We start from the raw sequence: 57,494 nt of genomic DNA, 5'->3' as shown, positions 1-57,494 counted from the left end.
TGCAGGCCGGAACGGCAACGCTCCAGCCGCCCCTCCAGCTCCGCGGCCCAGTCGAAGCGCGAGCCGACGAGCGCGAAGCGGCGCTTCCCGGGGAGGTAGGCGATGTCGCCGACGCGCACCAGCGCGTCCTGCACATGGGCCGAGAGCAGCGAGAGATCCTCGCTGTCGAGCGCGTGCAGTCGCAGCGAGGGAGCGTCCTTTTGCGGGGTTGCGAGCATGCTGATTCCTCCTGCGACCGATATGGCGACAGGCGCGGATGGACGCAAGCCCGTGTAACCTCTGATTGACATGGGGTTGGCGGGAGCTGTGGGGTTGAAGGGATGGATGCGTTGTGTCGGAGGGGCGAAGCAGGGGCGCGAGTGAAATAAGGAATATTTTCATATCGAAAATATCCAGCAAAAGCCTCGTAATTTTCAGCGCCCTCGATTTCGTGCCGAGGCTTCGAAGTTTCACACGTCGAGCAACGAGGCCTGCAAGCGTGCACGACTCGCACATACACTCATTTCTCCGAGGCGAGATTTTCCTCGTAGGCTTTGGACGCTACACGAGCGATCCCAACCATATCGCAGGCTTCGTTACGAGGCGCGACGGCGTATTTTCGGAATGAAATAGAAGCCGGCTGCGATCGTTGCGCCGCGTCTTGCGGGGCCGGAACTGCTGCCCGCTCGGCCCGCTTCATACTCTCGGGAACCGGAAAGACACGACCTTCGAATACAGTGCCCCACACCGGCACGTCCTTGAGATCAATGGCGCGGACTTCATAGGGGTCCTTCTCCAGGATTGTGAAATTGGCAATTTTGCCGGGCGCAATGCTGCCGATCTGATGTTCCTTTCGCCAGGAATAGGCGGCCTCGATTGTGATCGCCCGAAGCGCCGCTTCGACCGAGATACGTTGGCTGGGGCCAGCCACGCGACCCGATGGCGTGAGGCGGTTGACCCCCGCCCAAGCCAGATAAAGTGGATCACTCGGCCCCATCGGCAGGTCGGAATGATAGGAGAGCGGCATCCGGTTCTTCAGCACCGAGGCTGCCCGCACCATCAAGTTGGCGCGCTTGGGTCCCAGCCCCACCTGTCCATATTTGTTTGCGAAGCCGGTCGTGTAATAGGGATTGGCGGAGACAATCGCGCCCAGACGAGCGGCCCGCTTGACCTGATCCTCCGTCGAATTGGCGAAATGCACGATCACCGTGCGATGGTCGGCACGCGGTTTTTCCCGCATGCGCCGCTCCAGAACGTCGAGCACCGTGTCAAGGCCGAGATCGCCGTTGACGTGAATATGCAATTGATATCCTGCGTCCCAATAGAGTTTGGCGCGCTCTTCGAGCTGCGCGGGCGGCATGATCCATTCGCCGTGATGGCCGTCGATATAGCCATCCCTCATCTGCATCAGTTGCGAGATTATAGCTCCATCGGCAAACAGCTTGACCTGCTTGGGGAAGAACATGAGCTTCTTGCCAGCCCCCTCCGGCGCGACGGCGATCTGCGCCTCCGTCGCATCGAGCGCCTTGTCGAGGCCGACACGATCAGGAATGCTGCGACCGTCGGCAATGAAGGTCGAGTACATTGGCGTATCCGGCGCACCGAGAACCTGCTCGTAGAGCTTCCACATATCCGGCGCGTAAAGCGCTCCGGGCTCGTTATAGGCGGTGACGCCATTTGCATGCTCGTAGGCGACCATCTGCTTCAGACCGCGCGATAGACGCTCTGGTGAGGCGAGCACATTCATCATCGGCTTGATCATCAGGTTGAGGCCCGTCTCCCAGAAATGCCCGTCCTCCCAGTTGGATTGTTCGCTCGCGGTTCCCTTGCCTTTCGTCATTTCCTCGGTGAGACCTAGCGCCTTGAGCGCGGGCGTGTTGAGGATGAATTCGTGGCATGAGCGCTGCCAGATGGCGACGGGACGCGTGCTGCTGATCGCATCAAGCGCTTTACGGTCGAGCGTACCGTGCCAGAGCGAATGATAGCCCCACGAAAGAAGCCAGTCGTCGGGATTTTTCAATTTGGCTTCGGCGGCTTTCAGCCGCGCGCGATACTCTGCCTCACTGGCCGCGGCCCTGAAGGTCTTGCCGGGCAGCACCCAATCCTCCGGTGCAATGACCTCGATGGCGAGCGTCAGCGCGCCGAGGACAGGATGCAGATGCTGGTCAATGAAACCGGGCATGACGATCTTTGATTTGAACGTCTCATCCACCCTGTAATTCCTGTCGCGTAGTTCTTTCTTCACCTCATCCAACGTTCCGACCGCGACGATACGCTTCCCCGAAACCGCAACCGCCTCTCCTGACGGGCGGTTCGGCTCCATCGTGATAATCTTCCGGGCGACGAATATCGTTGCGGGAGTGGGCTGCGGCGCTGTCTCGGGATCGTGCAGCGCTTTCGCTACGGGCTCATTGAATGTCCCTTCGGCCGGAGCGAGGCGCGGCGGGAAAAACGTCGAAGCCACGAGCAAAATCATGCCGGCGAACAGGGAAGTTTGGGATTTGTGAAGCTGCCGCAACGCTAGCCCTCCGAGTTGCGAGCGCAGCATGGCAAGCTATGCTCAGAAAGTCGACTCAACGGCCAACTAGTGCTCGAAATCTAACGCTTGGTTCCCGGGGCAGACAGCGGTTGGCGGTGGACCGCTTTTGACCCAAAGCGGACCATCGACGGGTGCCTTTCATCCATGCTGAAAAGCCATGCTCTAGGCGCTGCCGCTCGGCGCGTGAGCGCGAGAGCAAGTCACATAAGAAAGCTGCGCATGCGCAGCTTCTTCTGTGGTTAAATTGGCAATACCACGGAGGCGCGGGCGCACCGCGTCATGAAGCGGCGCGAGAGGACGAGCAAGCTCATGAATTTCGGAAAAGCTGTCTATTCATTCGCGGGGATATTTTCCTTTTCGATCCTCTCGGTAATGCCACTTCACGCGGCCCACAAAGACGCCAGGAGGATCGTCAAGTCAGATCGGATCGAGATCGAGGTTTTTGAGTTCGGCAAAGGCCGCGAGACGCTTATCATGGCGGCAGGAAACGGCCGGCCCGCGGCGCAGCTTAGCGAACTCGCCAAAGGTATCGCCGCAAACGGCATACGCGTAATCACGTATAATTATCGCTCGTTGGGCGCCAGCACCGGACCGATCGACGGACTTACGCTCCACGACTACGCCAATGATTTGTGGCGGGTCGCCGATGCGCTGGGGCTAAAGAAAGTCCACCTGGCGGGGAAAACCTACGGAAATCGCGTTGTTCGCGCCGCCTCGCAAGACAAGCCAGATCGCGTTCTCAGTGTAATTCTGATCGGCGCAGGCGGGGAACAGTTGCCGTCTCCGGAAACGCTCGCCCTCTACAAGCGTTATATCGACCCCCACACCCCAAAGGACGAGTGGCTGAAGCTTCAGGGCCAACTCATGTATGCGCCGGGCAATGAGCACCTGGCCGCCCTGGATGCTGCGCAGGGAGAATATCCTGTCCTCGCCGCGGCTCAGGTCAAAGCAAGCGACGCCACCCCGAAAGCAGAATGGGCCAGTGGCGGCACGGCCCCCATGCTGGTCATGACCTGCCTTCTCGATGTTGTCGCCGTGCCGGAAAGCGCCCTCAGCGTAGCAAAATCGAGACCCAACGCCTGGCTCGTGGGCTTGCCGGGCTGCGGTCACAACATGCTTAATGAACGCGGCGAAGATCTGGTGCGGCTGATGTCGGAATTTATTGTGCGAACGTCCAAGCGCCACTAGCACGCTGTTGAAAAACCCCTCGCGCTGACGAGGCACCCCGAGGTTCATCGTAAGGAATATCCAAAATGCATTGAACTGCGAAATTCCTTGCTACTGCGCGGAAGGTCTGCAATTGGCGCATTGCTGACTCCGACGCTGTCTCCGCTCAGATACTGGAACTGGGTTCCAAGCGTTAGATTTTGACCACTAGCTGTTCCGATGGACCGGCCCTGCTGTCTTTCGTCTTGCGTCGGCCGCCGCTCGCGGGGTTGGCATGGGAGGGGCGCTAGCATATGGGGCTAAAATTGATCCTCGACCCAAAATGGCGCAGCTTTCGCGAAATTATCAGGCCTTGCCAAACCCGACCCTTGACAGCTCCGGAATAAATTCCTATATCCCGCCCACCCCAGCCAACCGCAAGGGGCGTCGCCATGGGTCTGGCGGCGCTGGCGGGGGCGGATCCGGCGGGACGTCGACCCACGTTCCCGATCCGGCGGCGCGTCGCCGGCCCGAGGCTCTCCTTCGCGCGGAGAATAAAAGCCCTGGCCGCAATATCCGAGGTTGGCGCGGGGACTGATTACCCTAAACGGGGAAAAGACCCTGAACCCGGAGGCGACGAGACGACGCGATCCGCATTCGGGACGCTGCGGCCCCGATTCTCTCTCGCGCCAAGGTTCCACGGAGCCGCGGCGTCCCGGATTCCCTGCCCCGCGCCGAAAGGCGGCGGGCATATCGGCGCGCGCCCACCCTCCCCGCGAGGAGGAGGGCGAGAGGTCCTCAATCCTGAAAGGGATTGTGCACGAGGATCGTGTCGTCGCGCTCGGGGCTCGTGGAGAGCAGCGCCACGGGGGCCTCGATCAGCTCCTCGATGCGGCGCACATATTTCACCGCCTGCGCCGGCAGGGCGCCCCAGCTGCGCGCGCCGCTGGTCGATTCCTTCCAGCCGGGGAAGCTTTCATAGACCGGCGTCACGCGCGCCTGCGCCGCCTGCGAGGCCGGCAGGCGGTCGATGCGGGCGCCGTCCAGCATGTAATGCGTGCAGATCCTGATCTCGTCGAAGCCATCGAGAATGTCGAGCTTGGTCAGCGCGACGCCGTTGATTCCCGAGGTTTTCACGGCCTGCCGCGTCAGCACGGCGTCGAACCAGCCGCAACGGCGGCGCCGGCCCGTGTTGGTGCCGAACTCATGGCCGCGGTCGCCGATCAGCGTGCCGATCTCGTCGTGCAGCTCCGTCGGGAAAGGACCGCCACCCACGCGCGTCGTATAGGCCTTGGCGATGCCGAGCACATAGCCGATCGCCCCCGGCCCCAGCCCCGAGCCGCTGGCGGCCGACGCCGCGACCGTGTTGGAGGACGTCACATAGGGGTAAGTGCCGTGATCGACGTCGAGCAGCACGCCCTGCGCGCCCTCGAAGAGGATGCGCTTGCCGGCGCGGCGCTCGGCGTCGAGCAGATCCCACACCGCGTCCATGAAGGGCAGGATGCGCGGCGCGACGCCGAGCAGCTCCTCGCGCAGCGTCGCGGGCGCGACTTCCGGCAGGCCGAGGCCGCGGCGCAGCGGGTTGTGATGCGCGAGAACGCGGGCGATCTTGTCGTCGAGCGTGTCGGGCTCGGCAAGGTCCATCAGGCGGATGGAGCGGCGGCCGACCTTGTCCTCATAGGCCGGGCCGATGCCGCGCTTCGTGGTCCCGATCTTGGAGCCGCCGCCGGCCTCCTCACGATGCGCGTCGAGCTCCCGGTGAAGCGAGAGAATGAGCGGCGCGTTCTCCGCGACCTTGAAATTCACGGGCGAGATGGCGACGCCCTGCTCCCGCAATCGGTCGATCTCACCCACGAGAAAGTGCGGATCGACGACGACGCCATTGCCGATGACCGAAAGCTTGCCCGGCCGCACGATGCCCGAGGGCAGCAGCGCGAGCTTGTAGGTCACGCCGTCGATGACCAGCGTATGGCCGGCGTTGTGCCCGCCCTGAAAGCGAACCACGACATCCGCCTCGAGCGACAACCAGTCGACGATCTTGCCCTTGCCCTCGTCGCCCCACTGGGCGCCGACCACCGCCACATTCGCCATGGCATTCTGTCTCTGTCAGAAAACGAAAAAAGCCCCGCGCAGTAACGCGAAGGGCCGTTACGGGCGGGGTTTAGCGCAGGACGGGCGGGCGGTAAAGCCTGTGCGCGAAAGCGCGGCCCGGATGTCGTCGGCCGCGTGAGGTCGTCTCGGGCCTTTTGCGGGGCGCAAGCAGGACGGCGAGCCGCACGCATGTTGTATACTATTGAAATTAAGCTACTTCTCCTTAGCGAATCCATGGCCAAGCTTCGCCGGAAAACATGTAACGCGTCACGCCGCCCGGAGAGCGAAGCCATGAATCCGAAGCCGCGCACCCCTCATCCGCTGGAGATAGCGAACGGGCTGCTTCGCTATTTGCGCCAGACCTCCGGCCAGGCCGCCATGATCTTCGGCCTCGCAGCCGGCGCCGTTGCCTCCTGAGCGCTTCCCCGGCGTGAAAACAAAGCCGCCTGCAGAGCGCCTCTCCCTGCGATTTGAAACCGAGCAACACAACATGGTGTTTGCAGTTCCATTACGTGTGGCTTAGGCTTTCACATCGTTCCTCGCGGGCCTTCATCATCCCGCGCCGGGCGACTTGCGAATGGAAATGCCCGGCGGACCTCCGCAAACGTCGACCCCTTGCCGCCCCGCAGGGCAGGCGAAAAATCTCGTTTCGGTTAAGGGCTTTCGATCAGCAGCGCAGGACTCGCTCATGCGCCACAAACTGTTTTGAGACACATGATTCAGAACCAGGGAGCAGGCATGTTCGACCTTACCCGCAGCTTCATCCTCGCGCTCGCTTTCGCCCTGCTTCCGACGTTGGCCGCCGCGCGGGACGAGCAGCGCGTCGAACGCGTCTCGTTCAAAGACGGGCGGGCGACGATAAGGGGAAGGATAAAGGGTTACGCCCATGTCGATTACGTTTTCCCGGCCGGCGCCGGCGAGTCGATCCAGATCAATCTCAGGACCAACAAGTTGAGCAACTACTTCAATCTCATGGCTCCGGGGTCGGACGTGGCCATGCCCAACGCCATGTCCGTCATCGAATATAGCGGCGCTGCGCCGACGAGCGGCGACTACCGCGCGAGGGTCTATCTTTACCGCAATGACGCGCGGCGCGGCGTGACCGCCAATTACACGCTGACGATCGCTCTTGGCGAACAGAGCAGGACAAATGAAAAGGGGCCGGACTACGCAGACGGGCTGACGGGAGGACCAGACTACTGGGAGGTCACGGGCGTCGGCCACGGCGATGAGTTGAGCATGCGCAAGGCGCCCTCCCCGAAGGGCGCGCTCGTTATGCGGTTTGCCAATGGCGTGGTTCTGAAGAACCTAGGCTGCAAGAATACCGGCGGCCAGCGATGGTGCCGCGTCGAGAGGCCGGACGACCCGTCGATGCGCGGGTGGGTGAACGGACGCTATTTGCGCGAGTCCGCAGGGCCACGATAGACGCGCGCGTCACGCACGGTGATAAGGGTGCCCCGATAAGATCGTCATGGCGCGATAAATCTGTTCAGCCGCAAGAATGCGCACGAGCTGATGCGGCAGCGTCATCGCTCCGAAGGAAAAGACCGCCTGCGCCCGTGCGCGCACGCTAGCGTCGAGCCCCTCCGAGCCGCCAATTGCGAACCACATCGCCTTGCGCCCCGCGTCGCGCTCTCGGCCGATGAAGGCGGCGAAGGCGGCGCTGTCGGCTGATTTGCCACGTTCATCGAAAACGGCCAGCGCGGCGTCGGCGGGCAAATGGCCAAGCATCTCCTCGCCCTCGCGCGCCATGCGCTCGCCCGGACTTTTCGCCTTGCTCTCGTCGATTTCCCTGAGGTCCAGCCCTTCAAGCCCAATTCGTCGAAGAGCCGTGATGCGCTCCGCGTAGCGCGCGAAAATTTCTCGTTCGGGACCGGCCTTCAGCCGGCCCACGCAAATCAGTCCCAGGCGCATCGGCTGGTCTCAGGCCAGCCGCATCTCCACCGGACGGTCGCCGCCCCACATCTTCTCGAGGTTATAGAACTGACGAACCTCGGGACGGAAGATGTGGATGATGACGTCGCCGGCGTCGATCAGCACCCAATCGCATTGCGGCAAGCCCTCGACGCGCGGCGACACGACGCCCGCGGCCTTGCAGGCCTTGATCGCCTTGTCGGCGATCGCGCCGACATGCACAGTCGAACGCCCGGTCGCGATGATCATTTCATCGGCGAGGGCGGTCTTGCCGCGCAGATCGATGGAGATGATGTCCTCGGCCTTGGAGTCATCGAGGCTTTTGAGGACATTTTGCACGATCAGGCCGGATAACGGCGCATTGGCGCCGGGAGCCGGATGGGACATTGCCCCTGTCCCCGGATGAACACTTGTCGACAGCGTTGCGACCCTCATGCTTCGCGGCCCCGCGCCCCTCGAGGCATGGCCGCGACATAAGGATGGGACGCTTTGTCGCCGAATGCAATAGGAACGAGGGTTCGTCGCCCCCGCGACGAAAAAAACCCGGCTTCAGCGCCGGGTCTTGAAGGCGGTTCGGGCTAATCGAGAGGCGGGAGGAACCTCAAAGCCGGAACATCTCCCTTATAGCCCAATTCGAATCAAAACGCCCGAAGATATTTTCCGTCTACGTTTGCGACCCGAGCGAAAATGGTGATTTGTCCAGGATCAAATGTCGATTCAATCGTTCCGCCGCGGCGGTTTCCGAAAGTCGAAGGCGCGCCGCCTCAACAAGTTAGGTGACGGGAGGAATCGCCGGTGCGCGTTTCGTTGCCAAAAAGCAACATTTTCTCGGATTTTGACGCCGCGCCCCCGCAACTCATGCGCGAATCGCCCAATCAGGGGATCAAAACCATCGAACCCGCTGTCGCACGTGATTCGAGGGCGACGTGTACTTGCGCCGCCTCCGCCAGCGGGAAGGTCTCCGGCGCCTCGATAATCAAATGGCCTTTCTTGACCGCGTGCATCAGATCCTCGGCCATCTCCTCATAATCGGCGCGCCTCGCGATATGGGTGAAGAGCGATGGCCGCGTCGCGAAGAGAGACCCCTTCTGCGCCAGCAAGCCGATGTCGAAGGCCTCAATCGGCCCCGACGCCGAGCCGAAGCTCACGAAGAGGCCGAAGGGCTTCAGGCAGTCGAGGGAAGCGGGGAACGTCGCCCGCCCGATCCCGTCATACACCACGTCGCACAGGCGTCCCTTGGTGATCTCGCGCACGCGCTCAGGAAAATTCTCACTGCGATAGAGGATCGTGTGTTCGGCCCCTGCCGCCTCTGCGATCTTCGCCTTGTCCTCCGAGCCGACCGTGGCGATGACCTTTGCGCCGAGCGCGCTCGCCCACCGGCAAAGCAATTGACCGACGCCGCCCGCGCCGGCGTGGACCAGCACGCGATGCCCTTTTTTGACCCGAAAGGTGCGCCGCAGCAGATATTGCGCGGTGAGCCCCTTGAGCATCATGACGGCGCCCTGCTCGTAGGAAAAGGATTTCGGCAGGTGAATGACGGAATCCGCGGCGATGTTGCGCGCCTCCGCATAGCCTCCGAGCGCGCCGACATAGGCGACGCGGTCGCCTTCCTCGAAATCCTTGACGCCATCGCCCACGGCGACGACCTGCCCCGCTCCTTCATGACCCGGCGTGAAGGGATAGTCCGCCGGATAAGCCCCCGTTCGGCGATAGATGTCGATGAAATTGACGCCGATCGCGCGATGGCGGATCTGCACCTCGCCCGCCGCCGGGGGCGCCAGCTCGACCTCCTCCAGCTGCAGGGCCTCGGGGCCGCCCGGCCTATGCACGCGAATCGCCTTGACCATCACGTTCTCCCTTCGTCTCCGCCCCTCGAAACAGCGGCAGGATCATTAAATATCAGGCCGCCCCGACCAGCGCCGCCTTCACGGCGAACGACGCCGCCGCAAGCTCCTGATCCCCGGCCTCGACGATTACGATGGCGAGTGAAACCGTCGGCTCGGCGCGCAACTCGAACAGATATTAAGACGAGCACATTCCAGATTGCGGGAAAGCCACGAAACCACAAGTCTTCCGTCTTCATTCGCCTGTCGGAGAAATAGAGCGCCGAAGCTGCGCAGACGATACAGGCGACCACCGCGGGGTCGAGAAGCTTCGAGCGCCACAGCGCCACGCGCGGCGCGACGACACGGCCCTCCACGGCGCAGAGCAACGCCGCAAGGCCAAGCGCCGCACCGCTCGCGGTGAAAAGGTGAATGAGAAGACCGTTGAGCCGGGATGACATGGCGGGCGCCTGAAAAAGGCGGCCACCCTACACCCGCTCCCGGCCGGGACCAAAGGGCGGCGCCGTAAAAGTCGCCGGCGCCCTCGCTTAGCCGCGCGTCCGACGCTATAACATGTGACAGACGGGAGACATGAAATGACCGAGGTTTCCGCGCAGGATCAAGGCGCGACGACTAAGACCGACATTCTCGTGGCCGGCGCGGGCTCGACCGGCCTCGCGGCGGCGCTTGCCTTTGCGCGCGCCGGATTGAAGACGACGCTCGTCGGCCGCATTCCGCCGCCCCTGCCCGGCCGCACCGTCGCATTGTTCGAGGCTTCGGTGCGCTTTCTCGATGCGCTGGGCGCGCTGGAGCGCGTGAAGGATCTCGGCTGCCCGGTGGAAGCGATCCGCATGATCGACGACACCGATCAGCTCTTCCCGGTTCCGGAGCTCACCCTGCGGGCGAGCGAAGTCGGGTTGCCGGCTTTGGGCGTCAATATTTCCAACGACGAACTCGTCGGCGTACTGTTGGACCTCGTGCGTGCGCGCCCCGAGATCGAAATGGTCGACGCGGACATCGTCGATTACGAGCTCAACAGCGTGAGCGCGACCGCCATACTCAAGGACGGGCGGCGGATCGAGGCGGATTTCATCGTCGCCGCCGACGGACGCAGCAGCCGCGCGCGCGCCGTCGCGGGCATTGACGTGAAGGAATGGACCTATCCGCAGGTCGCCCTCACCATGATGCTGCGGCATGAATTCCCGCACGACAATATTTCCACCGAATATCACACGCGCTCCGGCCCCTTCACGCTGGTGCCATTGCCTGCGCGCGAGGATTCGCCGCATCGTTCGAGCCTTGTCTGGCTGATGAGCGTCGACGACGCGCGACGCCGCCTCGCCAAGCCGCGCGAGGAACTTGAATATGAGATCGAGGACTATGCGAAGTCCGAATTCGGCGCGATGAGGATTGAGAGCGAAATCGGCCAGTTCCGCATGGGCGGCATGCAGGTCTCCAGACATGCGGCCGGTCGACTCGCGCTTGTCGGCGAAACATGCCACGTCTTCCCGCCGATCGGCGCGCAAGGCCTCAACCTGAGCCTGCGCGACGTCGCCGATCTCGAAGACTGTCTCGCGAGCGTGGATCTCAAGAACGAGCAGGAATTGTCGCGCGCCCTCTCGCGCTACGATCGCCACCGCCGGGCGGACATCGGTTTCCGCACGCATGGCGTCGATGTGCTGAACCGCTCGCTGATCGTGCCCTATCTGCCGGTCGACCTGTTCCGCGGCGCGAGCTTCATTGCGATCGCCGCGCTGGGGCCGCTGCGGCGAGCGGTGATCCGCGAGGGCATCCTGCCGCATCTCGTCTTGCCTCGCCTCATGCGTCAACCCGTGGCCGAGGAAACGCGCAAAAGCGCGTGAGCCAGAAAAAGAAATGGCGCGCGAACGTATCGCGCGCCATTTTTTGCTGCCGAATCTTGTGATTATTTCGACGCGATCTCGATTTTCTTCTCTTGCTGTTTCATTTCGGCGGACTTCGGCAACGTGACCTTCAACACGCCCTTTTCGAAAGTCGCCTTGATCCTGTCCGCATCGACGCCATCCGGCAGACGGAAGCTTCGTTTGAACGAGCCGTAACGGCGCTCCGAGAAGAAATAGCCCTCGTTCTTTTCCTCGCGTTCGACTTTCTTCTCGCCGTGAATGACCAACGCGCCATTGACGACCTTCGCCTCGACATCCTTCTGGTCCATGCCGGGGAGTTCGGCGGTCAGCTCATATTCATTGTCGCGTTCGACGAAATCGACCGGCGGCGTCGCGGGCCAGCCGACAAAGCGCTCGAAGGGCTCATAGTCACCCGACCGCTTTTGCAGCGGCGCTTCGTCGAAGAACCGATCGAGCTGGCGACGCAGCGCCTCGAACGGCCGCCAATCCCACAGATCGGGGGAAATCATCGAACTTTCTTTTTTCGTCACGGGGGTCGATTCTTTTTCGGCCATATCTCCCTCCAAAATTCAGCGTTGAGCCGCGCCAGTGTGCGCAACTCCGGCGCAACGCCGTGCAACACGAAAAGTGGTCAAGGCTTTATGACAATCAAGCTGAGCCTTTCATGCCCAAACGCCACACCTACTCTTCGAGAGATAAAAGCCCTGCGTCACCGCCCGAGGATGCTGTATTGATCGTTAAAGTCGTCTCGCGCAGGAAACGGCGCAGATAGTCCGGGCCGCCCGCCTTCGGCCCCGTGCCGCTCAGGCCGAAGCCGCCGAAAGGCTGGCTGCCGACAACGGCCCCGATCATGTTGCGATTGACGTAAATATTGCCTGCAGGGGCGCGGCGCGCGAGTTCGTGCATGCGTTCTTCTATGCGCGTATGCAGACCCATGGTGAGGCCAAAGCCGCTCGACTCGATTTCATCGACAAGCGCCGCAAAGCCCCCGGCGCGCCATGTCGCGACATGCAGCACCGGACCGAAAACCTCCTCGCGCAACTCCGAGATATTATCGAGCAGAACAATGTGCGGCGCGACATAGGCGCCCGACGCCGGCGCGACGCCGGCGTAAATGACGCGCCCCGCCGCCGCCTGCCGCGCGATATAGCGGTCGAGTTTCTCCTTCGCCTGCGAATCGATGACGGGACCGATATGAACGCCGACTTCGCGCGGATCGCCGATCCGTAGTTCCGCCACAGCGCCGATGAGAACCTCGAGGCAGGCCGAGGCGATCTCCTCCTGAACGCAAAGCACGCGCAAGGCCGAGCAACGCTGGCCGGCTGACCGGAAGGCCGATGTGAGAACGTCATCGACCACCTGCTCGATCAGCGCAGTTGAGTCGACAACCATGGCGTTGATCCCGCCGGTCTCCGCGATGAGCGGCGCAATGGCGCCGTCGCGCGCCGCGAGCGCACGATTGATATGCTGCGCAACCTCCACAGAGCCGGTGAAGACAACGCCTGCGGCGCGCGGGTCAGCCACAAGCGCGGCGCCGACGTCACCGGCTCCGGGCGAAAATTGCAGCGCGTCGCGCGGGACGCCCGCCTCATGCAACAATTCGATCGCCCTCGCAGCAATCAGCGGCGTCTGCTCCGCAGGCTTCGCTACGACGGCGTTGCCGGTCACGAGCGCCGCGGCGACCTGTCCAATGAAGATCGCCAGCGGAAAATTCCAGGGCGAGATGCAAATAAAGACGCCGCGTCCGAGGCGACGCATCCGGTTCTCTTCGCCGGTCGGCCCCGGCAAGGCAGTCTCGCTGCAAATCATGCGAGCCTGGCCCGCGTAATAGCGGCACATGTCGGCCGCTTCGCGCACTTCGGCCAGCGCGTCGTCGAGCGTCTTGCCCGCTTCGCTTTGCAGCAGCGCGATGAAAGCGGCGCGCCGCGCCTCGATCATATCTGCGGCGCGCTCCAGCATCTGCGCGCGAGCATCGGGCGAAGTCGCGGCCCATTTTGGAAAGGCTTGCGCTGCGGACGCCAGGATTGCCCGCACCGCGTCGATGTCCGCTTCGACGACTTTACCAATAGCGGCCCCATCGATCGGCGAAACGACATCGCGCGGCGCGGTTGTCGCCGGGGCGCTCGGTCGCGCGACGAGGTCCTGCGCCCGCGCGTCAGCGATCAGAGCGGCGAGAGCGCGCCTGTCGCCGAATTCCACACCTTTCGAATTTGCCCGCAGAGGTCGGTAGATTTCCGACGGCAGCGGTAAACGCGGATGGCGCGCGCATTGTGGCGAGGCGATCATTTCCCGGGGATCCGCGACAAGCGCGTTGTCGGGCGTATCCGGATCGGCGGCGCGCGCGACGAAGGAGGAGTTCGCGCCGTTCTCGATCAGCCGACGAACGAGGTAGGCGAGAAGATCGCGGTGCGGGCCGACCGGCGCATAGACGCGCACCGGCGCGTCGCTCTGTTCGCCCACCGCCGCGTAAAGCGCTTCGCCCATGCCGTGCAGCCGCTGGAATTCATAATCCTTGCGCAGGCCGGCGCGCGCCAATATTTCCGCGACCGTTCGCGCGTTATGCGTGGCGAATTGCGGATAGACGCGCGGCTCCTGCAGCAATTGCACGGCGCAGGCGACGTAACTCAAATCCGTCATCGCCTTTCGGGTGAAGACCGGATAATCATCGAGCCCGCGCTCCTGCGCGCGCTTGATCTCGCTGTCCCAATAGGCGCCCTTGACCAGCCGCAGCATGAAGCGGCGATCATGCGCCTTCGCAAGCGCCGCGACATAGTCGATGACCGCAAGAGCGCGCTTCTGATAGGCTTGAACGGCGAGGCCGAAACCATCCCAGCCCGAAAGCGAAGCATCGGAAACGACGCGCGCAATCACATCGAGCGAGAGTTCGAGCCTGTCCGCCTCTTCCGCGTCGATGGTGAAGGCGAGATCGCGATCCTTCGCCAGACGCGCGAGCTCCAGCGCGCGCGGCGGCAATTCGCGCATCACACGCTCGCGCGAGATCGCTTCATAGCGCGGATGCAGCGCAGAGAGTTTTACGGAAATTCCCGGCCGCGCCGGCAGGCTTTCGTTTCCCGCGCGCGCGCCTATGGCGCGGATGGCGTCGGCATAGGCGTTGAAATATCGCTCCGCGTCGCGCCCGTTGCGCGCCGCCTCGCCGAGCATGTCGTATGAGAATCGCTCGCGCCGCCCCTGTGCGCGATCGAGCGCCGCCTCGATCGACTCGCCGAAGACGAAATGAGCGCCCATGAGCTTCATCGCCTGCCGCGCGGCGCCGCGCAGCGCCGGCAACCCCAGCCGGCGCGCCAGATCGGCGACGAGGCCGCGCGGCTCCCCATGGCCGACGATGCGCGCGGAAAATCCCAGCGCGAAGGCGCAGGCTTGCACCAGCAACGCGTCGGATGACGCTTCGTGATGCGAGAAATCTCCGGCGGCCAGCTTGTCGGCGATCAACTGGTCGGCGGTGGCGTCGTCCGGCACGCGCAGAAGCGACTCGGCGAGCGCCATCACGGCAAGACCCTCTCGCGAGGAGAGCGAAAATTCGTGCAGGAAATCCTCGACTCCGCCCAGCGCGTCACGATGCTCGCGCATGCCTTGGACGAGCGCACGCGCTTTTCGCGCCACCGCTTCGCTCAAAGCCGCGTCGGGACGCATCTGGATGAAAGCGGCCGCGAAGCTTTGGTCAGGCGGCGCGTATGGCGCTGCGAAGGGCGGCGGGGCGGAGGAAAGTTTCGTGGTCATGGCGGCGGCGCGCCTTAATCGAAGCTATAACACTTCGAATATGGGGACGACGCTGCACTAACACAAATCATATTTGACGAACGGCGGCAAAAGCTGGCGTGACAATGACAGAAAATGTGCGGTGCGCTGCGGCGGGACAAAAGCGCCGAAGCGCGCTGCGCAGGCCCCCCGCCGATTTTTAGAAGCGCCGTTCGCTGGAACGACGCTTGCGCGCCGCGCGCCTCCGCCAATCAGATCTTGTCGCCCTCCGCGCCCGGCTGCACGCAGCGCCAGCGCGTAACCGTGACGTTCGGGTGTTCGCCCGACCATTGGGCGATGTAGGGCATCGCCTGCATCATGCAGTTGCGGGTCGAGCCCGTGGCGGATTCGAGCATGAGCTTGCGCTCGTCGCACGCGGCTGGCTGGGCCAAGGTGCAGACGGTGAGAATGAGTTCGACGAAATTCATCGCGCCCCCCTTGCTTCAACGCCGCCGCCCGGACGGCGTTTGACTTTATGCAAGGGTAATGCCGCACTCAGACCGGGGTCAATATCTCACCCTTGCCATAAACCGCCGTATCGCCGCCAAATCGTTGCAGCTTCCCGGAAAGCAAGGTCGCGGCGGCGGCGCTGTCTTCCTTCAGGCTGCGGGCGAAGAGACGGGCGAAGGTCAGTTCATGTGCGCCGCAATCCACATAGGTAGGACCGAGGTCCGGGCGCCGGCCGAGAACGAGCGAGCCGCGCTTGTTGAGATAGCCGACGCGGCCAGATGTCTTGCCGAGCGCGACAATCGTTCCGGCGATGATGCGGGAGCCGAGGTCATCGCCGGCGTCGCCTTCAATGATGATGATGCCGCGGCGCAGACGGTCGCCCGCCCGCGCGCCGGCGTTACGGCGTACGACGACGCGGCCGCCGGACATGCCGGCGAGTTCGCCGGCAAGCGGTCCGGCGAGCATCTCGCCGACACTGCCCTTGATCTCGATGTGCGCGCCTTCGTTGCCGGAGGCGGCATAGGCTCCAGCATCGCCGCTGACGGTAATCTTGCCGCCCTTTGCGAGGCGGCCGATCTGCCCGCCCACATCGCCTTCGACATGAATCGAGAAGCCGGGCAGCAGTTTCGCGCCGACAAGGTCCAGACGCGACGAGCCGCCCTCATAGCGGATGTTGTGGAGGTCGCCTTCCGTGACCTTGAACAGATCGCCGACCCTGGTCGAGACGCGCGTCGTGCCGATTTCGATTTTCTCGATGTCGGCCACCGAGCGGCCCGCGAGGCGGTCAGGCGTCAACGCCGAGAGATCGACGCGCTGCGGCGGCTCCTGACGGAGTGTGAAGGTGAAGGGCGTCACGGCACCAGATCCTTCAGATGATAGTGGAACGGGCCGAGCTTGCCGCCGTAATTGCCGGCGCCGACGCGCTTCGCGCCCTTTTCCGGACCCATGTCGATGATGGCTTTCAGGCCCGCGCGCATCGCGGCGGAGACAGCGGCGTCGGTGAGGCCGTCGATGACGATCTCGAGCACGCAGCCGATGTCGGGATCGAGCGCGCTCCCGGTCACGCCGCGTAGCGTCGGGCAATAAGCGTCGTTCGTTGAGGCGCCCATCCCCTTGTATTGCGAGCCGACCTTGGAGCCCGAGCGCACGATGCCGCCGGGGAAAGGCTGGATGGCGTCGGGCACGGCGTCGATCGCCGCCACAGCGGCCTCGGTAGCGCGCATGGTCGCCTCCCAGTCGGAGCCCATGACGAGCAGATTGCCGCCGCCGACCGATTTCTTGGTCAGGCCCACCTTGGCCTCACAGAAGAACTCGCCGTCCATCACCGGCACCCGCCAGAAACGGCGGCCGTCGACGACCTTGGACATTTGCCATTTGTCGCCGAACTGGCGGACGGCGTCGCCGACCTTGATCTCGAATTCGCCCTTCACGGTCGAATAGACCGCGGAGCCCGGACAGGTCAGGACGCATTGGCCGAGACGATTGACGAGCTGCTTTTCCGCGTCCTTGGAGGACATGGCGAAGAGCAGCGCGCGCACGCCGGGGCGTCCGTCCGGCGTCTCCTCCGGCGGGACCTCGCAGTCGATCCCGGCCTCGCAGCCGCAGCCGATAACGGAGGTCGCGAAGCCCGTCATGGTCTTCGCCGCCGTCATCGCCCATTTGGCGTTGGGTCCGGTGATGAGAATGCCCGTCCCGCTCATCGGGAAGGCTTCGGCGAAACTATCGTCGATGCGAACGCCGTTGCGAACTATTCCTTGCATGCAACCTCCGCAAAGGCGTCCTTGTTCGGCAGAGCGGCGTCCGGCATGTCGAAAATGGTGCGCGGCAGGCCGTAAAGGTCGTCGTAATAGGAATCGAGACGCTTGACGATGTTCTGGTCGAAGCGCGGGCTGATGTGCAACGTCTTGCCGCGCGTGTAGCGCGTGACATTGCCGTCGCGCACGACGAGTTCGCCGTCCTTGAAGACATAGGCTGCGCGCCGGAACATGCCGGCGACGTCACGGGACGGCTTGTAGACCGCAATATCCGCGATCGCGCCGACGCCGAGCTGGCCGCGATCCTTGAAGCCGAAGAGCTTCGCGGCGCCCGAGCGGCTCATCTGCGCGATTTCGTAATAAGTGTATTCGCGCGTGAGCGACGGCAGGGTCGTATGCTCCAGCACTTCCGTCGGGAGGCGCGACATGACCTGCGCGCGCAGATCGGCGCTCATCAGAAGCGCGAAGAGCTCCGGATAGGTCGTGAACGGACCGCCGTTGGGATGATCGGTCGTGAAATAGACCTGCTCGGGATCCTTGATGAGCAGGAACAGCTCCAGACCCGCAGCCCATTGAATGGCGTTGTAGTAGTTCGAGATCTTGTACTGGTATGGAACGATGCCCCCGCCGTTGGCGTCGCCATCGAAGATCGCGCCCTTCTTCGGAATCGCGCCCGGCATGCTGTTGAACTGCTTCAGCACGTCGGAGGAGATCGTTACCGTCTGCGAGAACATCACCTGGCCGACGTCGACGCTGACGTTCTTGTTGGCGTTGATTTTCTCGGCGAAAGCGGCCGCGGCGGAGGAAAAGCCGTTCTTGCCTTCCTTGCCGTAAGCATAAAACTGCACATGGGCGAGATGCAGCGGCAGGCCTTGCGCCGCGTCGATCGTGTCGAGCGCGGTGTCGATATTGCCGGCGATGCCGAGGTTGTTCATATGCAGATGCAGCGGGTGATGGATGCCTACCGCCTGCGTCGCCTTCTGCAGCGCCTGGAAAATCTGCCGCGAGGTGAGACCGTAGAAAGGCACCACATCGTCGAGCCCGAAGGCGCGCATATTCTCCTTGAATGCCTCGACGCCGCCGGGATTGATGCACTTCAGGCCGAGGGAGCGCGTATTGCCGACGGTCTGCGCGACATAGTCGTTGATGGCGCCGTCGGACTCTCCGCTGCGCATCATGCGCAACAGGAAATCGTCATTGCCGAGAACCGTCAGCGCGCCCTTGTCGATGATCGGCACGTCGTTGAGTTCGAGATGCGTCTGCAGCGAGTGATGCGGCGCCATCGCCGGCTCGACGACGGTCGTAAAGCCCATCTGCGCATAAAGGCGTCCCGTCTCGTAGCTCGACCATTTGGCCGTCGAGAGCGGCGTCTCCGCCAGGCGCGCGCGAATTGCGCGATGGAGCTCGGGCAGAAGCAGGCGCGCCGTATTCACGTTGCCGCCCGCGATGTGGGAATGGATGTCGATCGCCCCCGCCATGACGACATGGCCGGAGACATCGATCTCCTCATCCGCCTTGCCGCCTTCCGGCGGCGCAACGATGCGCCCGTCCTTGAACCAGACGTCTCCGATCGCGTCCTGCCCGGTGGCCGGGTCGACGATATGGCCGCCACGCAAAACTGTCAGCACGGCGCGTCCTCCGAAACATTTGCCATAATGGCGTCTATGACTTGAGCGACGGTCGGCGCGTCCGAGGGCGCCGTCGCCGCGCGCAGCGTCATGCCGCCGGTCTCCTGGGCCATCAGCACGCCGTCGTGAGTCACGCCGGGCTTGCCCACCTCGATGTAAAGGCCACGCGACGGCTCGGCGCCAGCCGGCGCCAGCGTGACCAGCGGAATGTCTCCGCGCGACCACGGCGGCCGTTCGCCGTCGAAGGCGGAAATCCAAAGGGCCGCGTCAGCCTCCCCGCTGTCGACGAGACGCGCGGCCTCGAACCGCCAGGGGTCGTGCTCGGGATAGCCGCGGCCGAAACCCGTGCGCGGCGGAAATCCCGTCATCCAGCCCGCGACCTGCGTGACGCCGGATGCGCCCGCGCGGCCGCCGATGTGAATGCCGGTGAAGCGCGTCGTAACATTGAGGTCGGTGACCAGCGCCTGCAGCATTTCGACGGTCAGCGCATCGAGCCCCGACGCGGCGGCCCAGACGAAGCAGCCGAAATGAGCGCCTTTCAGCGTTTCGGCGACGCCGTCGATCAATTCGACCTTCGCGTTTTCGAGCGCCACGGGGCGGCCGCCGACGCGGGCGCGCCACGCCGCAAGCACACCCGGAATTTCGTGGAGCGCCGCAGGAATGACCTTTGCGGCGACATTGGCGGCTTCGCCCGGTTCGGGACCGATCCAGATGACCTTGCGCGGATGACCCGCCTGCGAGCCGTGGCGCGGCGGCTGACCGAGCGCGAGACGCTCCAGCATCCCCGGCCAGATGCGCGTGAGGCCGGGGCCGACCAGAACAACGACGTCAGAGCGCACCCGAGCCTCGTTCGGGGTCGTCGTGAACATGCCGAAGGAGCGCTTCACGTCGAGATCGACCAGCGAATCGCTCGAGGCCATGTGATCGAAAGCGCCGCGCAGACGCTCGGCGAGAAGAATCGCCGCACGCGCGCCCGGAACGTCAGCTCCGAGGCCGGCGACGAGCGGAAAATTCGCTCCGCCGAGAATGCGGGCGGCCTGACGATAGGCGTCTTCAAGCGCAATAGCTTTGCCGTCGAGCGTCGCCTTGCTCATTCGCTTCCTGCCCCATGCCGCGTTCGAGAGCGGCCGTTATCCTTGAGCCCGCGCGCGCCGATGCGCTTCGCCGGAGCCGACCCTGCATAGCAGAAAGCCGAAGGAAAACTCTATGTTTTTGTTTTAACGCGCTTCCCGCCGGGTTGGCGCGCAACACGGCGGGGCGCTCTTATGCCTAGCAGCCGTTACGTCCCGTGTCGAGACGCCAGCGCGTCGCATTTCACAAGCGAAGTTCATCGAGGAAGGAAGACGAAGCCCTGCTTCTCGAAGGCCGCTTTACCCGCCGCGCTCTTCAGAAAAGCGACGAAGCGGCGCGCGGGCTCCCCCGCCTTCGTCGTCGCGGCGAGCGGATAGACGATCCTTGGGTGAGAGTCGGATGGGAAGGAAGCGACAACCTTCACCTTCGGCTCCGCGCGCGCGTCGGTTGCATAGACGACGCCCAGCGGCGCCTCGCCGCGTGCGACGAAGAGCAAGGCGTTGCGCACATTGTCGGCGAAGGCGGCGCGCGACTCCATCGCGCTCCAGAGGCCAAGTTTTTCAAACGCCGCGCGTCCATATTTGCCGGCGGGAACGGAAAGGGGGTCGCCCATGGCGATGCGCCCGCCGTCGAGCGCGCCGAGAATCGCTTCCTGCTTAAGCGCGAGCCTGTCGAAAGCGGCCGTCTTCGGCGCAACCAGCACAAGACTGTTGCCGAGAAGATCGACGCGGGTTGCCGGGTCGATCAGCTTACGCTCGGCGAGATAGTCCATTGACGCTGCGTCGGCGGAGACGAAGACGTCGGCCGGCGCGCCCGCCTCGATCTGCTTGGCGAGGGTGAGTGACGCGGCGTAGCTGATTCTCGCGTCCACGCCCGTTTTTGACTTGAATGCGGCGGCCGCCTCGTCGAGCGCATTCTTGACGCTCGCCGCGGCGAAGACCGTTATGGCCTCGGGGGTTTCGCTCGAAGCGGTACCTGCCGAGAGAAAAAGCGCGGCCCCCGCCGCGGCGATTGTCCAGCGTCGCGTCGGATGGCGCATGACACACCTGCTTGTTTGGAATTTCAGTCCACAGCGACCATGACGTCCGACGACTTGATGATCGCCTTCACCTTGACGCCCGCCTTCAGGCCCAAGTCCTCAACCGACTCATTGGTGATGGAGGCGGTGACCGTCAGGCCGTTCACATCGATCGTGACATGAGCGGTGGTCGATCCCTTGACCACCGCCTTGACGACGCCGTCGAATGCGTTGCGGGCGGATATTTTCATCTGTGCTGGCTCCCTGCATGGAATCGCGTGGTTGGGCCATCGCTATATAAGCTTACTTCCGAACGGTTCTTGAGCAAGCACAAAGATGCGGCGCCGCGCTCGCCGACGCGTTGAAATTCATTGCATCCCGAGCGGCGCAGTAACGAACCGCGCCTCGCGTTCGGCCTGCTTCAGCCGCACGGCCTCCACGACGGCGCGCGCGATGCGTTGGCCGCGCTCGTCGATTCCCTTCCAGGCCGCGGCGCGGCCGCGCGGGTCGATCTCCAGAAGCTTTGCGCCGGCAAAAGCGCTCAGGCCGTCGCGCACCACGCCGCGCAGGACGCCGTCGCGTGGCGCAGTCACCGGCGTTCCGCCAAGCCGGCCGATCACCATTCCCCGGAAGACTCGCGCGCCGATGTCGAGCGCCGTATGCCAGGGGGCGTCGAAATCGGCATAGACAAATCGCTCTGCGCCCACCCCGCCGAGTTCGCGCGGGGAGTGGTCGCCCGGCTCCGTCTCGCCGCGCTGCAGGATTCGTCCGACATGATCCGGTCGGGTCTCGATCGCGATGTCGCAATTGATTCCCACAGCGAAATTGGGGCCGAGGCCCACCGTCACGCGGGCGATGTGCCGCCAGTCCGGCGTCACGGAATATTTTTGCATGCGGGCGTCGATCAGCGCGTCGGGCAAGCGAAGCGCAATCAGATCGCTGACGGTCAGCGGCGTAACGGCGACGGCCTCAGGATCATCCAGCGCGGCAAATATTTCGGCCGAGCTTTCCGCTCGTCGTCCCTCGACGCCGGCGAGCGCGATTCGCTCGCCGAACAATGTGTCGTGATACGCCATGCCCCTGCGGATGACCGGGGGAAACCGGTCGTGCGAGAGGACGCAGGCGTATCCCGCCCTGCGCATGCTTACGGCGACGGCCGAGGCGATTTCGTTCGTACCGAGAATGAGCGCCGTGGGACGCGCGATGCGCCTCGAATGATTCATTTGCCCTGCTCCCCCTCCTCGGCGATCGAGGCCAGGCCAGCAAGTTTTGCGCCGCATCATCTATTTTCATAAAATTTTTGAAAATCAGTTACTTGCAAAAAGACGCCCCAGCGCCTCCGTAGCCGATTGTCAGGAAGCCGACACGCCGCCCGTTTGCCGAAACTTCCCGCTTTCGACGTTCAAAAAAGCTGAATTGCACGGGGCCGGTGATCATGGTAACAATCCGCCGAGCTAAACCCTGCCCTGTCGAAAGACCCAACGAGCAGGAAGCGGCTGCAGAGAGCTTTAAACGGAGGAAATGCAATGGCCTGGACCACCCCTGTGATCGTTGAAGTCTGCGTCGGCATGGAAGTCACCAGCTACTCGTCCGCCGAAATCTAAATCTTCGGCGCGGATCGCCGCCTCGGGCGGGGTGACCGCAGTTTCAAAATCGAGCCGGCAGGAATGCGCCGCGATTGCGGTCTTTCCTTACCGGCTCGATTTTTTTTGCCTTGGCGCCGGCGGCGTTTCAGGCTGTGAGATTTTCTTCGGAGGCCGATATGCGCAAATCACTCGCCATTGCTTCTCTTTGCCTTGCTTTCGCCGCGTCGCCGGCGAACGCCGCGCCGCCCGACGCGAAGAAGCTTCTCGCAGACGCCAAGGAACGGTTCGAGGCGCTGCCTGCAATCCCTGCGGCGAAGGACCCGGCCAGCGCCGCCCGGGTCGAGCTCGGCCGTCGCCTCTTTTTCGAGAATCGCGTGTCGATGGACGGCAATGTGAGTTGCTCGCACTGCCACCTCCCCGATAAGCAGGGGAGCGACGGCCTGCCCAAAGCAATCGGCGTTTTCGGCAAGGAAAATCCGCGCAACGCGCCATCGATTTTCAACGCGGCGCTGAACTTCCGGCAGCATTGGCGCGGCGACCGCGAATCGCTTGAAGATCAGGCTGAAAAATCGCTTCTCGGCCCGGCGAGCTTCGGCAATCCGGATCAGGCGACGGCAATGGGCAAACTGAAAGCCATTCCCGAATATGCGGGCGCGTTCGCCAAGGCCTTCCCCGACGACAAGGACCCGATCAATTCAAAAAATTGGGGCCTCGCCGTCGCCGCCTTCGAACGCACGCTGCTGACGCCTTCAAAGTTCGACGCCTTTCTTGCCGGCGACGTCACGGCCCTGTCGGCGCAGGAACAGACGGGTCTGCGCAAATACATCGATCTCGGCTGCGCCTCCTGTCACGGCGGCGCGGGGATCGGCGGCGACACGTTCCACAAGTTCGGCGCCTATGTCGATTACTGGCGGGAGACCGGCGTCTCCAACCCGGACAAGGGCCGCTTCGACGTCACCAAGGACGAAACGGATCTTTACGTCTTCAAGGTTCCGAGCCTGCGCAATGTCGCAAAGACCGGGCCGTATTTCCACGACGGCTCCGTCGCCGATCTGGCGAAAGCCGTGAAAGTCATGGGCAAGACGCAGCTCAATGTGACGCTGTCCGACAAGGACGCCGCCGATATTGTCGCCTTTCTCGGCGCGCTGACGGGTCCGGTTCCCGCGAATTATTCGGCGCCGGAGCCCTATCCCGACGCGCCGGGCAAGTAAGGTCGCTCGCAAGCGCATTGCGCCCCCCTGTCCCGCTCACGGAACCGGGGAGCGCCGCGCGTCACGCCAGCTTCTGCGCCAGGGCGATTCGCATCAGCTCCATCGGCGTGCGGGCGCCAAGCTTGCGCTTCATGATCGAGCAGCTGTTGGCGATGGTCTTGTAGGAAACCTGCGTCGCTTCCGCGATTTCCGCCATGCCGAGGCCCGATCCCAGCATGCGCAGGATTTCCAGCTCGCGCGCGGTGAGCGCGGCGAGGGGATTGGCCGCGCCGCCGCGTTTCTCGAAAGCAAGCTGGTTCGCGATTTTTGGCATGAGAAACACGCCGCCCGACGCAACTTCGCGCACGGCTTCGAGCAGCAGAAAGGGATCGTCGTTCTTCGTCACATAGCCCTTGGCGCCGGCTTCGATCGCGCGGGCGGCGAAGATCGGGTCATCGTTCATGCTGAAGACGACGATCAACGCCTGCGGTTTCTGGTCGAGAATGCGGCGCGTCAGCTCGAAACCAGAAACGCCCGGCAGGCCGATGTCGACCACGGTGACGTCGGGCTTGTGCTCCACGAATGCGGCAAGTCCGGTTTCGGCGTCGCGGGCGTCGACGACGTCGATGTCGCCTTCGGCGGCGAGCATGGCGGCGCAGCCCGAAACGATGATCGGATGATCGTCGACGATGAGAACGCGCATCTTTCCTCCGGTGAAGATCGCGCGCAGATTGACCGCTGCGCGCCCATTCGTAAAGTCGCCTCTTTCTTGGAAAGAGGCCGATGCTTCAACCCCTGTCGCTGCGTGCGCGTCTGTCGCTGCTGCTCGGCGCCGTGCTGACGGCCGGCCTTGCGCTCGGCTTCGGTCTCCTGATTTTGCACGCCGGCGCGCGCGTGCGCACGGAGGCTGAGGCCGCGACGCGCCTTGCCCGGGAACTCGTCGAAGCGACGCTGCCGCGTCTCGAGACGGCTCAGGATCCGCGGGCGGAGCTGACGAAAATTCTCGTGGACGCAAGGCGCCTGCGCCATGTGCGGGTTGCGCTTCAGGGGGCAGAGGCGCCCGAGCCGCAGGATCGGCGGGCGCCCGAGTGGTTCCGCGCCTTCGCCCTGCCCACCCCCATTATCGCCCGCATTGAAACGCCCCTGAAGGAAACGATCGTCATCGAAACCAACCCTGCGGACGAGATCGCGGAAATCTGGCAGGAGATCGTCTGGCTCGCGATTGGCGGCGCGGGTGTCGCCGCGGCCGCTTTCGGCCTCGTGTCATACGCTGTTTCTCGCACGTTGCGCCCGGTGGCCGCGCTTTCCGACGGGCTGCAACGACTGGAGCGCGGCGACCACTCCGTGCGCGTCCCGGCCGATGGGCCGCCGGAATTCGTCGCCATCGCCGAGCGCATCAATACGCTGGCCGCCACGCTGCAACGGCTCGACGACGAGAACCGCCGCCTCGTGCGGCGCATGATCCATGTGCAGGACGAAGAACGACGCGACATTGCACGCGATCTGCATGACGAAATCGGTCCTTTTCTCTTCACCGTGCGCGCGGGCGTTGGAGCGCTCGCGCGCAAGGCGGCGTCGCCCGACGCTGAGCCTGCGCGCCTCGCGGAAGGCTGCGCCCGGATCGACTCTCAGATCGCCGCGCTGCAACAGGTGAATCGCCGCATTCTCGGCCGCCTGCGCCCGGCTGCGCTCGAGGAAATGGGACTCGCAGACGCTTTGCAGGCGCTGGCGCAGGGATGGCGGGAAACGCGGCCGGAGGTTTCGATCGAACTTTCGCTCGACGGCGCGCGGGGCAAGATCGACGAGACGATCGCGCTCACCGCCTATCGTTTCGTACAGGAAGGTTTGACCAACGCCTATCGCCACTCGGGCGCGACGCGAGTCAGCGTGCGCGCGACGCGCGAAGGGGACAGTCTGCGGCTCGAGGTCAGCGACAATGGCTCGGGATTGCCGGCGGTCCGCGTCGGCAACGGGCTCGGCCTGCGCGGGATGAGCGAGCGCGTCGGCGCTCTCGGGGGCGAACTCGCGATAACGAACGATACGCAAGGCGGCGCACGACTTTGCGCAACTCTGCCGCTCGTTTTCGGTCACGAATAGACCGCGCCGAGGGTCGGGAAATTTTCCCGACTACGTCGGGAGAGCGGCCCTAGAAAACCGTTATTTTTCAGAAGTATGGCGCTTGTACAACAGCTCGGGAATATTGCGCCGCTCCCGCCCTTCGACGGCTTCCGGCGCGCCTTTGTCGGGATATAACGACTGACGACGAAGACACTGGAATCAGACCGACGACATGCCGTTCAACACTCGTATCTCACTTCTCGCCTTGAGCGCCGCGCTGGCCTCCACTTCCGCTCTTGCGCAGCAATCCTTGCCGACGATCGAGGTTGGCGGCGCGCCGCTGCGCTCGACTTCCCATCCGCCCGTCCGCGCGGGGGTCAGAGCGCCCGGCCCCCGCGTCGCTCAGGCCCCGACGCAACAGGCGCCCGCCGCTCCTTCCGCCGAGCCCTCCGAACCGGTCTCGCCAATCGTGCGCTATGCGGTGCCCACCGCGACCTACACGGTCTCCGGCAAGGACTTCCAGAATACGCGGCAGTTCGAAATGTCCTCCGGCATGCAGCAGCAGATGCCGGGCGTCATCATCAATGACGTCGGCGGCAACCCGTTCCAGCCGGAAATCGACTATCGCGGCTTCAACGCCTCCCCGATCGCGGGCACGCCGCAGGGCCTCGCCGTCTATCAGAACGGCATTCGAATCAACGAGGCCTGGGGCGACAACGTCAATTGGGATCTGATCCCCAACGTCGCCATCGACCGCCTTTCGATCGTCACCGGCAACCCGCTGTTCGGCCTCAACGCCATCGGCGGCGCGGTCACCGTCGACATGAAAAACGGCTTCACCTGGCAGGGATTCGAACTCGACGGTCGTTTCGGCAGCCGCAGCCGCCGCCAGGGCACGATGCAATACGGCGTCCGTTCCGGCGACTTCGCGAGCTACATGGCGATGGAGGCCATGGGCGACAAAGGCTATCGCCAGTTCTCGGGCTCCAATGTGAAGCGCTTTTACGGCGACGTCGGCTATCGCGGCGAAAGCGGCGAAATCCATGCGAACATCACGCTTGGGCACAACAAGTTCGGCGCCTCGGGCCCTGCTCCGGTGGAGCTCACCTATATCGACGAAAGCGCCGCTTTCACCACGCCGCAGACTTACAAGAACACGCTGGCGATGTATGATCTCAACGGCACGTTCCAGCCGAGCGAGACGTGGAAGTTGTTCGGCGACGTGCATTACCGCGCGTTCGACCAGGCGCGCGTCGACGGCAACACGACCGAATTCGAATGCGAGCCGGGTGAGGAAGTCTGCGAAAACGAAAACGGCGGCGAGACGGGCATCCCCAATTACTTCAACGGTCAGCTGCCGATCGGCGCCATCGACCGCACATGGACGCGCTCGCGCACGATCGGCGGCACGGTGCAGGCGACCAATGAGGATCACTACTTCGGTTTCCACAACAAATTCACCGTCGGCGTCAGCTACGATCACGGCTGGACGTCCTTCAGCGCCAATGAAGAGCTGGGCATCATCATGCCCAATCTCGTGGTTGGCGGCTTTGGACATATCGTCGAGGAGCCCAACAGCGCCATCTCCAGCGTCGCGGTAAAGGCGTCGAACGATTATCTCGGCGTCTACGCGCTCGATGCGCTCGACATCACCGACAGGCTGACGGCCACCGTCGGCGCGCGCTTCAATCGGGCGGGGATTGCCCTCTACGACATGCGCGGCACGGCTCTGAACGGCAATGGCGTCTTCACCCGCATCAATCCGATGGCGGGCCTGACCTACAAGATTCTCGAAAACGTCACCGCATACGCCAGCTATTCGGAAGCCAACCGCGCGCCGACGCCGCTGGAGCTGGGTTGCGCCGATCCCAACAGGCCCTGTCTGATCGACAATTTCCTCGTCGCGGACCCGCCGCTCAATCAGGTCGTGGCGCATACGATCGAAACCGGCCTGCGCGGCAATCTCGACGTGCCGACGTTCGTTCCCGCCGTCGCCGCTTATCTCCCCGGACGGCTCGACTGGAGCGCAGGCCTGTTCCGCACCAACAACTTCAACGACATTCTGGCTGTGCCCAGCACGATCAACGGCCGCGGCTATTTCACCAATGCGGGCAACACGCTGCGTCAGGGCGTCGAAGTGTCCCTACGCTACACCGACGAGCAACTCAGCGCCTACGCCAACTATACGCTGACCGACGCGACCTTCCGCTCGGCAATCGTTCTCGGCGCGCCGGACAATCCGCTGGCGCAGCTCTGGGGCAACGGCTCCATCATGGTGACGCCCGGCGCCAATCTCACCTCCGTGGCGCGTCATCGCTTCAAGGCCGGCGCCGATTACGCAGTCACGCCGAAGTGGTCGGTCGGCGCCAATGTGGTCTATTCGTCCGGGCCATGGATTCGCGGCGACGAGATCAACATCGCCGGCACGCTTTCTCCCTCCACGATCGTCAACCTGCGCACGTCCTACCAGCTCGGCCCGAACATCCAGGTCTATGGCCTTCTGGAGAATGTCGCCAATTCGCGCACGCGCAGCTTCGGCACCTTCTTCGACACCGGGGATATATCCTTCCTCACTTTCAATAACCCCCGCATGGTCTCGCTGGGGCCGCCCCTGGGAATTTATGGCGGCGTGAAGATTACCTACTGACCTCGACAAACTGGCGGCCCCTCGGGGCCGCCCTTTTTGTCGCGGCGAAGCGTTCTGGAAATTCAGGAAATTACCCTCTATAATTTCGGGAGTATTTCCCGATAGTTCAGGAGGCTGATATGAATAAGTTGCTTCTCGTTGGCGCGATGTCGCTTGCCGTATCGATCGGCGCGCCCGTCGCGCCCGCCTTGGCCAAGAAAGCGCCTCCCGTCGCGGCGCTCGACACCGACAATGATGGCACCGTCGATCTGAACGAGCTCAACAAATCCGCCGAGGAACTGTTCGGCAAGCTTGAGACCGACAATGACGGGACGATCGACCGCAAGGAAATGCAGGGCCGAGTCACGCGCAAGGAATTCACCGCCGCCGACCCGGACAACGACGGCACGCTGACCAAAGACGAGTTCCTCGCCATGGTCGCGGCGATGTTCAAGGAAGCGGACCCGGACAATGACGGCACGCTCGACGAGCAGGAGTTCAAATCCGCGAAGGGCAAGGCTCTGCTGCGCGTGACGCGCTGACAATAGCACGGCGCGCGGGCTCTCCGACTTGATCCCGCGCGCCAAAGCGGCCATTTAGGGCGTCATGAAACGTCTTGCCGCCGCCCTCTGCCTCGCGCTCGCCGCCTCCCCCGTCGCGGCCGAGACGCTAAATGTGAAAGTCGGCGTGCTGCGCGAACAGCATTCGCGCGAAACTCTCTCCATCCTCGACATTCCGGCCGCCGACGACACGCTCGCCGGCGCGCTGATGGGCGCGGCCGACAACAACACCACGGGCAAATTCACCAACCAGTCCTTCGAGGCGATCGACGAAAGGCTCGACGACGACGCCGACGTCGCCTCCGCCGTGGACACGCTCGCAGACAAGGGCGCGCTTTTCATCATCGCCGATCTCGCGCCCGACCGCCTTCTCGCGGCGAGCGAGCGCGCGAAGGCGAAAGGCGCCCTGCTCTTCAACGTCTCCGCCTCCGATGACCGGTTGCGCGAGGAAGACTGCCGCGCCAATGTCATCCATGTGGCGCCCACGCGCTCCATGCTGGCGGATGGTCTTGCGCAATATCTCGTCTGGAAGCAATGGCGGCGCTGGCTGCTGATCAAGGGCTCGCATCCGCAGGACGAATTGCTCGCGCAGGCGTATCGCCGCGCGGCCAAAAAATTCGGCGCCAAGATCGTCGAGGAACGCGTCTATGAAGACACCGGCGGCGGGCGTCGCAGCGACTCCGGCTCCGTGCAGACCCAGCGCCAGATGCCCGTGCTGACGCAGAACGCTCCCGCCTATGACGCGCTGCTCGCCGTCGATGAGAGCGAGGTTTTTGCAGGCTATCTCCCCTATCGCACATGGGACGCCCGCCCGGTCGCGGGCTCGGCCGGACTTTATCCGACCAATTGGGACGCGGCTCACGAGCAATGGGGCGCGCAACAATTGCAGAACCGTTTCATGGCGACCTTCCGCCGCCTGATGAACGCGCGCGACAATGGCGCATGGCTCGCCATGCGCATGATCGGCGAAGCGGCCACGCGCGTGAACGCCGCCACGCCCGACAAGTTGCGTGATTTCATGACGAGCGGCGACTTCTCGATTGCGGCGTTCAAGGGCGTGCGCCTCACGCTGCGTCCCTGGAACCAGCAATTGCGCCAACCGATCCTTCTCTCGGACGGGCGCATGACCGTCTCCGTCTCGCCGCAGGAGGGTTTCCTGCACCAAACGACCGAACTCGACACGCTCGGCCTCGACCAGCCCGAAACCAAATGCAGGTTGAAATGAAGAAGACCATTTGCGCGCTGCTTCTGTCGACGGCCCTCGGCGCCACGCCCGCTCGAGCGTACAAAGCCTATGTGAGCAACGAAAAGGGCAACTCCATCACGGTCATCGACACCGACAAGCTGGAGGCGATCGACACGATCAAGGTCGGTCGCCGCCCCCGTGGCGTCGAGCTGAACAAGGAAGGCACGGAGCTCTATATCTGCGCCGGCGACGACGACGCGATTCAGGTGCTCGACACGAAGACGCTGAAACTCACCGGCAAGCTGCCATCGGGCCCCGATCCCGAACTGCTGGCGCTGAGCCCCGGCGGCGACATCATCTATGTGTCGAACGAGAACGACAATCTCGTCACGCTCATCGACGTCAAACGCAAGGAGCAAATCGGCGACATTCCGGTCGGCGTCGAACCCGAGGGCATGGCGGTAAGCCCAGACGGCAAGCTGCTTGTCAACACGTCCGAAACGACGAATATGGCGCATATCATCGACACGCAGACAAAAGAGATCGTCGCCAATATTCTAGTCGACGGTCGCCCGCGCTTCGCGGAGTTCAAGAAGGACGGCTCGGAACTGTGGGTGTCGTCGGAAGTCGGCGGCACGATTTCGATCATCGATCCACAAAAGCGCGCGCTGAAGCAGAAGATCAGCTTCGAAATTCCGGGCATGTCGAAAGAGGCGATCCAGCCGATCGGCATTTCGATTACGCGGGACGGAAAACGCGCCTTCGTCGCGCTCGGCCCCGCCAATCGAGTCGCGGTGATCGACGCCGAGACCAAGAAGATCGAAAAGTATCTTCTGGTCGGCCAGCGCGTCTGGCATCTCGCCTTCACGCCGGACGAAAAATATCTGCTAACCGCCAATGGCGTTTCCAACGACATTTCGGTGATCGACGTGGCTAGCCTGAAGGTGGTGAAGTCCATCCCGGTCGGCGCCTTCCCCTGGGGCGTCGTGGTGGCGCCGCAATGAGCGAAACGCCGGCGCTCTCTATTTCGGGTCTCAGCCACTCTTACGGTGCGCGTAAGGCGCTGGACGAAGTGAGCTTCTCCGTCGCGCCGGGCAGCTTCACGGTGCTGCTGGGGCTGAACGGCGCCGGCAAGAGCACGCTGTTCTCGCTGGTCACGCGCCTTTACGCGGCGCGTAAGGGCGAGATCGACATTTTCGGCGCCAATGTGATGCGCCAGCCCGCCGCGGCGCTACGCCGCCTTGGCGTCGTCTTTCAGGCGCGCACGCTCGATCTCGAATTGAGCCTGATGCAAAACCTCATTTATCACGCGGCGCTGCATGGCATCGGCCCCCTTGAAGCGCGGCGTCTCGGCGTCGAGGCGCTGGCGCGCGCCGGCCTCGCGGAGCGCGCCAATGACAAGGCGCGCGCGCTCTCGGGCGGCCAGATGCGCCGCGTGGAGATCGCCCGCGCGCTCCTGCACGGCCCGCGCCTGCTGTTGCTGGATGAACCTACCGTCGGACTCGACATCAAGGCGCGCGCCGATCTCCTCTCCCATGTGCGCAGCCTCGTGCGCGAGCAGGGTCTCGGCGTGTTGTGGACGACCCATCTCATCGACGAGATCGACGAGAACGATCAGGTTGTAATTCTGCATCACGGCAAGGTGCTGGCGACAGGGCGCGCCGGCGACATCGTCGCGCAAAGCGGCGCCGCCGACATTGGCTCGGCCTTCGCAAGGATTACGGGCGCGGACGCAGAGAAGCTTTCGGCATGAGCGCAGGAAACGACATTTCGCAGCGTGGCTTCACGCTGCGCCAATACCTCATCTGCCTGACGGGCGTCGTATGGCGTGAGGGTCTTCGCTTTCTGCATCAGCGCGAGCGATTCATTTCCGCTCTGGTGCGTCCGCTGGTGTGGCTCTTCATTTTCGCCGCGGGATTTCGGCAGGTGTTGGGTATTTCCATCATCCCGCCCTACGAGACTTACGTACTTTACGAAGTTTATATCGCGCCCGGACTCATGGCGATGATCCAGCTTTTCAATGGCATGCAATCATCGCTGTCGATGGTCTACGATCGCGAGATGGGCAATATGCGTACGCTGCTCGTCTCGCCCTTTCCGCGCTGGTTCCTGCTCGGGGCCAAGCTTTTCGCCGGTGTCGCCGTCTCGATTCTTCAGGTGTATGCGTTTCTTCTCATCGCCTATTTCTGGGAGATCGAACCGCCCACGAAATGGGGCTATCTTACCGTGCTGCCCGCGCTTGCGCTCGGCGGGCTGATGCTTGGCGCGCTCGGCATGCTGCTGTCGTCGCTCATCAAGCAGCTCGAGAATTTCGCGGGCGTGATGAACTTCGTCATCTTCCCGATGTTCTTTGCATCATCCGCGCTCTACCCTCTGTGGCGCGTGAAGGAGTCGAGTCCGTGGCTCTATTATGTTTGCGCGGTCAACCCTTTCACTCATGCAGTGGAGTTGATCCGCTTCGCATTTTACCAGAAGATCGAATGGACATCCCTCGCGGCGGTCGTCGCTTATACCAGCGCGTTCCTGATCGCTGCGATCATCGCCTATGACCCGGCGCGCGGCATGTTGATGCGCAAAGGCGGCTGATGCGGCCTGACCACGGGGACGGGCGACACGGAGTCGCATAGTGAGCGCGACAGCCGCCTTGACTCAGCGGAGATGCGTCACGACCGTTGAAACGACCGGCGCGCCGGCGGCAAGCGCGAGCAGGACGATCGACCATTTTCGGCCGCTCGCGACGTTGGCGCCGAGTGAAGCAATCTCGCGGCTGCGACGAACAAAATATTTCACGCGGTTTCGCGTGGCGGTCGCTATTCGCAGACGACGCGCAAGCGCCTCCGTACGGTAGGCTTGCGGCGACAGCGCGAGGACGCTGCGCAGGATCGGCTCCTCCTGCCGCCACACGGCCGCCTGTGCGATTTCAGTCTGCGCGAAGGAATCGAGGCGCTTTATTTCATCGTTCTCGCCGATATGTGCGGCGGTATGCGCATCGAGCATGAGGCCCGGTGAGAAATGCGCATAGGTCTGGTCATAGGCGGCCTTGAACGCATAGACGACGCCCTGCGACTCGAGGTCGAGCGCCATCGCGATTGGCCGGCCATCCAGCGTTAGGGAGCGAATTCGCGCGCTCGGCGCGTGATCTGCGCCGCTGAAGGCCTCCTGCGCGAAATCCCGGGTCGCCTGCCGACACAGAAGCGCCGTTCCCGCCTTCCCCTTCCAGCTGTCGCGCTCCATTTGCAAGAAAGCCTGAAACGCCTCGCGCCCGCCGGGCTCATCGACGAAAAGACTGGGGAATTCTACGGCTCCAATTTCCTGCAGACGACGCAAACGCCGCTCGCCGCTCGAGCGCCGGCTCTTGCTCACATAGTTGCGCGCATAAAAATCGCCGCCTTTCCCCACTTCTGGCTCCACCGCAGGACGGCTCCAGCGCTCGACGCGCGACAGCGCCAACCCCTCACGCCGCGCCGCCTCGTCCAGCGCGGCGTAGAATCCGCGCTTTTCCGTCAGGAAGGGAAAGAGCAGCGAACCGTGCCCCGCGCGCGCGAGATAACGCACCGCCTCGCCCAGCACCACAAGGGCGTCGTCCCGCCGTATGAGCGGATGGGTAAGCGACGTGAATGGATTGACGAAAAGGCTAAGTGCGCGGCCGGGAAAGCCGTTGCGCCAGCCGCGCTCCTCCAGGGGAAACACGCCGGCAAGCGCTCCGCCACGCGCACAGTCACGCACAATGAGAAGTGGAATCGGACGCCCCGCACGCAAATGCCTTTCAGCCGCGACGAGCACATTTGAACAATAGACAGGATTGGGTTCGATCGCCTCGTCGGCGAGCTTTCGCCACGCCGCTTTTTCGCGCGCGAGCTCTCCGGCCGTCGTCCAGCCGCATTCATAGCGCGCTGGGGCGAAGGCGCCCTCTGGACTCTGAACGGAGTGAAGATAAGTCATGGCGGCGGCGGCGGTTTATTGCCAAGCTTATGAAAAATGTCTGAAGACAAACTTAAGGTTGCAGCTACACCATCGTCCGCTCCCGCGCGAGCGAGGCGCGGCGACGGCTATCAATAGAGAGCGGGAGGGACGAGAGGCTTCGGCCTCTCTTCCCCCTGCTGCTTTGGGCCAACAAGACGACTGCGAAATCGCCGCCCGGTCGTTGAGCAATTCACTTCCGGGCTTATGCGGTCGCCGCGTCGAATTCATTGAACGCGCCGCAGCGGGCCCGATAGGTCCGGGAAGTTCGAGCTGTTCAACACCTGAACGCCCGCGTTATGCGTCCCGTTGAACGGCGTCACAGTCGTCGGACAGCCCGCCCTCGCCGCATCTGTGGGGCTGTTGAACCAGATCCCGACATGGAAAGTATGCAGCGGAGCCATGACCGGATTTGTCGCGGCGTCTCCCGCGTGAACGACCGGCGCCGGCGCGGCCCCCGGCGCCACAATGAAGGTCTCGATATTGAAGCGACCCTCGAAATCACCGACCGCGCGGCCGTTGGCGTCGGTTTGCAAATCGCCCTGATACCAGGACATCCCGAAGGGGGCCTTGGGAACCTGAGTGATGAACAAATCCAGTGCGGTGTTCGCCGGAAGGCCCCAAACCTCGACATGCATGGTCTCTTTCGGCGGCGTCGGCGCAATGGTGACGCGCGCGGCCGCGTTTGGCGCGCAGGTCGCCTGCGTGCTCGAGCGAACGAGGTTGAAACTGAAATTGTTGGCGGCGAGGCTTGGCGTCGCAATCATCGCCGCCAGCGTGGCGGCGAGTGTTGCCGCAAGAATTTGTTTCATGATTACCCCCTCCAATTGAAATCGCGGCGTTTCGCCGCGGCGTCTACAATAGGATATTTTCCGAAATTGCCCAGCTTTGGATCCTGTAACGGCCCTTGTTGCGGCGTCCACGAGCGTTGGGGGCGCACTTTCCATGAAGCGCGCTTTATCAAGCCGCCTCCGCGGCGCCAGAAGTTGCAGCCAGCCAGAATTTTTGAGCCGAACACGCGCGCGCGAGGGCGCAATGCGCCCCAACGCCGTAAATGAGGCTTCGCTACGCATGAACGCCGCGCTCATGTCGCAAATCGGCGACGGCGCATCACGTTCCAAAGGACACTGTTATGGAGCCAATTTTCCCGGTCTTACGCAACGCCGCCGGGCGCGCGTTACTTCTTGTCGCTCTTGCCCTTCGCGTCGCCGTCGTCCGTCGCTGCGGCCTCCAGCGCCGCCGGGAGCTTTATGCCCGTCGCGAGCTGGGCGCCGAGCGCAATGGCGCGCGCCTCGGTGAGGCGCAGCGCGCAATAGCCGAATTCCGACTCTTTCGCATAGGAGCGGCAGACCTCTTCGCGCCAGGAAGAAAAACCCGCCTGCTCGCGCACGACGAAGTTCCGGATCTCTTTCTCTTTCTTGTTGCGGTCGTAAAGCGCGCGGAAATTGCCGCGGACAGTCTTTTCGACACGGGCCCGGGCCCCGAGCATCTCGGGCGCCTTCTTGGGATCGAATTCCGTTTCCGCCATACCCCACAGGCCGCTGGGGTCGGCGCGACAGTCGGCGTCTTTGATCTCGCAGGCCTTGCCCTCATTGGTGACGAGAATGGCGCCGTCGAGCACGTCGAAGGTAAAAGGACAGGCGGGGAATTCGATCTGATAGCGGCGCAACCCCGAACCGCTGTTGCGCTGGGTGAGCTTAAGCGGCATGCCGGCGACGTCGACGCGACACTCTTCGCCCGAGCGAGACAGCCGGTCGCCAGCGAGGGCGAGTTTCGTCACCTGCAGGTCCGCCCCGGCGCGCGCGAGTTCGATGGTGCTGCCTGCCCCGTCGAGCTTCAGGCTTTTGCCGACGATCGTGTCCTCGGAGGGCGCTTTCGGCATGATGGCGGGGCCGCGCGCCTCGCCCATCTCACCGCTGCTGACCCGCTTTTTCTTCGGCTTCGCCGCGGGCGAGGTCACCGTGCCTTCCGGCGTCGGCGCGACGGCCCCGGGCAAAGCAAGTTGCGCGCCGGCGGGCGAAGCAACGCCCACGATCGCAATGGCCATGGCTCCGCAGCCCGCCCGACGCGCGACAACATTCCAGGAAGCCCACAGCGACATCGGCAAGGCCCAGCCCTTTCCACACCATGACCTCCCCGGCGCGCCGGCGGAGGCGGCGAAACGCTTTCAGCGCGGCGCCAGCACCATCACCATCTGCCGGCCTTCCATGGACGGCTCGAGCTCGACCTTCGCCAGATTCGCTGTCTCGGCTTTCACGCGCGTGAGAAGACGATAGCCGATGTCTTGATGCGCGATCTCGCGGCCGCGGAAGCGCAGCGTCACCTTGACCTTGTCGCCCTCCTCGAAGAAGCGGCGGACGGCCTTCATCTTCACATCGTAATCATGCTCGTCGATGCCGGGGCGCAGCTTGATTTCCTTTACCTCGACCACCTTCTGCTTCTTGCGCGCCTCGGCCGCCTTCTTTTGCTCGGCAAAGCGGAATCGGCCGTAGTCGAGAATCTTGCAGACGGGAGGCGTGGAATTCGGCGCAATCTCCACCAGATCGAGCCCGGCCGAATCGGCCATGGCCAGCGCATCGGGCAATTGAACGACGCCGTGATTTTTACCTTCGGAATCGATCAGCTGCACTTCTCGTGCACGAATTTCCCGGTTGATGCGCGGTCCCTCCTTCTGCGGAGCCGCGGTGCTCTTCATTGGACGGCGAATGGAACATCTCCTTCATGGGGCCGAAAAGGACGGCCGCTATGCCTAATATCACGCGGGAGCATAAACTTCCCGCCCCGGACGGATTCCGGATCAAAGAACAGATTCCCACGCTCTCGCGTCAAGTCAACTGCTTCATATGTGAATATACGCATTATTCACGCCAAACCATGAAACAAAGATAACGCATCCAGGCAAAGGCGGGAATGACCGCCCCTCTTTCGTCGCCGGAAAAGGGCCGCGATCAATCACAATCCGCCGGCGAGCGCCGGGCAACTCGGACAGGGCGCGCCGCCCGCCATGGCGGCGCAGGCGTCGCCGGCGTCCCCGCCAGCGGCGGGCTTGGCGATCAGGGAGAGCTGGCGCTCGACCCGCGCGCCGCCGCAGGAGGGGCAAGCGGGCGGCGCCTCGTCGATTCGGCTCAACGTCTCGAATTCGTGGCGGCAATCTTCGCAGCGATAGGCGTAAAGCGGCATGGCTCCTCGCAGGGAAACAGTAATTTTCATTCTCGTGCCTTCGAGGCCCGGACGCAAGCCGCATCGCTCCCAACAAGCGGCGCGCCGACGACGCCGGCCTGAAAAATCTTTGCGTCGGGGGAGCGGACGGCTTCGGCTGCGCTAATTTCTGCTCACGATTCGCACCCTGGGGAGACAGAATGACCTATCGCGCGCCGCTCGACGACATCCTCTTCGCGCTCCGAATCGCCGCCGGAGACGGCGCATTGGAGGCGGACGGCCTATACGCCGACCTTGCCGACGGCGTCGCCGAACAGACGCTCTCCGAGGCGGCGAAATTCGCGGAAGGGTCGCTCCATCCGCTCGACAGGATCGGCGACAAAGTCGGCGCGCGCTTCGCTGACGGCGTCGTGACCACTGCTCCCGGCTGGCGCGAGGCCTATGCGCTGTGGCGGGAAGGCGGCTGGAACGCGATCGCCGCCGATCCGGACCATGGCGGGCTCGGCCTCCCCGCCCTGCTCAACGCGTGCTGCACGGAAATCTGGAACGGGGCCAACATGGCCTTCGCGCTCTGTCCCCTGCTCGGCCATGGAGCAATCGACGCCATGGAGGCGCACGCCAGCGAGGCGCTGAGGGAAACCTATCTCGCCAGGATTGTCAGCGGCGAATGGACTGCGACAATGAACCTGACCGAACCCCAGGCGGGCTCCGACCTCGCGCTTTTGCGCACACGCGCCGAACGCGCTGGCGACGGGACCTACCGCCTCTTCGGACAAAAGATTTTCATCACCTACGGCGAGCACGATCTCGCGGACAACATCGTGCATCTGGTGCTCGCGCGCCTTCCCGACGCGCCGCCCGGCACCAAAGGCATATCGCTTTTCCTCGCGCCGAAATTCCTGCCCGACGAAAATGGCGCCTTCACGCGGCGCAACGATCTTCGCTGCGGCGGCGTCGAGCACAAGCTCGGAATCCATGGCTCGCCGACCTGCACGATGATCTATGGCGATAACGGCGGCGCCGGCGCCTATCTCGTCGGCGAGGAGAACAAGGGCCTCGCCTGCATGTTCACCATGATGAACAACGCCCGGCTCGCCGTGGGCCTGCAGGGCGTCGCCCTTGCCGAGCGCTCGACGCAGCACGCGCTCGCCTGGGCGCGCGAACGCAAGCAGGGTCGCGCGCCCGGCGCCGTTCAGACGAGCGCGATCGTCGAACATCCGGACGTCGCTCGCATGCTGATGACGATGGCGGGCATGACCGCCGCCTCGCGCGCCATTTGCTACGAGACCGCCGCCGCCATCGACCGCGCGCGGCGTGAAAAGAATCCCGTGCGCGCCGCAGAGGCCGAGGAGCGCGCCAGCCTGCTGACGCCCGTCGCCAAGGCCTTCTCCACCGACATCGCCAATGAGGCGACCTCGCTTGGCGTGCAGGTCTTCGGCGGCATGGGCTATGTCGAGGAAACGGGCGCCGCGCAACTCATGCGCGACGCGCGCATCTGCGGCATTTACGAGGGGACGAACGGCATTCAGGCGATCGACCTCGTGACGCGCAAACTGCCGCTCTCGAAGGGCGCGGCGCTGGCGCGCGAAATCGGTGACATGCGCGCGATCGCCAGCGGCGGCGAATATGCGGCGGTTGGGGAAGCGGTCGAGGCGCTGGCGCAGGCGAGCGACTTCATCACGCGGGCCGACCCCGTCGCCGCTCTCGCGGGAGCGACGCCTTACCTGCGCCTTTTCGCGCTCGCGCGCGGCGCGACTCTGCTCGTGAAAGGCGCGAATGTCGCGCGCAAGGAGGGCGAGGCTTCGGCCGAACGCCGAATGGCGCTGGCGCGGTTTTTTGCGGAGAACATCGCCGTCGCGGCGCCGGGGCTGGCGAGGAGCGTCATCAATGGGGCCGGGTCTGTGAACGACGCGATTGGAATGCTGAAATAGAGGAGCGCGTGCGTGCCTTCAGGCTCGCATGAATTTCCGAAGCGACTCTTGTTGCGCGGCGTTCATGTGCAAGCCCAATTTCGAGCGGCGCCACAAGACGTCGTCTGCCGTGCGCGCCCATTCGTTTTCGACGAGATAGCGAATTTCCGCCTCCGTCAGCCCGCCGCCGAAATCGCGTCCGAGATCGGCCATCGACGCCGCATCCTTCAGGAGGCGATAAACTCGCGTCCCGTAGGCGCGCGCGAGACGCAGCGCGACATCGTTCTCGAGAAACGGCTTCTCCCGCTTCAATCCCGCGAGGAAGGCGTCGAACTCCATGTCGCCGCCGGGAAAGACGGCGCCGGCCGTCCAGGGCTCGCCATGCGCGGGGAGGTAGGCGCGCAAATCATCCAGCGCATGTTCGGCGAGCCGGCGCGCGGTGGTGATCTTTCCGCCGAAGATCGACAACGCCGGCGCGGCGTCGTCCGGCGCGTCGAGATCGAAGGCGTAATCGCGCGTCACAACTGACGCCTTCAGCGAGCCATCGTCGTATAGCGGCCGCAGGCCCGCGTAGCTCCAGACGATGTCGCCGCGCGAGACCGCCGCGCGCAGGAAATGATTGACGGAGTCGAGCAGGTAATCCGTTTCGGCGTCGCTGATTGCGACCTCGCCGGGCGCGGCGTCATGAACGACATCCGTCGTGCCGATCAGCGTGAACGCGCGCTCGTAGGGAATGGCGAAGACGATGCGCCCGTCGGGATTTTGCAGGATATAGGCGTGCTCGCCGTCATAAAGCTGGCGTGTGACGAGATGCGAGCCCTTCACCAGCCGCACATGCTTGCGCGAACGAACGTGCAGCGCCTCCTCGATCACCTGGCTGACCCATGGCCCCGCGGCGTTCACCAGCGCACGCGCTGAGATCTCCTCGCCGTCAGCGAGCGTCGCAATCCAGAGGTTGTCACGGCGCACGGCCTGCGTCAGTCGCGCGCCCACCGTGATCGTCGCGCCACGCTCCTTCGCGTCGAGCGCATTGAGCACGACGAGACGAGAGTCCTCCACCCAGCAATCGGCGTAAGTGAAACCGACATTATAGGTCTCGCGCAAGGGCGCGCCGAGCGCATTGCCCTTCAGCGACACCATATGCGAACCCTCGAGGCGCTTGCGCCGCGCGAGATGGTCGTAAAGGAAGAGGCCGAGCCGCAACATCCAGACGGGGCGCAGGCCCTTCTCGTGCGGCAGGACGAATTTCAGCGGCCAGATGATGTGCGGCGCGGCGGCGAGCAGTAATTCGCGCTCGGCCAGCGCCTCATGCACGAGGCGAAACTCATAGAGCTCCAGATAGCGCAGCCCGCCATGGATGAGTTTCGTGGAGGCGGACGACGTGCCGCTCGAGAGATCGTTCTGCTCGACGAGCCGCACGGAAAGGCCGCGCCCCGCCGCATCACGCGCGATGGCGCAGCCGTTGATTCCGCCGCCGACAATGAGAAGATCATAAATCATGGCCGCCCCCGACGAATCGACGCGGCCATGAATATAGCGTCATCCTTGCGGACGGCCGCCCTGCGGGCGATTGCCGCCGCCATGTGCGCGGCGCTTCTGGCCGCTGGCCGGACCCGCCGGGCGTTGCCCCGAAGGACGCTGCCCGTCGCGCGGCTGGCCCTCGCGGCGCGGATGCTTCTGCCCGTTCCGCCCGCCGCCATTGCCCTTGGGCGCGCCGCCTCTCGGCCCGCGGCGCACGGGTGTGGAGTCGTCATTGCGCGCATGGGCGCTGCGGCGATCGGTGAAGGCGAGCGTCTGGCGCGTCAGCTTCTCGATCTGGCGGAGCAACTGGCGTTCGCCATTGTCACATAGCGAAATGGCGCGGCCCGAAGCCCCGGCGCGGGCCGTTCGGCCGATACGGTGCACATAGGCCTCCGGCGTCTCCGGCAGTTCGTAGTTTACGACATGCGTCACGCCGTCGACGTCGATGCCGCGCGCGGCGATGTCGGTGGCGACCAGCACGCGCGTGCGGCCCTTGCGGAACGCGTCGAGCGCGCGGATGCGCTGGCTCTGGCTCTTGTTGCCGTGGATCGCCTCGGCTCCGACGCCCGCCGCATCGAGATGCTCCGCCACGCGGTCGGCGCCACGCTTCGTGCGGGTGAAGACGATGGCGCGGGAGACATCGGCGTCGTTCATCAATTCAATCAGCATGTCGCGCTTGGCGCCGCCGTCGACGAGGAACACATGCTGGGCCACGCGCTCGGCCGTCGTCGCCACCGGCGTCACGGACACCTGCGCCGGGTTCTGAAGCATGTCCTCCGCGAGCCCCGCGATCTCCTTCGGCATGGTCGCGGAAAAGAGCAGCGTCTGGCGCTTCTTGGGGAGCTTGGCGACAATCTGGCGGATCGGCACGATGAAGCCGAGGTCCAGCATGTGGTCGGCTTCGTCGAGGACGAGAACCTCGGTCGCCGCGAGCTTCAGCTTGCCGCTGGCGATATGATCGAGCAGACGGCCGGGCGTCGCGACCAGAACGTCGAGGCCGCGCGCCAGCATGTCGATCTGCGGACGGTGCGACACGCCGCCGACGATGACGCCGACGCTCGGGCGCATGAATTGGCCATAGGCCCGGAAGCTGTCGGCGATCTGCGCCGCAAGTTCGCGGGTCGGCGCCAGCACCAGCGTGCGCGCCGTGAAGGGCGCGGGCCGGCGGCGGTCGGCGGCGAGCCGGTTGAGGATCGGGAGAGCGAAGGCCGCCGTCTTGCCGGTGCCGGTCTGCGCAATGCCGAGAAGGTCGCGGCCTTCCATCAGATACGGAATGGCCTGAGCCTGAATGGAGGTGGGCGTTTCATAGCCTTCGCGATCGAGGGCGCGAAGAAGAATCTCGGCGAGACCGAGATCGGAAAATTTTGTCACTTAGCGTCTTTCATGTGTGACCGCGCGCCGTCGCCAGGAAGTGGCGCGGACGGACCGGTTACGGAGAAATGGGAGACTTGCCCCGCGTATCGGGCCGTCGATTGTGCGATAAGGGAGGCTCGACAGCTGGTCGGATCACCCGTGGCGGGCAATGTCCGATCTACGCGGCTGGAGCGCCTCATGCTGCGGCGCAGCAGGGAGTTGCATACAGGAAGCGTTCCCAAAGGTCAATTTAATTGACACGCGTCCCGGGCCGACGGCGCGCGAAGACCGCCAGCCCTTTCGGACCGGCGGCCTTCATTCGTTGGCGCGGCGCGCTTACCAGTAAACCTGAGCCCGCGCCTCGAACAGGTTGGGATGCGCGCCGTTGATGAAGCCGCCTTGCGAGGCGTTTCCGTTCAGCGGAGCGGCGACGTTCAGCACATGAGTCCAGTTGGCCTGGAAGTGGAATCCATTGTCTGGATACCAGTTCAGACCGACCGTGACATTTTCCTGACGGCCGCCGTTGATGCCGGACGTGGCGACCAGCGCCGTAGCGGCGGGATTGGGCGCGACGAAAGTCGTCAGGGCGAGGGCGTTGTAGAGGCTCGATCCCTGCAGACCGCCGCTGTTCAGATTGACCTCGCTATATCGCGCGGCGAGGCCCCAGGCGCCCCACCCGCCGGCGCTGAGCGGATTCTTGATCTTGATCTGCTCGAACGTCGCGCCGTTTCTGTCCTTCACGCTATAGGCGGAGACGCGCTCTTCGCCCGTCAGCCAATACTGGCCCTGGACATACCAGCCGCTGAAATATTCGCTCGACCCGCCCGGGGCGAAGACATTCGCCATGCGCGCCAGCATGACGTTGGTCATGTTGCGGTTGACCTGAGCGCCATTGTATTCGGCCTGGATCGAGAACGGCCCATACGAACCCGCAAGTTCGACGCCGAAGGTGAAGATGTCGCGCACGCAATGGCCTGCGACGCCCGTCCTGATAAAGGGCGCGCCAACGCCATAGGGCACGGAGACGGAACCGCACGAGAGATCGGGCGTGCCGAGAAGCGACTGATTCAGGATATTCGCCTCGGACCGAACGCGGTTGCCCAGTCGCAATTCGCGGTCGTCGCTCGCGCCCGTCGCGTCGTTGGGGCGATGGTAACGGCCCGCGATGCCGAGGTGGAGCAGGTTGTGCTCGTCCTTGATCGGCGCGTAGGTCAAACGGCCGGTGAAGTCATAATACTGGGCGCCGCCGGTCGGAACCCAGCCCGCGCCGCTGAGCACGCCCCATGCGGCGGGGACGTTTGGCGTCGGGTTGAGGGCCGCGTCCTCGAAGCTCGTTGAATAGACGCCGCCCTTCGCGGTCCAGTTGTCGCCATGCGCGCCGATCGACGCGCCGACATGTCGGTAAGGGCCGAAAGTGTCGGCCATCATCGCGCGCTCGATGAAGTCCGTATACTTGGACGAGTTGATCGCCTCGAGATTGAACGGCTCATACTGGCTTCCGATCATGATGAAGATCGGATCCTTGACGCCGGGAAGCGTCAGCGCCGGATGCTCGAAGCCGAGATAGGCGTCGCGCCAGACGCCAAGCGTCAGCCCGTTCGGCGCGCCGTTGAAATCCGCCTGCGCCTTGTAGAACCAGTATTTTGCCGCGCGGCCCTCGACTTCGATTCGGGAACGACGGAAGCCCGTCTGACCCGCCCAGCCATTTAGCGGTTCGGTGTTTCCGCCGCCGTCGATCTGAAGACGGCCGCCAACCTTGAAGCTGTACGCCTTGTCTTCCGTCTCGACAAACAGGCCGTTCTTGAAGCTGACGAATACAGGCGGCGGAGCGTGGACATCGCCGGCCTTGACGTGCGCGGCGTTGGAGACATTCGATTTCTGGGCCGCAGCGGCGGCGCTTTGAGCCTGCGCCTTGGCGTCGCGAGCTTCCTTGCGCAGCTTGGCGATTTCGCTTTCGAGCTGACGCAGGCGCACTTCGATGGCCCCGCTGTCCGGCCCGGCGCTCGCGGCGGAGACGGAGGCGATTACGCCAAAGGCCGCAATCGCGAGAGCAAGGCTGCTTGCGCTTGCAATACGCTTCATGTTGTTAATACGCTTCATGCTGACGCTCCCCAAAGTTTTGGTGAACGCCAGAATCCTCATGTCGAAGACACTTTTGTTACAGATACGCTTTTGTATTGCATAAATCGAACATGATGCTCTAAAGCAAAGACACTGTTACATAGACAGCGCTATCATGTCTAATTTATTTCTGGCAGAAACGTAATTTTCGACATTCAGAAACATTGGAGAAAAGCAATTATACAGAGCACGGTTTAGATGCTGTGCGCCAAACGCGTCTTATCGCCTGCTCGAGACAAGGAATAAGGATGACGCAAAAAACCGGCGCCAAAAAGCTGTCCGCTCTCCTCGTGGGCGACGATGAGGCTACCTCGGATACAATTGTGCCGTATCTAAGCAGACAGAATATCGAGATCACCGTCGTCGCGGACGGCAAGGAAATGGATCTGGCATTTCAAACCAAGAACTTCGACCTTGTGGTTCTCGATCTGGCGCAGTCGGGCGAGGATGGGTTTTCCATCTGCCAAAGGATACGACAGGGAAACGCCGTCCCGATCATCACGACGTCGAACTGCCATAACAATGTCGACAAGATCATCAGTCTGGAGATCGGCGCCGACGACTACATTCCCAAACCGCTCGACCCACGCGAAATCCTGGCGCGCATCCGGGCGCTCAGCCGGCGCGTCGAAATGTCAAAGCTGGCGAAGCCCGCCCGCGAGAAAGGGTACCTGTTCTCCGATTGGAGACTCGAGATTCAGGCGCGCAAACTTGTCGGCTTTGGCGGCGTTCATTTACCGCTGACGAGCGCCGAGTGCTGCACCCTCCGTGTTTTCTGTGAAAACGCGGGGCAAGTTTTGTCGCGCGGTCGCCTGATCGAGCTGACGCACGATGTGATCGACTCTCCGTCCGAGAGGAGCGTCGATATCATCGTCAGCCGCCTGCGCCACAAGATCGAGGCAAACCCGTCATTTCCGAAAATCATTCGAACCATCCGGTTCGAAGGATACATCTTCACCGCGCGGGTGGAGCGCCTGCCGGAATCATAATTTCTTGCGCGTCGGCGACGCAGGTTCTCAGGCCGCCTTCCGACTAGCGTCTCAATATATTGATTTTTATTGCTTTTTCGTCGTTTGGCGGTGCCCGACATGCCGGATCGGCGCAGAAGCCTGGTGGGATCGCCCACTGGTAACATTTTGCGTGGAACCAACGCCAAAGGTTGCGCGTTAGCCTGCTGCAGAAAAAACAGAAAGAGCTGTCCATGCAGGCAGGAATCACCGACCGGCCATCCCGTCTTCTCTCAGTCGCGATAGCTACATTCGGTCTGGCGGCGATCTTCGCGAGCGCCCCTATCGAATCGAACGCCCAGCCGACCTTTTTCAATACCACGCGAGTGTTGAAGCGTCTGGGAAACGAATGCGGCGTTCGGCCCTGTCAGGTCGTGGCGCAGCGCCAGGAGAGAATTGCGGCCGGCCAGGGGAAGTTGCTGAACTACAAATGCCCCCCGCGCGCCCCGCACCTTGTCGGCTGGGATACCGAGCAACACGAGCACATACAGATCCAGGCGCTGCAAAAAGTTCAGGCCGATCCCCCATACCATCACATTCCTCAACCGCGCGACGAACGGCTTTTCTTTGCTGCGCAAAACCAGGGGCCGGCAGTTGGCGCCGTCACCGTTTTTCTGGGCTGCTCATCGAGGAATGTGTCGCCTGTCAGCATGATGGAGCAACGCGGCGGCCTTCCGTCAAAAACTGGCCAGTTAGGGAGGCCGTAAAATGGTTCGTATTGACACGACGGCGCTGCCCTGCGGGATCCTCCTTGTCGCTTTACTCGTCAGTCCCACCGAGGCGACGGCCGGCGCCTGCCCTGTCGATCACTGGGGCAATCCGATGGTCCCGAACTGCCAGGAACAACAGATGGGGCCAGTCCATTACGGCGGCTGGGACACTAAGGGATGGGCTTATTATTGCACGGGAGACCACCCTTATTTCTGGGGCTTGGCCAATCCCGGGACCTTGTTCAACTACAATAAAAATAACAATTGTTTTTCGGTAAGTGAAAATCTCTTCGCGGAGACGACGCCGAACAAATTCGACGCCACCTTCACCAATTGGTGCTTCAAGGGCGAAGACATCACGATCACCCTCGGCTGCTCCAGCGTCCCGCAACCGGGGGCCGGCAGTTGCAGCAAGATCGTCGGCGGCGCCGTCAAGGATCCCGGCTGCGCCCAGTCGAACGTCCGCAATTACTGTTTGCCCGGACCGCAGCCGGTATGCGTGCAGGAGTTCAACGAAACCTGCAGCAACGGCACGAAATACACCTGCACGATCGATCAGCTCGTCACCTGGTGCTTCCAGTGTCAGTGACCCGCTGTATGCAACAAGAGACTCACCCTTGTCGGGTGGGTCTCGGAATAGGAATCGCGCATCGGCGACGCAGTTTTTCGACCTGTTGCAGATAGAAACGATCGTCAATCGCAGTCCTTGAAAGCGGACTCCCTGCATTTCTTCGCCATCGCCTCCGCCTTGACGATCTCTTCCGGCGTCAGCGTCTTCGAAGACATCTCGCGGATCGTTTTCCGGTCGCTCTCGCTCATGGACGGAGACTCCGTCGCAAGACGCGTCCACATATGGCCTCGCAGGAGGTCCTTATCGACGCCCTGCCCGGCGACATACATCGTTCCGAGATTCAGTTGCGCGTCCGCGTCGCCCTGCGCCGCCGCGAGACGAAGCCATTTCACGGCTTCCTTGTAATCCTGCGCGACGCCATTGCCGTCGTAATACATGCTCGCAATGTTCAGCTGCGCCGCCGCCAGTCCCTGACTCGCCGCTTTCAGGGTCCATTTCATGGCTTCCTTGTAGTCCTGCGCTACGAACTGTCCGTCGAGATACATCGCGCCGAGATTGAATTGCGCCGAGGCGACCCCCTGCTCAGCCGCGAGGCGCGTCCATTTCAAGGCCTCCTTCGGATCGGTCGGCACACCCTTTCCTGCCACGTAGATCGCGCCGAGCTCCGCTTGCGCCCTGGCGTTCCCCTTTTCCGCAAGCGGCTTCAGCAATTTCAGCGCGGCCGCGTGGTCGCCACGCCGCGCGGCCGCGGTTGCATCGTCATAGTCATCCGCCTGCGCCATGCCGATTGCGCAACCGAGCGCGAAAAAGAGCGTCAGCGTCTGGATGAGCTTCATTGTCACAGCCTTTACAAAACGAAGAGAGCGCCCCCGGCCGGGCCGGGAGCGCCATGGTTCACGCGGATGCGGCGCAGCCGATCAGTAGTTCCACTGAAGCTGCATGCGCATCAGGTCCGCCTGGAACTGACGGTAAGGCGCGGCTTGGACGTTCGTGCGATCCATATGGGAGTAGATCGCGGTGAACTCGAGCTCCGGCAGGGGCTGATATTCGACGCCGACGTCCCATTCATTGACTCGCATCAGCGGAGCATTGTTCTCGAACTTGGCGCCGCCATTATAATATTGCCACTTCACGAAGGGGAACCAGGTGCCCGTCCCGAACTCCTTGTCCTCATATTTGTAGGTAGCTTCGACATAGCCGCCGTTGAGCGTCCGCTTCGTGATCGCGGTCTGGGTTTCGTTCAGCTGCGGCCCGACGCCCCAGTTCCATTCCGCCCTGATGCCGAAAGGCTGCGGATAGATCACACCGGTGACAGCGACGCGAGAGTCCTGAATGCCGGTGCCGCCGTTCGCGACGACGGGCCCCCAGCCGTTCCTCGCTCCCCAGGAGCTGAGGTTGTAATTGCCGAGATTATTCCAGCCGGAACCATCGACATAGGGCGTAAAGCCCGAACCGATGTCCGCGAGGGGCGAACCGCTCGGGATGAAGCCGGCCCAGTTCGTTCCCATGCCGAGAGACGGACGGATGCCGGTCGTATAGGGCACGAATTTGCCGGTGTAGCCCTGAACGCTGGCTTCGACGATCTGGCCGTTTTCGAAGACGTAAGGATAAGTGAAGCGCGCAACGAGATGGGTGTTCTTGTTGAGCTCGATGCGATTGGCGCCCTGACCGTTGTAGACGCCAAAGCCCACCATGCCGTAGTCGCCGGTGCCCTTCAGGTTGTTCTTCACGAGATCGCGGAAGAGATGACGCATTTCCTTGGGCGTGTAGTAAAAGAACAGGCCGAGGTCGCGCTCGTCCTTGCAGCAGCTGTTGATTGCGTCGGCGCGGTCGAGCGCGAGGCGGTTCTGCGACGACTGCATGTTTTCGAAGCCGTAGGGAATTTTCGACTGGCCGGCGCGGACGCGGAATTCCTTGTCCTTGTCGAAATAGATGTCCGCATAGAGGTCGCGGATCTGGCCGAAATTGCCCGGCGCGGAGCTGTAGTTGCCCTGCTGGTTCCAGCCCGGATAGGCGAAGAGGCCGAAGGGCTGGTTGTAATAATAATAAACCTGTTGCGCCGCGAAGTTGCCGGGCGGATTGAAGGTCGGAGAGTTCGAGAACGTGCCCGACGGCGCGCTCGCGAAGTCGTTCTGGAAGTAGAGGTAGAGATGATCGGAGACGTCGCCGCTCAGGATCATGCGGGCGCGGCGGATGAAGAAGTTCTGACGCGGGCCGACCGACTTGTCGCCGGGCGTGGAGATGTCGTTGTAAAACGGCCCGCCGCTGAGAATGTCGTTGTAGCGCATCTGCGTATAGCCGCGAAGGCTGAGACGCTCATACCAGTGCTGGGGCGCCGGAGGGGCTCCCGCAGCGACGGCGCCATGGCCTGCCGGCGCTGCTGAAGCGTGCTGAGCAGCCGCGGCGGCCTTCGCTTTCGCCTCGCGCTTCGCTTCGGCCTCGGCGGCTTCCAGCTTCAACAGGCGCGCCTTGAGCGCGCGGATCTCCGAGCTCGTGTCAGCGGTGGCGGGGGTCGCCGTCGTCGCCGAGAACAGCCCAAACGCCGCGATAGCGAGCGCGAAATGTGCAACTCCAAGCCTCATGTTTTTTAGACTCCGTTAAACCTCGGGAGCGAGAGAAACAGACGCTGGATGACAGACGCGTGACAATTTTTCAGTGCGACAGATTGTGACTGCCGATCAGCGCCATGTGTGGCGCCAAGGACACAATTTCGTCCTGTATACCTCTGATTCGGGTGGCCTTTCTGCAACAGAAATAATGTTTTTCTCGATATTCGATTAGAGAAACACACAAATCCCGACGCCGATTCCGCCTCCGCTTGCCGGCCGCGCGGGTTCCCTGTTACTCGGAAAGCTCCACCATTCGTCGGAAGGCAGACATATGAACTTTGCGCCGAAGCGCCCGCGCGAAGCGGCGTTCGTCTTCATCCTCGTCACCGTTGCGCTGGACATGCTGGCGCTCGGCGTGATGATCCCGGTCCTGCCGAAGCTCATCGCCGAGTTCGAGGGCGGCGACTTGCGCTCGGCGGCGACGGTCACCGGCGTCTTCGGCTTCTCGTGGGCGCTGATGCAGTTCCTCTTCCAGCCCGTGCTCGGCGCGCTGTCGGACCGCTACGGCCGGCGCCCCGTGGTGCTGCTGTCGAATCTCGGGCTTGGCCTCGATTACATCTTCATGGCGCTGGCGCCCTCGCTCGGCTTTCTCTTCGTCGGCCGCCTCATTTCGGGAATAACCGCCGCAAGCGTGGCGACCGCCAACGCCTACATCACCGACATCACGCCGCCGGAGAAGCGCGCCGGCCGTTTCGGCCTGATCGGTGCGGCATTCGGCGTCGGCTTCATCCTTGGACCGGCGATCGGCGGGGTTCTCGGCGACTATGGCCTGCGCCTGCCCTTCTGGGCCGCGGCGGCTTTCAGCCTCGCGAATGCGCTCTATGGCTTTTTCATCCTGCCGGAGTCGCTGGCGCCCGAAAAGCGCACGCCGAAGATCGTCTGGCGCAGCGCCAATGTGCTCGGTTCGCTCCATTTCCTGCGCAGCCAGCCTGCGCTGGCGATGATCGCGGGCGCCCTGTTCCTCTCCTATCTCGCGCATGAGTCGCTGCCGGCGCTCTTCGTGCTCTACACCCAGTATCGCTACAATTGGGATCCCGGCACGACCGGCTGGGCGCTGGCGATCGTGGGCGTTTCGCAGACCGTGGTCTCCGGGGGCCTGGTGCGTCCCGCCGTCGCGCGTCTGGGCGAAAAGAAGACGCTCGCCATTGCGCTCGTCAGCGGCGCGCTGGGATTCGCGGCCTACGCCTTCGCGCCGACGGGCGCGATCTTCATGGCTGCGCCCCCGCTGATCGCCATGTGGGGCATGGCGAACCCGTCCTTTCAGGGTCTCGCGACGCGCTTCGCCGGCGCCTCCGAGCAAGGGCGTCTGCAAGGCGCGCTCGGCAGCCTGCGCGGCGTTTCCGGAATGGTGGGGCCGCTGTTCTTCACGCAGATTTTCGCGGGGTCGATCTATTTCGGCGCCTTCCCCGGCGCCGGCTATTTCATCGCCGCGCTGCTCCTCGTCGCCAGCCTGATGATCGCGCGGGCGGCGATAAAGCGGTCGACCGTTCAGGCTCCGTAACCGGGCGCGCGCAGCCGCACGACGGAGACGCCGCCGCCGCGCCGCTCGACGCAGATCTTCGTCGCGATCCGCTGGTGCATTGATTCGACATGGCTGATGACGCCGACCTTGCGTCCCTGCCCTTGCAGATTCTCCAGCGCGTCGACGGCGACGTCGAGCGTCGCCGAATCCAGCGCGCCGAATCCTTCGTCGATGAAGAGCGTGTCGACGAAGGAGTCGCGCCCCTCCAGCCCCGCCAGCGCCAACGCCAGGGCGAGCGACGCCAGAAAGCGCTCGCCGCCCGAGAGCGAGCGCGTGGAGCGGCGCTCGTCGCCAAGATCCCGGTCGACGATCTGCAACCCGAGGGCGCCAACGTCGCCCGAACGCTCTAGCGCATAGCGCGGCGCAAGCAGCGCGAGGCGCTGGTTGGCGAGCGCGACGAGTTGCTCCAGAGTCACGCTTTGGGCAAAGCGGCGGAACTTGTCGCCCGTCGCCGAGCCGATCGCTTCATTGATTTCATCCCAAAGCCTGCGCGTCGTCCGCGCCGCCTCGATTTCATTCCAAAGCGCCTGCGCCTGGGCGCGCGCCTTGTCGTCCTGCGTCAGCTTCTCCTGCAATACGCCCAGTCGGGTCGCGAGCGCGTCGAGTTGCTGCGCGAGCGCCGCCTCATGCGCGGCAAGTTCTTCGCGCGGCGTCTCCGGCGGCCCGGCGGCTTGCGCTTCCTCGACATCCTTGCGCCTTGCGGCGACAGCGGCCTGCGAGTTGGCGAGGGCTTGCAGCGCAGCCTCGACCTCGCCTCGCATCGCCGCGGTCTGCTCCGGCGCGAGCGCGAGCAATGACGCGGCTGCCGGCGCATCGAAACCCGTCTGTTCGAGCGCTCGGGCGAAGGCCGTGCGCGCTTTCGAAAGCGCGGCTTCCGCAGCCGCGACGTCGTCTCCGCAACGCGCATTGCGCTCGTCACACGCCGCTTTCGCCTTGCCGGCCTCGGTCAGGGCCTCACGCGCCGTCTCGCGCGCCGCTGCGGCCGAACGATTGCGGTCCTCATAGCGCGCCCGATGAGCCGCCGTCTCCTCGCCGCCGAGGAGCTGCGCGCGTTCGGCCCGCATCGCGGCGAGATCATGCCGGCGCTCCTCATGCGCAATCCTGGCTTCGGCCTCGCTCGCCGCCGCCCCGCGCGCTTCGGCCTCCAGAGTCGCCGCGCGCAAGGCGAGAGTTGACGACTTCGCCGCCAAAACCTCGAGCGCGTCTTTCGCCGCACGGTAATGCGCGCCGGCCTTTTCCAGTCGCCCTCGCGCGCCGGCGAAATCACGGTCGAGATCGACGCTTGCGAGATCGCAAAGCTTCAGGAAGGGCGCGAGCGAGCGATCGAGAGACTCGATGCGGTCGCCATGGCCGGAGATTGCAGATTCAAACCGCGCGCGCTCTTCCCCGGCGTTTCGGGCGAGCGCGACGGCAGCATCGCGATCGACGCGGCGCGCCTCGATAGCATTGCGCTTCTCGTCATATTGCGCGCGTAGCCGATCCAGCTCGCCGCGCAGGCGACGCGCCGCGGTGAGCTTCTGCGCGATCTCTTCGCGTTCGGCCGACGTTTTTTCGATGAGCGCGACAAGCTGCGACAACGCGCCCTCTATCGAGGACGGCGCCGCGTCATGCGGCTGCCGGGCGAGAAGCGCGCCGTAATCCTGCTCCGCGCGCACCGCCGCGGCCTCCGCCTCCGCATGACGGCGCGCGGCGTCGCCATGAAGCGCGCGCGCCTTCGCCTCCCGCGCCGAGGCCGCCGCAATTTCCGCATCCGTCTGCGTCAACGCACGCCGCGCGGCGTCGCGCCGCGCGCGCAATTCCGCAACGAGTTTCTGCGCCGCATCCTGCGCCTGCGCGAATGGATGCTCCAGCCCGCCGCAAACGGGGCATGGCGCGTCATCCTCCAGCGCCGCACGCAAGCGCAGCGCATGTTGATCGACGGCCGCGTCGGCGAGCTCGCCAAGTCGCGCGGCCTCGTCGCTCTGCTTCGCGTTCGCATCCCGCGTCTGGCGCAAGTTTTCCAATTGTTGCGCGAGCGCTTCCGTCTCCTGCGAAAAGCGCGCGACCTCCACGCCTGAGGCGGCCGCCTGCGCCCTTGCCCGGTCGTGCTCGCGCGCGCAACCGCTCAACGCCTGCAGCAGATCATGCGCGCGCGTGAGCGCTTCCGCGCGCTGCTGCGCGTCGGCCTCACCGAGCGCGCCGAGCGCCGCGCCGCGCTCGGCCAGTTGCGCGAACAGCGCATCGCGCGCGGCGCAGTCGGCCTCGTCCGCGGCGTCGAAAGCGGCGCGCATTTCCTCGCTGCGCTTCAGTTCCGAAAGCGCGGCGCGCAGGCGTTCGCCTGCGACAGTTTTTGCTATGGCGATTTCGGCGCGTTTGCCGAGCCATTCGTCGATCTCGCTCCAGCGCTCGCTCAGCGCCTGCGCGGATGCGAAGCGCGCGAATTCGGCGTCCGCCTTTTCTCTCTCGCGCTCGGTTTCCGCCTTTTGTGCAAGAATCTTGGCCGCCTCGTCCTGCTTCTCTTTTGCGCGCGCGGCCACTTCCTGTGCGAGACGACGCGCCTTCTCTTCCTCTTGCGCAAGCGCGGCGATGCGTAAATCGAGTTCGCTCGCCTGCGCCCATATTGGCGAGAGCCGCTCGATTTCCGCTTCAATCAGAGCAAGCGCCTCGCCGGCGGCGCGCTCGCGCGCCTGCGCGTCGTCGAGCGCCTGTTGCGCCTGATGCGCCTGCGCAAGGGCGCGCGCCGCTTCCTCTCGCTTTTCTGCGAACGCTTTCGCAGCGCGCTCGACATCGTCGCGCGGCGCGCGCAAGGGCTCGACGCGCGCAAGATCGGCGAGCGTGGCGCGCTGCGGCCCCACCGCCTCATACGCCGCGGCGGCCGCAGCGCAATCGCTTTCGGCCTGCGCGAGCTTCGCCAGCGCCTGCGCGAGCGCGTCGTGACGGCGCAGCGCCGCATTGGTCGTTTCGCGCTCCGCAGCGAGCGCAGCGCGCTGCTCCGTCACGCGCTCCGCTTCTTCGGCTGTCGCCGCGCGCTCCTCCTCCGGCATGACGCCGATGTCGGCGCGGCGCTGCTCGAGCGTCGCGAGCTGCTGCTGCGCCTCCCGCGCGAAATCGAAGGCGCGCTTCGAGAGGCGCCCATAGATTTCAGCGCCGGTGATTTTTTCGAGAAGCTCGGCCCGCTCCTTGGCGTCGGCGCGCAGAAAGGCGTCGAAATCGCCCTGAGCAAGAAGCGCCGTGCGGCGGAACTGATCGAATGTGAGATCCGTGAGTTCGACGATGCGGCGATTGACGGGCTCGACGCCGGATTCGAGCGTCGCGACGACAGCGCCGTCTTCGTCGATGCGCCACAGGCTGCGTCCGCGATTTTGCAAAGCGCCGCTTGCCTTGTTGCGCGCGCGCCGCAGATCACAACGCGCGCGGTAACGGAGTCCGTCGCGCGCTACGAAGTCCACTTCGGCATGACCGCGGCCTGCGCCGCGCCGCAGAATGTTTCCGGGGTCCTTCGCCAGAATGGCGTCTCCGGAGGCGTCGAGAACGCGCTCCTTGGGATTGTGGGAGCCCGCGCGAGGAAAATCGTCGTACAGGGCGAGACAAAGCGCGTCGAGGATCGTCGACTTTCCCGCGCCGGTCTCGCCGGTGATCGCAAAAAGTCCCGCGGAACGAAGCGGCTCCTGCTCCAGTTCGATCGAAAATCTTTCGCCGAGGCTCGCGAGATTTTCGCCCCTGATCGCAAGGATTCGCAACTATGACTCCTGCGAGAGGCGCTCGAAGCAGCGCAGATGCTCGGCCGATGGCGCGACGCCATGCGCGCGTTCGAAAGCCTCGCGGAACAGATCGAGCGGTTGACGCTCGGCGAGACGCACGGGAGCAGCCTGCGGCGACGCCTGATATTGCGGACGCTCGACGCTGAGCGACACGAGACGGATCGGGAATTTCTCGCAGATCGCGTCGATCTCCGCTTTCAGCCCGACGGCGGGACCGTCGACCTTCACGGCGAGGTGAACGAAGGGCCGCAAGTCCGGCGCGGATTGCGTATCCACATCGAGCGCCGCGAGCGCGCCTTCGATTTCCCCCGGCGACAACGCCCCTCTGGTGGGAATGCGCAGATGCGCGACGGCGCGGGCGAAGGAGAAATGTTCGATTTTCGCGCCGCCCGCGTCGTCGATGTCGACGATGCTGACGCCATGGTCATAGTCGATTTCGGTCTTCGACATCGGGATGAGCGAACCCGAATAGCGGATTGAATCGCGGCCGACGGCTTGCGGGCGGTGCAGATGGCCGAGCGCCACATAGGCGACGTCGGTGGGAAAAATCTCCGGCGGCGCGGCATGTTCGCCGCCGACGAGAATGCGCCGCTCGGCTCCTTCGGATTCCAGCCCGCCCGCGATGTGCAGGTGCCCGGTAAGGATCAGGGGCGCATCGCCAATCTGGGCACGCGCGGCGGCGACGGCCTCACGATAAAGCTCCCGCACGCCCCAGACGACGGGCGAGCCCTTGACCTCCGGCCCCGCGAGCGGAAGGTCGGCCGCGCGCGGATAGGGCAGCGCAAGGAGATGCGCGCCGACCCGGCCCGTGGCGTCCATGATCGGCGAAAGATGGGCCGCGAGATCGAGCGCCCGCTCGCGTCGGGCGACGACGCCGACCGAGGCGACGCCGGCAATCTCGAAAAGGGCGCGCGGCGCCTCCAGTCGGCCGGCGGGGTCGTGGTTTCCGGCGACCAGGACGATCGCCGCGCGGGGACAGGCGGCGCGCAGGTCGCGCAGCGTGTCGTATAAAAGTCGCTGGGCCTCGGCGGAGGGGTTGAGGCTGTCGAAAATATCGCCTGCGACGACTATCGCGTCGACCGCGCGATTTCTGGCGACGGCGACGAGCTGCGCCAGCGCGGCGCGGTGCTCGGTCTCGCGCGGCCAGCCTTGCAGCGCGGCGCCCAGGTGCCAGTCGGCGGTGTGGAGAAGTCGAATCACGTTGGCGGCAGTAAGCCGCAAGCGGCGGGCGTTAGGCAAGGATATACGCTACGCCCCTGCCCGTCGCCCGCCGCCGCCCCCCAGGCGTCAAATCGCGTTGCGATACGCCTTTCGAGAAAAGATCGTAAGAAAAATGATCCAGACGTCGAAGATGAGCGACCAATTATCTATGTAATAAAGGTCGTGCTCAATACGCATCCGGATCTTTTCGGGCGAATCTATTTCGCCACGAAGGCCGTTGACTTGCGCCCAGCCTGTGATGCCCGGCTTGACGTTGTGGCGGCGCGCGTAAAGCGCAATGCGCCGCTCGAAGAGCTGGTCATGCGCCAGCGCGTGCGGACGGGGGCCGACGAGCGACATGTCGCCGCGCAGAACGTTGAAAAGTTGCGGAAGCTCGTCGATGTTGTAGCGGCGCATGAAGCGGCCGACGCGAGTGACGCGAGAGTCGTTCGCCGTCGCCTGTTTGATGTGTCTGCCGTCGTCCATCGTCGTCATGGTGCGAAATTTGACGATGCGGAAGGTCTCCCGGTTGAAGCCGTATCGGCGCTGCAGAAACAGCGCCGGCCCCGGCGAGTCCAGCTTGATGAGCAGGGCGCAAACGAGCAGCAGCGGCGAGAGAAGGATCAGCGCGAGCAACGAGACTGCGACGTCGAAGATCCGCTTGCCCGCCACCTCCATCAGATTGAGCGGATGGCCCGACAGGCTCAGGCTCGAAATGGCGCCGACCTTGTCGATATGGGCGTCGACGAAGCGGTCGAGCACGCGCTCCGGCCCCAGATGGATGCGCGCCGGCACGCGCAGGAAGGCCGTCACGCAGGCGTCGATGACATCCGTGCGCGACCAGGGCGCGAGGATGAAGACGTCGTCGGGGCGCAGCATGCGCGCGGATGCGGCGGCGAGAGCCAGATCATCGTCGAGCGTGTTCTCCGTCTCTCGCAGCACCACCGCGGCGACGACATGCATGCCGCAGGTCCAGGGCTTGTAGCGATAGGTAAAGGCTTCGACATCCTTCTCGAAGCCGACGAGAAACAGGCGCCGCGCCGAGACGCCGCCCGCCGCCGCGCTGGAGCGCACGAAATGGGCGAGCGTCGCGCGCTGCGCGTAAATCGCGAAGAATCCGACGGCGTAGACAAGCACGAAGGCCGCGCGCGACGTCTCCTCGGTCGCCTTGGTGAGGAATCCGACGGCGATGGCGCAGAGGCAGACAAGGCTCCAAAGGCTGAAACTGCGCCAGCCGTGGCCGCGCAACTGCAAATAATTCGCGAAGGAATATTCGTTGCGCATCGCATTGGCGACCACGAAGGACGCCGCCGCGAACAGGCACATTTGCAGGTTCGTGGCGCTGAGGCCGCTCCAGCCATAGAAAATCGAGTAATAGGTCGTCTCGATGGCGACCGCGACGCCAACGATCGTCAGAAGGTCGAAAGACGCGGCCATGGCCGAAAAGGACGCCCGCACCAGCGCGGTGTTGCGCTGCGGCATCCGCTCGGACCAGCTTCGGCTTCGCCGCGGCTGAAACCGCTCCGATGCGCCGCCCGACGCGTTGAAACGGGATTTTGAGCGCCGATACTCGGCCTGCTGGGACAAGACGCGTTCTCCATTTTGAACGCTCGTGTTCCGAATCGGCACAGTTTCAGGTCGCTGGAACCCGAGCAACCTTTCGGCTGCAAGGCTCAAGCCTCTGAACGCCTTCAGTTAATCATGGATCGCGCGCGGCTCCGGGCGCAAATCGCCGCGCCATTACTGCAAGTCGCCAGAAAATATGAGCTTATTACTTCGCGTCTCCGCCCGCGCAAGACGCTGGCGCGCGCCTTTAGAGAGGCGCCTTCACAATCGCGTCATCCTCCCTGTAG

At 63.9% G+C, this 57,494-nt stretch carries 48 protein-coding genes (1 of these 48 running past the window's edge); 18 read left to right on the top strand and 30 right to left on the bottom strand.

Annotated elements, in window-relative coordinates; genetic code table 11:
* Positions 1–218 carry the 5' end (the start) of a DUF2948 family protein gene (locus tag LG047_RS17975; RefSeq protein ID WP_036280444.1) on the bottom strand. It extends 271 nt beyond the left edge of the window, so only the first 218 of its 489 coding nucleotides appear in the window; its start codon is at positions 216–218; the stop codon falls past the left edge of the window.
* 281 nt (positions 219–499) lie between these two features.
* The gene (locus LG047_RS17970; RefSeq protein WP_227968527.1) at positions 500–2,224 is read right to left on the bottom strand and encodes an amidohydrolase; all 1,725 of its coding nucleotides are present in this window, start codon (positions 2,222–2,224) and stop codon (positions 500–502) included.
* A 603-nt stretch (positions 2,225–2,827) separates the two neighbouring features.
* Between LG047_RS17970 and LG047_RS17965 the strand changes: the two genes are divergently transcribed.
* On the top strand, positions 2,828–3,706 hold the full coding sequence (locus tag LG047_RS17965) for an alpha/beta fold hydrolase (protein ID WP_227968064.1): 879 nt from the start codon (positions 2,828–2,830) through the stop codon (positions 3,704–3,706).
* 756 nt (positions 3,707–4,462) lie between these two features.
* Here the strand turns inward: LG047_RS17965 and LG047_RS17960 are convergent.
* Positions 4,463–5,755 carry an adenylosuccinate synthase gene (locus LG047_RS17960; protein ID WP_036280438.1) on the bottom strand — a complete coding sequence of 431 codons (1,293 nt, stop codon included), beginning with the start codon at positions 5,753–5,755 and terminating at the stop codon, positions 4,463–4,465.
* 291 nt (positions 5,756–6,046) lie between these two features.
* Between LG047_RS17960 and LG047_RS19640 the strand changes: the two genes are divergently transcribed.
* Both LG047_RS19640 and LG047_RS17955 read left to right on the top strand, forming a co-directional pair.
* Positions 6,047–6,172, top strand: coding sequence for a hypothetical protein (locus LG047_RS19640; protein ID WP_255679602.1), 126 nt, complete (start codon positions 6,047–6,049; stop codon positions 6,170–6,172).
* Between the two features lie 321 nt (positions 6,173–6,493).
* On the top strand, positions 6,494–7,180 hold the full coding sequence (locus tag LG047_RS17955; protein ID WP_227968063.1) for an SH3 domain-containing protein: 687 nt from the start codon (positions 6,494–6,496) through the stop codon (positions 7,178–7,180).
* A 9-nt stretch (positions 7,181–7,189) separates the two neighbouring features.
* Here LG047_RS17955 and rlmH read toward each other — a convergent pair whose 3' ends face one another.
* From rlmH to LG047_RS17940, 3 genes are all read right to left on the bottom strand, one after another.
* Positions 7,190–7,669 (bottom strand): 23S rRNA (pseudouridine(1915)-N(3))-methyltransferase RlmH, encoded by a 480-nt coding sequence (rlmH, locus tag LG047_RS17950; RefSeq protein ID WP_227968062.1) that lies wholly within the window; start codon positions 7,667–7,669, stop codon positions 7,190–7,192.
* 9 nt (positions 7,670–7,678) lie between these two features.
* Complete coding sequence (gene rsfS, locus LG047_RS17945; RefSeq protein ID WP_051133950.1) at positions 7,679–8,056, bottom strand: ribosome silencing factor; 378 nt, start codon at positions 8,054–8,056, stop codon at positions 7,679–7,681.
* A 488-nt stretch (positions 8,057–8,544) separates the two neighbouring features.
* Positions 8,545–9,516 (bottom strand): quinone oxidoreductase, encoded by a 972-nt coding sequence (locus LG047_RS17940; protein ID WP_227968061.1) that lies wholly within the window; start codon positions 9,514–9,516, stop codon positions 8,545–8,547.
* Between the two features lie 572 nt (positions 9,517–10,088).
* On the opposite strand from LG047_RS17940, the gene LG047_RS17935 reads away from it, so the two are divergent.
* Positions 10,089–11,354, top strand: coding sequence for an FAD-dependent monooxygenase (locus LG047_RS17935; RefSeq protein WP_036280427.1), 1,266 nt, complete (start codon positions 10,089–10,091; stop codon positions 11,352–11,354).
* A gap of 62 nt (positions 11,355–11,416) precedes the next feature.
* On the opposite strand, the gene LG047_RS17930 is transcribed toward LG047_RS17935, so the two are convergent.
* The 10 genes from LG047_RS17930 to LG047_RS17885 form a co-directional block, all read right to left on the bottom strand.
* The gene (locus LG047_RS17930; RefSeq protein WP_227968060.1) at positions 11,417–11,929 is read right to left on the bottom strand and encodes an Hsp20/alpha crystallin family protein; all 513 of its coding nucleotides are present in this window, start codon (positions 11,927–11,929) and stop codon (positions 11,417–11,419) included.
* A gap of 127 nt (positions 11,930–12,056) precedes the next feature.
* On the bottom strand, positions 12,057–15,113 hold the full coding sequence (putA, locus tag LG047_RS17925; RefSeq protein WP_227968059.1) for a bifunctional proline dehydrogenase/L-glutamate gamma-semialdehyde dehydrogenase PutA: 3,057 nt from the start codon (positions 15,111–15,113) through the stop codon (positions 12,057–12,059).
* Positions 15,114–15,343: 230 nt separating this feature from the next.
* Positions 15,344–15,559: a hypothetical protein gene (locus LG047_RS17920; protein WP_036280419.1), complete on the bottom strand. Its 216-nt coding sequence runs from the start codon at positions 15,557–15,559 to the stop codon at positions 15,344–15,346.
* Positions 15,560–15,626: 67 nt separating this feature from the next.
* A complete protein-coding gene (locus tag LG047_RS17915; RefSeq protein WP_227968058.1) occupies positions 15,627–16,436 on the bottom strand; it encodes a formylmethanofuran dehydrogenase subunit C in 810 nt (269 codons plus the stop codon).
* Positions 16,433–17,341 carry a formylmethanofuran--tetrahydromethanopterin N-formyltransferase gene (fhcD, locus tag LG047_RS17910; RefSeq protein WP_227968057.1) on the bottom strand — a complete coding sequence of 303 codons (909 nt, stop codon included), beginning with the start codon at positions 17,339–17,341 and terminating at the stop codon, positions 16,433–16,435. Before fhcD ends, LG047_RS17915 begins: the two co-directional genes overlap by 4 nt.
* The gene (locus LG047_RS17905; protein ID WP_227968056.1) at positions 17,329–18,963 is read right to left on the bottom strand and encodes a formylmethanofuran dehydrogenase subunit A; all 1,635 of its coding nucleotides are present in this window, start codon (positions 18,961–18,963) and stop codon (positions 17,329–17,331) included. The genes fhcD and LG047_RS17905 overlap by 13 nt, the downstream gene beginning before the upstream one ends.
* Complete coding sequence (locus LG047_RS17900) at positions 18,957–20,057, bottom strand: formylmethanofuran dehydrogenase (protein WP_227968055.1); 1,101 nt, start codon at positions 20,055–20,057, stop codon at positions 18,957–18,959. The genes LG047_RS17905 and LG047_RS17900 overlap by 7 nt, the downstream gene beginning before the upstream one ends.
* Positions 20,058–20,290: 233 nt before the next feature.
* The gene (modA, locus tag LG047_RS17895) at positions 20,291–21,073 is read right to left on the bottom strand and encodes a molybdate ABC transporter substrate-binding protein (protein ID WP_227968054.1); all 783 of its coding nucleotides are present in this window, start codon (positions 21,071–21,073) and stop codon (positions 20,291–20,293) included.
* Between the two features lie 23 nt (positions 21,074–21,096).
* Positions 21,097–21,303: a molybdopterin-binding protein gene (locus LG047_RS17890; protein ID WP_227968053.1), complete on the bottom strand. Its 207-nt coding sequence runs from the start codon at positions 21,301–21,303 to the stop codon at positions 21,097–21,099.
* Between the two features lie 117 nt (positions 21,304–21,420).
* Positions 21,421–22,275 carry a xanthine dehydrogenase gene (locus LG047_RS17885; protein WP_227968052.1) on the bottom strand — a complete coding sequence of 285 codons (855 nt, stop codon included), beginning with the start codon at positions 22,273–22,275 and terminating at the stop codon, positions 21,421–21,423.
* A gap of 303 nt (positions 22,276–22,578) precedes the next feature.
* Between LG047_RS17885 and pqqA the strand changes: the two genes are divergently transcribed.
* On the top strand, positions 22,579–22,656 hold the full coding sequence (gene pqqA, locus LG047_RS19830) for a pyrroloquinoline quinone precursor peptide PqqA (protein ID WP_165052019.1): 78 nt from the start codon (positions 22,579–22,581) through the stop codon (positions 22,654–22,656).
* 158 nt (positions 22,657–22,814) lie between these two features.
* Complete coding sequence (locus tag LG047_RS17875) at positions 22,815–23,849, top strand: cytochrome-c peroxidase (RefSeq protein WP_227968051.1); 1,035 nt, start codon at positions 22,815–22,817, stop codon at positions 23,847–23,849.
* Positions 23,850–23,910: 61 nt separating this feature from the next.
* On the opposite strand, the gene LG047_RS17870 is transcribed toward LG047_RS17875, so the two are convergent.
* Positions 23,911–24,531: a response regulator transcription factor gene (locus tag LG047_RS17870; protein ID WP_036280401.1), complete on the bottom strand. Its 621-nt coding sequence runs from the start codon at positions 24,529–24,531 to the stop codon at positions 23,911–23,913.
* A gap of 80 nt (positions 24,532–24,611) precedes the next feature.
* On the opposite strand from LG047_RS17870, the gene LG047_RS17865 reads away from it, so the two are divergent.
* The 7 genes from LG047_RS17865 to LG047_RS17835 all read left to right on the top strand — a co-directional run bounded on the left by LG047_RS17865 (position 24,612) and on the right by LG047_RS17835 (position 32,844).
* Entirely contained in the window at positions 24,612–25,925 is a 1,314-nt protein-coding gene (locus LG047_RS17865) for a histidine kinase (protein WP_227968050.1), read from the top strand.
* A gap of 193 nt (positions 25,926–26,118) precedes the next feature.
* Complete coding sequence (locus tag LG047_RS17860; protein ID WP_227968049.1) at positions 26,119–28,533, top strand: TonB-dependent receptor; 2,415 nt, start codon at positions 26,119–26,121, stop codon at positions 28,531–28,533.
* 119 nt (positions 28,534–28,652) lie between these two features.
* Positions 28,653–29,054 carry an EF-hand domain-containing protein gene (locus LG047_RS17855; protein ID WP_036280395.1) on the top strand — a complete coding sequence of 134 codons (402 nt, stop codon included), beginning with the start codon at positions 28,653–28,655 and terminating at the stop codon, positions 29,052–29,054.
* Between the two features lie 64 nt (positions 29,055–29,118).
* Positions 29,119–30,297 (top strand): ABC transporter substrate-binding protein, encoded by a 1,179-nt coding sequence (locus LG047_RS17850; RefSeq protein WP_227968048.1) that lies wholly within the window; start codon positions 29,119–29,121, stop codon positions 30,295–30,297.
* A complete protein-coding gene (locus LG047_RS17845) occupies positions 30,294–31,262 on the top strand; it encodes a YVTN family beta-propeller repeat protein (RefSeq protein ID WP_227968047.1) in 969 nt (322 codons plus the stop codon). Before LG047_RS17850 ends, LG047_RS17845 begins: the two co-directional genes overlap by 4 nt.
* Entirely contained in the window at positions 31,259–32,011 is a 753-nt protein-coding gene (locus LG047_RS17840; protein ID WP_227968046.1) for an ABC transporter ATP-binding protein, read from the top strand. The genes LG047_RS17845 and LG047_RS17840 overlap by 4 nt, the downstream gene beginning before the upstream one ends.
* Positions 32,008–32,844 carry an ABC transporter permease gene (locus LG047_RS17835; RefSeq protein WP_036280385.1) on the top strand — a complete coding sequence of 279 codons (837 nt, stop codon included), beginning with the start codon at positions 32,008–32,010 and terminating at the stop codon, positions 32,842–32,844. The genes LG047_RS17840 and LG047_RS17835 overlap by 4 nt, the downstream gene beginning before the upstream one ends.
* A gap of 63 nt (positions 32,845–32,907) precedes the next feature.
* On the opposite strand, the gene LG047_RS17830 is transcribed toward LG047_RS17835, so the two are convergent.
* The 5 genes from LG047_RS17830 to LG047_RS17810 form a co-directional block, all read right to left on the bottom strand.
* Positions 32,908–34,200, bottom strand: coding sequence for a GNAT family N-acetyltransferase (locus LG047_RS17830; RefSeq protein ID WP_227968045.1), 1,293 nt, complete (start codon positions 34,198–34,200; stop codon positions 32,908–32,910).
* A gap of 245 nt (positions 34,201–34,445) precedes the next feature.
* Positions 34,446–35,030 carry a hypothetical protein gene (locus LG047_RS17825; protein ID WP_227968044.1) on the bottom strand — a complete coding sequence of 195 codons (585 nt, stop codon included), beginning with the start codon at positions 35,028–35,030 and terminating at the stop codon, positions 34,446–34,448.
* Between the two features lie 365 nt (positions 35,031–35,395).
* Positions 35,396–36,265 carry a hypothetical protein gene (locus LG047_RS17820; protein WP_227968043.1) on the bottom strand — a complete coding sequence of 290 codons (870 nt, stop codon included), beginning with the start codon at positions 36,263–36,265 and terminating at the stop codon, positions 35,396–35,398.
* Positions 36,266–36,385: 120 nt separating this feature from the next.
* On the bottom strand, positions 36,386–36,913 hold the full coding sequence (infC, locus tag LG047_RS17815; RefSeq protein WP_036280380.1) for a translation initiation factor IF-3: 528 nt from the start codon (positions 36,911–36,913) through the stop codon (positions 36,386–36,388).
* 257 nt (positions 36,914–37,170) lie between these two features.
* On the bottom strand, positions 37,171–37,428 hold the full coding sequence (locus LG047_RS17810; protein ID WP_227968042.1) for a zinc ribbon domain-containing protein: 258 nt from the start codon (positions 37,426–37,428) through the stop codon (positions 37,171–37,173).
* A gap of 149 nt (positions 37,429–37,577) precedes the next feature.
* Here LG047_RS17810 and LG047_RS17805 point away from each other — a divergent pair, with 149 nt between their 5' ends.
* Positions 37,578–39,308: an acyl-CoA dehydrogenase gene (locus LG047_RS17805; protein ID WP_227968041.1), complete on the top strand. Its 1,731-nt coding sequence runs from the start codon at positions 37,578–37,580 to the stop codon at positions 39,306–39,308.
* An 18-nt stretch (positions 39,309–39,326) separates the two neighbouring features.
* Here LG047_RS17805 and glpD read toward each other — a convergent pair whose 3' ends face one another.
* From glpD to LG047_RS17790, 3 genes are all read right to left on the bottom strand, one after another.
* Complete coding sequence (glpD, locus tag LG047_RS17800) at positions 39,327–40,787, bottom strand: glycerol-3-phosphate dehydrogenase (RefSeq protein WP_227968040.1); 1,461 nt, start codon at positions 40,785–40,787, stop codon at positions 39,327–39,329.
* Positions 40,788–40,826: 39 nt separating this feature from the next.
* Positions 40,827–42,179, bottom strand: coding sequence for a DEAD/DEAH box helicase (locus LG047_RS17795; RefSeq protein WP_036280372.1), 1,353 nt, complete (start codon positions 42,177–42,179; stop codon positions 40,827–40,829).
* Between the two features lie 318 nt (positions 42,180–42,497).
* Positions 42,498–44,261 carry an OprO/OprP family phosphate-selective porin gene (locus LG047_RS17790; protein ID WP_227968039.1) on the bottom strand — a complete coding sequence of 588 codons (1,764 nt, stop codon included), beginning with the start codon at positions 44,259–44,261 and terminating at the stop codon, positions 42,498–42,500.
* A 269-nt stretch (positions 44,262–44,530) separates the two neighbouring features.
* Here LG047_RS17790 and LG047_RS17785 point away from each other — a divergent pair, with 269 nt between their 5' ends.
* The 3 genes from LG047_RS17785 (at position 44,531) to LG047_RS17775 (ending at position 46,588) form a co-directional block, all read left to right on the top strand.
* Positions 44,531–45,271 carry a response regulator gene (locus tag LG047_RS17785; protein ID WP_227968038.1) on the top strand — a complete coding sequence of 247 codons (741 nt, stop codon included), beginning with the start codon at positions 44,531–44,533 and terminating at the stop codon, positions 45,269–45,271.
* Positions 45,272–45,483: 212 nt separating this feature from the next.
* Positions 45,484–45,996 (top strand): hypothetical protein, encoded by a 513-nt coding sequence (locus LG047_RS17780; RefSeq protein WP_227968037.1) that lies wholly within the window; start codon positions 45,484–45,486, stop codon positions 45,994–45,996.
* A 1-nt stretch (position 45,997) separates the two neighbouring features.
* Entirely contained in the window at positions 45,998–46,588 is a 591-nt protein-coding gene (locus LG047_RS17775) for a hypothetical protein (RefSeq protein ID WP_144259433.1), read from the top strand.
* 104 nt (positions 46,589–46,692) lie between these two features.
* On the opposite strand, the gene LG047_RS17770 is transcribed toward LG047_RS17775, so the two are convergent.
* Both LG047_RS17770 and LG047_RS17765 read right to left on the bottom strand, forming a co-directional pair.
* Positions 46,693–47,406 carry a tetratricopeptide repeat protein gene (locus LG047_RS17770; protein ID WP_227968036.1) on the bottom strand — a complete coding sequence of 238 codons (714 nt, stop codon included), beginning with the start codon at positions 47,404–47,406 and terminating at the stop codon, positions 46,693–46,695.
* 81 nt (positions 47,407–47,487) lie between these two features.
* Positions 47,488–49,152 (bottom strand): porin, encoded by a 1,665-nt coding sequence (locus LG047_RS17765; protein WP_227968035.1) that lies wholly within the window; start codon positions 49,150–49,152, stop codon positions 47,488–47,490.
* Between the two features lie 298 nt (positions 49,153–49,450).
* Here LG047_RS17765 and LG047_RS17760 point away from each other — a divergent pair, with 298 nt between their 5' ends.
* Complete coding sequence (locus LG047_RS17760) at positions 49,451–50,680, top strand: TCR/Tet family MFS transporter (RefSeq protein ID WP_227968034.1); 1,230 nt, start codon at positions 49,451–49,453, stop codon at positions 50,678–50,680.
* On the opposite strand, the gene LG047_RS17755 is transcribed toward LG047_RS17760, so the two are convergent.
* The 3 genes from LG047_RS17755 to LG047_RS17745 form a co-directional block, all read right to left on the bottom strand.
* A complete protein-coding gene (locus LG047_RS17755; RefSeq protein WP_227968033.1) occupies positions 50,668–54,420 on the bottom strand; it encodes an AAA family ATPase in 3,753 nt (1,250 codons plus the stop codon). The two genes, LG047_RS17760 and LG047_RS17755, sit on opposite strands and share 13 nt — an antisense overlap.
* On the bottom strand, positions 54,421–55,641 hold the full coding sequence (locus tag LG047_RS17750) for an exonuclease SbcCD subunit D (protein WP_227968032.1): 1,221 nt from the start codon (positions 55,639–55,641) through the stop codon (positions 54,421–54,423).
* An 87-nt stretch (positions 55,642–55,728) separates the two neighbouring features.
* A complete protein-coding gene (locus tag LG047_RS17745; protein WP_227968031.1) occupies positions 55,729–57,123 on the bottom strand; it encodes an undecaprenyl-phosphate glucose phosphotransferase in 1,395 nt (464 codons plus the stop codon).
* Positions 57,124–57,494: the final 371 nt, after the last annotated feature.

This window comes from Methylocystis sp. WRRC1 (assembly GCF_020733155.1).
GTDB lineage: Bacteria > Pseudomonadota > Alphaproteobacteria > Rhizobiales > Beijerinckiaceae > Methylocystis.
The sequence above is the reverse complement of the archived record's forward strand: the minus strand, read 5'-3'. Positions and strand labels throughout refer to the sequence as shown.

What these genes read in the sequence shown, in the direction of transcription:
- LG047_RS17875 (WP_227968051.1), top strand. Translation starts at nt 22,815, where the DNA reads ATGCGCAAATCACTCGCCATTGCTTCTCTTTGCCTTGCTTTCGCCGCG.
- LG047_RS17920 (WP_036280419.1), bottom strand. Translation starts at nt 15,559, where the DNA reads ATGAATTTCGTCGAACTCATTCTCACCGTCTGCACCTTGGCCCAGCCA.
- LG047_RS17955 (WP_227968063.1), top strand. Translation starts at nt 6,494, where the DNA reads ATGTTCGACCTTACCCGCAGCTTCATCCTCGCGCTCGCTTTCGCCCTG.
- LG047_RS17765 (WP_227968035.1), bottom strand. Translation starts at nt 49,152, where the DNA reads ATGAGGCTTGGAGTTGCACATTTCGCGCTCGCTATCGCGGCGTTTGGG.
- infC (WP_036280380.1), bottom strand. Translation starts at nt 36,913, where the DNA reads ATGAAGAGCACCGCGGCTCCGCAGAAGGAGGGACCGCGCATCAACCGG.
- LG047_RS17790 (WP_227968039.1), bottom strand. Translation starts at nt 44,261, where the DNA reads ATGAAGCGTATTAACAACATGAAGCGTATTGCAAGCGCAAGCAGCCTT.
- LG047_RS17830 (WP_227968045.1), bottom strand. Translation starts at nt 34,200, where the DNA reads ATGACTTATCTTCACTCCGTTCAGAGTCCAGAGGGCGCCTTCGCCCCA.
- LG047_RS17855 (WP_036280395.1), top strand. Translation starts at nt 28,653, where the DNA reads ATGAATAAGTTGCTTCTCGTTGGCGCGATGTCGCTTGCCGTATCGATC.
- LG047_RS17935 (WP_036280427.1), top strand. Translation starts at nt 10,089, where the DNA reads ATGACCGAGGTTTCCGCGCAGGATCAAGGCGCGACGACTAAGACCGAC.
- LG047_RS17890 (WP_227968053.1), bottom strand. Translation starts at nt 21,303, where the DNA reads ATGAAAATATCCGCCCGCAACGCATTCGACGGCGTCGTCAAGGCGGTG.
- LG047_RS17870 (WP_036280401.1), bottom strand. Translation starts at nt 24,531, where the DNA reads ATGCGCGTTCTCATCGTCGACGATCATCCGATCATCGTTTCGGGCTGC.
- LG047_RS17940 (WP_227968061.1), bottom strand. Translation starts at nt 9,516, where the DNA reads ATGGTCAAGGCGATTCGCGTGCATAGGCCGGGCGGCCCCGAGGCCCTG.
- fhcD (WP_227968057.1), bottom strand. Translation starts at nt 17,341, where the DNA reads ATGCAAGGAATAGTTCGCAACGGCGTTCGCATCGACGATAGTTTCGCC.
- rlmH (WP_227968062.1), bottom strand. Translation starts at nt 7,669, where the DNA reads ATGCGCCTGGGACTGATTTGCGTGGGCCGGCTGAAGGCCGGTCCCGAA.
- LG047_RS17775 (WP_144259433.1), top strand. Translation starts at nt 45,998, where the DNA reads ATGGTTCGTATTGACACGACGGCGCTGCCCTGCGGGATCCTCCTTGTC.
- LG047_RS19640 (WP_255679602.1), top strand. Translation starts at nt 6,047, where the DNA reads ATGAATCCGAAGCCGCGCACCCCTCATCCGCTGGAGATAGCGAACGGG.
- LG047_RS17825 (WP_227968044.1), bottom strand. Translation starts at nt 35,030, where the DNA reads ATGAAACAAATTCTTGCGGCAACACTCGCCGCCACGCTGGCGGCGATG.
- putA (WP_227968059.1), bottom strand. Translation starts at nt 15,113, where the DNA reads ATGACCACGAAACTTTCCTCCGCCCCGCCGCCCTTCGCAGCGCCATAC.
- LG047_RS17960 (WP_036280438.1), bottom strand. Translation starts at nt 5,755, where the DNA reads ATGGCGAATGTGGCGGTGGTCGGCGCCCAGTGGGGCGACGAGGGCAAG.
- rsfS (WP_051133950.1), bottom strand. Translation starts at nt 8,056, where the DNA reads ATGTCCCATCCGGCTCCCGGCGCCAATGCGCCGTTATCCGGCCTGATC.
- LG047_RS17760 (WP_227968034.1), top strand. Translation starts at nt 49,451, where the DNA reads ATGAACTTTGCGCCGAAGCGCCCGCGCGAAGCGGCGTTCGTCTTCATC.
- LG047_RS17780 (WP_227968037.1), top strand. Translation starts at nt 45,484, where the DNA reads ATGCAGGCAGGAATCACCGACCGGCCATCCCGTCTTCTCTCAGTCGCG.
- LG047_RS17860 (WP_227968049.1), top strand. Translation starts at nt 26,119, where the DNA reads ATGCCGTTCAACACTCGTATCTCACTTCTCGCCTTGAGCGCCGCGCTG.
- LG047_RS17885 (WP_227968052.1), bottom strand. Translation starts at nt 22,275, where the DNA reads ATGAATCATTCGAGGCGCATCGCGCGTCCCACGGCGCTCATTCTCGGT.
- LG047_RS17770 (WP_227968036.1), bottom strand. Translation starts at nt 47,406, where the DNA reads ATGAAGCTCATCCAGACGCTGACGCTCTTTTTCGCGCTCGGTTGCGCA.
- modA (WP_227968054.1), bottom strand. Translation starts at nt 21,073, where the DNA reads ATGCGCCATCCGACGCGACGCTGGACAATCGCCGCGGCGGGGGCCGCG.
- glpD (WP_227968040.1), bottom strand. Translation starts at nt 40,787, where the DNA reads ATGATTTATGATCTTCTCATTGTCGGCGGCGGAATCAACGGCTGCGCC.
- LG047_RS17810 (WP_227968042.1), bottom strand. Translation starts at nt 37,428, where the DNA reads ATGAAAATTACTGTTTCCCTGCGAGGAGCCATGCCGCTTTACGCCTAT.
- LG047_RS17785 (WP_227968038.1), top strand. Translation starts at nt 44,531, where the DNA reads ATGACGCAAAAAACCGGCGCCAAAAAGCTGTCCGCTCTCCTCGTGGGC.
- LG047_RS17820 (WP_227968043.1), bottom strand. Translation starts at nt 36,265, where the DNA reads ATGGCCATTGCGATCGTGGGCGTTGCTTCGCCCGCCGGCGCGCAACTT.
- LG047_RS17865 (WP_227968050.1), top strand. Translation starts at nt 24,612, where the DNA reads ATGCTTCAACCCCTGTCGCTGCGTGCGCGTCTGTCGCTGCTGCTCGGC.
- LG047_RS17850 (WP_227968048.1), top strand. Translation starts at nt 29,119, where the DNA reads ATGAAACGTCTTGCCGCCGCCCTCTGCCTCGCGCTCGCCGCCTCCCCC.
- LG047_RS17840 (WP_227968046.1), top strand. Translation starts at nt 31,259, where the DNA reads ATGAGCGAAACGCCGGCGCTCTCTATTTCGGGTCTCAGCCACTCTTAC.
- LG047_RS17900 (WP_227968055.1), bottom strand. Translation starts at nt 20,057, where the DNA reads ATGAGCAAGGCGACGCTCGACGGCAAAGCTATTGCGCTTGAAGACGCC.
- LG047_RS17835 (WP_036280385.1), top strand. Translation starts at nt 32,008, where the DNA reads ATGAGCGCAGGAAACGACATTTCGCAGCGTGGCTTCACGCTGCGCCAA.
- LG047_RS17930 (WP_227968060.1), bottom strand. Translation starts at nt 11,929, where the DNA reads ATGGCCGAAAAAGAATCGACCCCCGTGACGAAAAAAGAAAGTTCGATG.
- LG047_RS17965 (WP_227968064.1), top strand. Translation starts at nt 2,828, where the DNA reads ATGAATTTCGGAAAAGCTGTCTATTCATTCGCGGGGATATTTTCCTTT.
- LG047_RS17745 (WP_227968031.1), bottom strand. Translation starts at nt 57,123, where the DNA reads ATGCCGCAGCGCAACACCGCGCTGGTGCGGGCGTCCTTTTCGGCCATG.
- LG047_RS17805 (WP_227968041.1), top strand. Translation starts at nt 37,578, where the DNA reads ATGACCTATCGCGCGCCGCTCGACGACATCCTCTTCGCGCTCCGAATC.
- LG047_RS17845 (WP_227968047.1), top strand. Translation starts at nt 30,294, where the DNA reads ATGAAGAAGACCATTTGCGCGCTGCTTCTGTCGACGGCCCTCGGCGCC.
- pqqA (WP_165052019.1), top strand. Translation starts at nt 22,579, where the DNA reads ATGGCCTGGACCACCCCTGTGATCGTTGAAGTCTGCGTCGGCATGGAA.